Origin of the sequence: Piscibacillus salipiscarius, from assembly GCF_042685285.1 — a bacterium.
GTDB classification, from domain to species: domain Bacteria; phylum Bacillota; class Bacilli; order Bacillales; family Alkalibacillaceae; genus Piscibacillus; species Piscibacillus salipiscarius.
On record NZ_JBHUMZ010000011.1, the window covers coordinates 55372 to 112237 of the forward strand.

Sequence of the window (56866 nt, forward strand, 5' to 3'; positions counted from 1 at the left end):
TTATATTACTCGATAAATGCTAAGGCAACTAATTAGTCTCAGCCTTAAGTCTGATTTTATAAATGTAACCGCTTTTGTTCACAATTTGTTCAGAAAGAGTATCGGGGGAGGCCAATACTCTTTCGTTTATGCTAATTTTCTTAGGCGTTTTTTGAACCAATTGCTGCGGGTATTTTGTTGCCTTTGTTTTTTAATAGGTCTATAATGCTTCTGCTGTTCAATACATTCATCTCTTATTTCTATAACTCTATATTTATAAGCATTGTAAAGATCGTTCATATCGTTTTCCTCCAGTACTTAATTCTTAATATTAGTGTACGGTGTATTCGAATTTTTCTTAACAGTATCAAGATTGAAATTAGCTCCTGCTGGAGGCTGATTTTGAACTCAGACTAATGTTTAGTAAGTTATTTTGACATAAAAAGACACCTGGATTGTCATCCAAGTGCACATAACTAAATAAATTTCTTTGTTAAGTTATAAACAGATTATTCACATCTTCCACAATAAAATTAAAACTAAACCTTAATTATCCACAGAAGCTAAGAACAATTGTTTGTGAAAAATAGTTTTATCCTCAAGTTTATTAAAACTATCCCCAGATTATGTGGATTTGTCCCCATCTATACACAGGTTTATTAACAATTTGTGTGTATGTTTGTTGATTTTGTCATAAAAATGCAAAAAAGTCTTTCTTTCTCTGTGTATAAGTGCATCATTCGACATTAGAATTAATCTATCTTGATCTGATATTGTGGATGGTTTTTGTGTTCGCGATAAAATTGAACGATTGCAGGGACGACTTCTTTAAAATCTGGACAACTAATACCAGACCCCTTTAAATCTTGAACGGCCTGAGAACAATCATGCTCAGCTAATAAGCGAGAGTAATCAAGAGATTCTTTTTCAACTCGTAACCATTTTCTTGTAACGCTTAAAGATAAACTTAATCTTGCTAAAGTTAAAGGTGTTGTCCACTTAGGCATTTTCCCGAGGAATTCCTGCATTAACATTGAGTAAACCTCTCTCATGCGGTATGGGTTCGGGTCTGCGAGGTGATAGGTTTTCCCTTCACCTTTGGTTGCGTGAGCTAAATAGATAGTGGATTCAAAAATATAGTCAACTGGGACAAAATTACCATAAGCATCACTTTTACCGATATAAGGTATGGGGAATGTTTTAAGAGCATCCATTAAATTAAGCATAAAGTAAGGACCGTCAAATTTAATGGTTTCTCCAGTTTTAGAATGCCCGCAGACAACTCCGGGTCTAATAATCGTCGTTGGTATATTAACTTTTAATTGATCAACCAAAACTTCAGCTTCAAATTTTGTTTGCTCATAATGGTTTTTAAATTCTTGTCTGCAGTCGAGTTCAGTTTCAAGTATTTTTCCAGTACGTTTTCCAGAGACATAAGCCGTGCTGAAATAGACGTAACGCTTAAGATGGTTAAGTGTTTTGACCCACTCGTTTACCTGTTGAGTTCCTCTTACGTTTACGTTAAAAGCAATTGACTTTGGAACAGCTAAAGCGTAAATGGCAGCAAGATGAAATACATAATGAATGTTGTTGATGAAAAGCTCTTGATAAGTAATATCCATATCCAAATTAGGTTTGGTAATATCACCAGGTACCACATGAATTAAATTAGGACTAATCTGCTTTTCATCAATTATGTTGTTAATTTCTTCTTCAGCTCGATCCATCATTTCAGGTAATACTAAAACAAAAATTGACTCAGGTTGTTGATCTTCAATAAGCTGTCTAATAAGGTTGTTTGCGATAAAACCTGGAAAGCCTGTAAAGAAGTAATTTGCCATTAGCTTGACGCCTTCTTTCTTTGTTCATTTTATATTCTTTAAAATGCCTTTTAACGTCTTTGACAAGTAGTGCATTTATACTAAAACGTCTCTTAACTGTGTTAACACTTATTTCCATATAGTGTGTCTTTTTTCCTTCTAACTTTAGAAAGGATTTTAGCGCTTTTTAATGAATTTAGTAAAATAGAGAAAAATAGAAAGAGTATGGTTTAGATTGGAGAGACATTATGAAGAACTCTGAACGTTATCTCATTGCGTTTAATCAGATTGAGAAGTTTTTAAGTAATGAAATGAATCAGAATGGTCAGCATGTTGGTTTTTCTAAAGCGGTTCATCAAGTAGGTAAAAACAATCGTATTGTGAATCGTTTCAAGGAAGATTTATTGGAATTTGCGGTATTGCGAAATGCGATTGTTCACGAACGAACAGACCCTGAATATGTCATCGCGGAGCCTCACGATTCGACTGTAGAAAAAATCGAAAAGATCTTAAACGAGCTAACTGAACCAAAAAAAGTTATACCGACCTTTTCCCAAGAAGTTAAATCTTTTATTGTCACAGACTCGCTTGCCGATGTCCTGAATATAATTAAAGATACTCATTATTCTCAGTTTCCAGTTTATGATGGGAAAGAATTTAAAGGACTACTGACTGCCAATGGCATTACAAACTGGTTAGCAGAGACGGTGGATGAGGATCTCTTGTCGCGTAATGAGACAACACTAGAAGATATTTTGAACTATGAAGAAGGAACAGAAAATTATAAGTTTGTTTCTAGAGATTTATCCATTTATGAAGCAGAAGATATTTTTAAGGACCAAGTAAATAAAGAGGATCGGATTGATGCCGTATTAATAACCCACCACGGAAAACCCGACGAGTCATTATTGGGTATCATTTCGGCATGGGATATAATTGATATACCTTAAAGGAAGGGGGATTTTATATGAAATATTTTGCTTGTTTTTTAACTATGAAGGATGAGGAGAAGAGCCGGAAATATCGCCCGCAACACTTAGATTTTCTTGAAACCATGAGGCAAGAGAAGAAGGTCTTAATGAATGGCAGGTTTACAGATGGAGCAGGAGGATTAATCATCTATAGAGCTAATAGTTTAGATGAAGCAATAGACATGGCTGAGCAGGACCCATATATTCATGTAGGTGCACGTGAGTACGAGATACACGAATGGGACTTAGTGTCAGAATACAACTTTGATTAAGGGAGAGATCGTCATGAAAATCGGTTTTATTGGTCTAGGAATAATGGGGAAACCTATGTGTAAGAACTTGATTAAAACTGGCTATGACATTGTTGTTTCAAGTTCTAAAAACGAAACGAATCAGGAGCTGAAACAAGCTGGTGCAACGGTATTAAATACATATAAAGAATTGGCGTCAACTTCAGATGTAGTTATTACGATGGTGCCTAATTCACCAGAAGTAAAAGCGGTCATTGATGAGATTAAAGATAAACTTAAGCAAGGGGCGACTGTCATTGATATGAGTTCTATTGCCCCAATAGCAAGTCAAGAGATAGCGGAGGTTCTAAAAGAGCGAGGGGTTGGCTTCTTAGATGCTCCAGTTAGTGGTGGAGAACCTAAAGCCATCGAAGGTACAGTGTCAGTTATGGTTGGAGGTAATGAAGAAACGTTCGAGAAATGTAAACCCATTTTAGAATCTATGGCAGGGTCAGTCGTTCGCGTTGGAGATGTTGGAGCAGGGAATTCAGCGAAGTTAGCTAATCAGATTATCGTGGCATTAAATATTTCGGCTGTGTCAGAGGCATTTGTGTTAGCGAAAAACATGGGAGTTGATTTAGAGCTGATTCATCAGGCGATTCGCGGTGGACTTGCTGGTAGCACCGTGTTGGATGCTAAAGGTCCGATGATGATTGAGCGTGACTTTAAGCCAGGGTTTAAAATTGATTTACACTTAAAAGATCTAAACAATGTGATGGAAACGGCAGAAGAATTAGGTGTTTCATTACCATTAAGTCAATTGATGCAGGACGCACTTAGGACTTTATCAAATGAAGGCTATGGTCAAGAAGATCACTCTGCCATTCTGAGGTACTTTGAAAACATGCACACTTAAAAAAGTCCCTTCAACTCTAATTAGTGGTTGAAGGGACTTTCACGTTATGCTATCGACAATAGAAATCACATCTTAACTCCTCTCTTTAAGAAAATAATGGGGGTTAACGTCGGTGTTTAGCTTTACGAGCTTGCTCTTGTTGCTTTTCATATCGTCGATAACGCTCTTTGTACATGACGCTGTGTAACTGCGTGTCAAATAAATACATAATCTTTGGCCTCCTTTTTTTCTTTGTTCACTTATAGTTTACCCGGGTCTAGGCCTTGGCAAAACGTATTTAAGGTTGAATTCGCATCCACCTCAAGTCGGATTTTGACTTCAGACCAATAAAAAACGACCGATCTGACATCGGTCGTCATTTATATTAAATACGGCTTTAGAACTGGTTTGAGTTTACGTTTCACTTCTTTTCCCCAGCCTTTAACCGCATCTGTTGTCGTGCCTTCTTCGTATGCGATTTCCTTAATGCCTCTTCCTTGAATAATACGCTTTTGCACATAAACCCATTGCTTTTCTGTTAATGCGTTTTTTACCATATCCCAAAATAATGGATCGAAGTTTTCAATGTTGGAATCATTTACAGCTTCTTCTTGGAAGAATTCACTGATCGTTTCATGTTCAATTAAGCGGCTTTTTTTACGTATTAAGTCAATGAGTCTGCTTCGGATCGTGATGTATGTAATTTTTGGGAATGAGTCGCGGCCATAAAACTTTTGATAAGATTCCCATAAAGCAATAAGTCCTTGTTGATAAAACTCACCGTCTCTGTCTTGGATGTTCAATTTATGAATTAAATGGTAAATCATACTTTCATATTCAGCTAAGATCTCACTAAAGTCTTTTGTCTGCTTTTGTAACAAACCTTCCATATCTATCCCCCTCTTCATAAAACTTAAGATAGAGTGAAATCGACTACTTGTCATCTTACTTTTAGAGAGAAAAATTTTATTAACCTCATTAGAAAATTCAATTTTCTCGGCAATTTAAGCAAAAAAAGCTAAAAAACATAACGAAAAGTTAAAATTCGAAAACTAGTTTTCAAACATATAATCGCATGCAAAATTAAATAGGGCGGAAGCAAAAAACTTGCTTTTCATGAGGTCAATTGATTACGATTGAATCTAGTATTTTGTAGGCAGGAGTGAATTAAATGAGTTTAAAGATTGTAGGTATTAGTGGTAGTCATAGACACGAATCCATTAATAAAAAGTTGCTAGATTTTGTATCAGAACAGGTGCCAAGTCATGTTGAGTATGAATATGTGGACTACTCAGATGTTCCTTTATTTAACCAGGATCAGGAAAAGCCTGTGCCGGAGAGTGTAAAAGCATTTAAGGAAAAAGTAGAGTCAGCTGATATTCTATTATTCTCAACACCTGAATATAATGGTTCGATTCCAGGGGTGTTAAAAAATGGGATTGACTGGCTGTCACGACCAGCAGGGCAAAGTTCTATTAAAGGTAAAGTAGCAGGAGTAATGGGAGCCGCACCTGGACAAGGTGGTACGTTAAAAGCTCAGCTGCATTTACGAGAGGTATTAAGCCACATGGATGTCGATGTACCAGGACAACCGCGCTTAATGTGTAGTTTTGCTGGTGACAAAATGAAAGATGGTCGTTTTAACCTTGAAGGTAAAGATTTAGAAACAACGCAAAATTTAATCAAACGTTTGATTGAAATGGCAGAAGCTTATAAAAAAGAAACCGTATCTGTTTAAATTTGAAAATCCAACCGCACGAGTGGCGGTTGGATTTTTTTATTCAATGGTAGATAAACTAAATTTTGGGGTTGATAAAAGGGCGATTTGTACTCCGTCGACAAATTTCGGGGTAGATATATATCAAAGTGGGGTGGATAATTCACGAAATGGGGTAGATAAATTAGGAATTTTGCTAGGCACCTCCCTATTATGTACTCGCACCAATATAGGCATTTGTACATATGATGCTCCAAAAGGGGGACATCAATATGGAACTAACTTTAGCGCATTGGTTATATGCGTTCGTTACATTAGTCGTCATCTTGACAATGGTGTTCAGGAAAGGCGTTGTGCTCCCGACGCTTCTTGGAACATTTCTCGTCGCTTGGGTTTATAAAGGTAGCTTAGTGACGGGATTTACCGCTGTCTTTAATGCGAACTTAACGGCTGCAAAAGAGCTTTTCAGTATCTTCTTAATCATTACATTTATGGTTGCGTTATTACATTCTTTAAAGGATCTTGGAGCCGATCAACAAATGATTGCGCCGGTTCAGCGAATTATGACAAATGGACACGTTGCTTTCTTGGTGTTAGTAGGTAGCACGTTTGTTATTTCATTGTTTTTCTGGCCAACACCTGCAGTTCCGTTAATTGGAGCTTTACTGATTCCTGCAGCTGTAAGGGTAGGAATGCCAATAATGGGAGCGGCCATGGTCATGGCGCTTGCAGGGCAAGGAATGGCACTAGCTTCTGACTATGTCATTCAAGTCGCGCCAATGCTAAGTGCTACTGCTGCAGGAGTTGAAACAGCTGTGGTTGCTGATAAAGCATTAATTCTATCTCTTATAACAGGTATTGTAGCCATTACATTTGTTTATCTGACCATGCGAAAACAAATACGCAAACCAAACGACCCAATAAATCTTGAAAATGTAAAAAATTTACCTGGTCAAGAAGAAGCAGATGTTGCGCCGACAAGCGAAAAATGGCAAAAGTTTTTCGCAGTGTTGGTACCTTTAGCTATGCTTGGTGTTATGATTTTTATGGTATACACCAAGTTTGAAGGAGGAAGATCTGGGGGCTTTGAAGGTGGAGATGGTGCAGCTTTAATTGGAGGAGTTGCTGTCATTTTACTCGCTTTTGCAACCATGGCTTATGGTAAGGTCAAAGCATTAGACCGAGTCAGCGAGCATATTGTTAGTGGATTTGTATTTGCTTTTAAAGCAATGGGGCCCGTCATTCCGATTGCAGGTTTCTTCTTTCTAGGAAGTAGTGACTTTGCAGGAAGTATTTTAAGTATGGGAGAAGCTGATCCACCAGCATTCTTGTTTGATTTAGTTCAAGCAGGGCAAAATGCCATTCCTGAAAGTGCGTTCTTAACGGCGTTTGGAATCCTCATCATAGGAATCATCACAGGTCTTGATGGGTCTGGGTTCTCAGGACTTCCATTAACAGGCGCTTTATCTGGTGCACTGGCTAATGGCGGACTCGAGCCATCCACCTTAGCAGCAATTGGTCAAATGGGATCCATCTGGACAGGTGGCGGTACGATTGTTGCTTGGTCATCACTAGTTGCTGTCGCGGGCTTCTGTGGTGTATCTGCACTAGAACTTGCTAGGAAAAACTTTATTCCCGTTATGTTGGGCTTAATCGTTTCGACACTAATAGCTCTTTGGATTTGGTAGATATTTAACTTAACTACCCGACTTGTTCGGGTAGTTTTTTAGTTTAAAAATCTAATAGGTTTTTAAATTAAAAATGGTATGATAGATGTATTAAAATGGTAAGGTGATCAGATGGAAAAACATTTATTATGGATTTGGATTGGAATTCTATTAGTCGTTTGGGGCTTCAGCTTAGGGGATTTATCTCAAATTAGAGCCTTCCAATACTTTGGGAGTGCTTGTTTCTTTGCCGTTATTTTTTTACTACCTGCACTAAAATATCATAAGTATATAACTATAACGGGAATTGTAACAGCCTCAGTCATTACGACACTTGTATTCTGGCAAGAGGTGAGTGCACTACAAATCTTAACGTTTACATATCTATTAGGAGAGACAGTCTATCGTTTGGAAGGATGGGCAGTTTATATAGCTGGAAGTTTAATAGCGGTTAACATCATTCTTTTATCGCCAATTTCGGTTACTTTTTCGATCATTTATGCCGTTTTTGCACTGGTTGTTTCGTTTAGTAGTTATCAAAAACTTACTCAATTGAATGATGCGGACTCCAGGTACCAAGCGCTTTTGCACGAATATCGAAAAATAAAACTTAAGTCAGCAACAGATGAAAAATTAGCCAGACAGGAAGAACGTACGCAAATTGGCCGTGAGATCCATGATCGAGTTGGACATAAGTTAACTAATTTACTTATGCAATTAGAGGTTACGCGCATGGAGTCAGTCGGTGATACCAAAACAAAAATTAACGAACTTAAAATGCTCGCAAAAGATAGCTTAGAAGAGACGAGAAGTGCTGTAAAGGCGATGGATCATGAAGATGTCGGTGGATTAACGGCAATTGTTAGGCTTATAAGAAAGCTAGAGGCTGAGAATTATATACGAATTCACTTTTCAGCAAAACATAAAGCATTTAGCTCTGATTTAACAGTGGATCAAGCTGTCGTCGTCTACCGTGCGATCCAGGAGGCATTAACGAATGTGATGAAACATAGCGCACAAAGGGAAGTGTCAATTCTATTCGAGTCGCCAGGTGAGAGTGTGTTTAGATTTGAGGTAAGTAACCCGGTTAAAGAACACGAAGATTTTCAAGAAGGGTTTGGACTTAAGTCGATGCGTGAGCGACTTTCAAGCTTAGGTGGAGAGTTAGACGTGCGAATCTACCAAAATCGTTTTCTATTACGTGGTACGATACCATTGAAGGAAAAAGGGAGTGAGTGAAATGGCACGAATAGTCATTGCTGAGGATCAGTCACTTGTCGTTCAAGGATTAAAAATGATGATTGAAACGGACGGAAACCTTCAAGTCACAGGTGAAGCTCGTAATGGAAAAGAGGTTATAGAGCTTTGTGAGAAACAATGGTTTGATTTGGCCCTACTTGATATTAGAATGCCCGTTATGGATGGGCTTGAAGCGGCAAAAATCATTCGTGAACGATGGCCTGACATGAAAGTGTTAATGCTTACAACATTTAATGATGATGAATATGCTTTAGAAGCTTTAAGAATTGGTGCGCATGGCTACATGTTAAAAGATGCAGATGCAGAATCATTGATAAGGTCTATTAAAAGTTGTCTGAGTGGTGGACTTCAAATACAAGGTGAAGTAGCAGCTAAAGTCGTCCCTAGATTATTTGATCACAAAGAAGCTAAACCCAAATTACAGCACGAGTTAACACCAAGAGAGACAGATATTTTAAAACGTATTGGTGAAGGTAAAAACAATAAAGAAATTGCTGACGAACTTGCTTTATCAGTAGGGACCGTTAAAAATAATATAAGTGTTTTGTTAGATAAATTGTATCTTCGAGATCGGACTCAATTGGCTATTTTTGCGATAAAAAATGACATCGTTTAATAAAGTGACTTAAGTCACGATGATTTGTGACTAGAGGCAGTGTTTACACTGTCTTCTTTTTTATACATTAAAGGTAAGTTGAATGATAGGGAGAGTGGAACATGTTAGAAACGGTGGATTTGAGAAAAGTATATAAACGTAATATTGCCGCAGATGATGTCAATCTATATTTAGATAAAGGGGAGTCAGTTGGTCTACTTGGACCTAATGGAGCTGGTAAATCAACAACTATATCAATGATATCAACTTTACTTAAACCAACAGCAGGTGAGGTGAAGTGGCATGGAGAGAGTGTCATTAAGAACCCCTCGTTAATTCGTAATGTGTTAGGTGTGGTTCCTCAAGAAATCGCTCTATATGAAGAGTTAACCGCACGTGAAAACTTGAAGTTTTTCGGAAAGATCTACGGTATTAAAGGTAAACAGCTTGATCAAAAGATTGATGAAGTACTGGAAATCGTGGGGTTAAAAGAACGGCAGAAAGAGCTAGTGAAAACCTATTCAGGTGGGATGAAGAGGCGTATTAATATAGCCGTCGCTCTGCTTCATGAACCGGAAATTATTATGATGGATGAACCCACAGTCGGTATTGATCCACAATCGCGTCATTATATTCTTGAGATGGTACGGAAGTTGAATGAGGAAAAGGGAATGACGGTACTATATACAAGTCATTACATGGAGGAAGTCGAGAAGCTGTGTGATCGTATTTACATCATGGATTACGGGAAAGTCATTGCTACGGGAACTAAAGATGAGCTGACAAGTATTTTATCAAGTGAAGAAGCGATCCTTATTGAACTTGATCGAGATGAACCTGAATTAGTTGAACAACTTAAGAGTGTCGAAGGAATCCTTCAAGTGATTGAAAGAGAAAAAGCAATTAAATTAATTGTTCCTAAGGGATCGCGAATGCTTGGAACTATTTTTCAAATAGCTGAACAACTAGAAACTCAAATTAGTAGTATTAATGTTCAGGTGCCAACGTTAGAGGATGTATTTTTACATTTAACTGGACGAAATTTAAGGGACTAAGGGGAGAACGCTATGTGGAATTTCTTAAAAAAAGACATCCTCGTCTTGATGCGAGATCGTACAGAATTGGCAGTTCTACTCTTAATGCCCTTAATTTTGACTGCCATTTTAGGCTTCGCATTAGGAAGTGTTATGGGTGGAAGTACGGATGCGATTGAAGCTAGAATAGCAATCGTTCAAGAAGATCAAGTTGAAGAAGGTTCTGAACGTTTTATTAAAGGGTTAGAAGGATTACCATCACCAGCAATTAAAGAATTGTCTGAAGCGGCTCAAACATTTAACCCTACTTCCATTATTGAAGAAGCAATAAAAGGAACTGATATTTACCAGATTAGTCATCTGAATATAGAAGAAGCAGAGGAAGCTCTTCGTGATGAAGAAGTCGTTGCTATTCTAACAATTCCAAAGGATTTTACGTATAAAACGTTAAATAAACTTTTGCTTGATCAAGGGTCAGGTCCAGAATTAGTCATTAAATCGGGAGATCACAATGTTTTTACAAGTACTGTTTTTCAAGATGTGGTTGATCTAATTGTCTCCCAGCTTAATTTGACTTCTGCAGTCGAAAAAGTAGCAGCAGAAAATGGAGTGACGGTAGATTATCAAACTAGTTCAAGACAAATTGGCGGAAGAGAGAATGTAACCGAACGTCCTGCCATGTCTGCGCTAAAGTATTATACGTTTGCGATGGCCGTAATGTTTGCACTTTATATCGCGTCAACGATCGCAACAAAAGCTTTTAATGAAAATACTAGACATACGTTTAGCCGAATTATATTAGCAGGTAGAAGTCCTATACTGTACTTATCTGGAAAAGGGTTATCGAGTGCTATTCTAGTCATAATTCAGCTTTCTATATTAATTATGATATCAGTGTTTGTATATCAATCTTTTAAATTTATATCGATCGTGGATGCATTAGGAATTGGATTGATTACTTTTGTTTTTGCAATTAGCATCGGGGCAATTGCAGTCTTATTGACGTCCATTGTAATGAGAGCAAACAGTTTATCTGTTGCGGGTTTTTTCGCAGGTGCTGGCGTAAGTGTATTTGCCTTTTTAGGTGGAAGTTTCGTACCAAAAACGCAACTTCCTGACATAATAAACTCATTAGGTAATTGGACGCCAAACGGTCTTGCATTAACTGCTTATTTACAATGGTCCCAGGGGTTAGGATTCGAATACATTGCAACACCATTGATCAAAATTCTAGTTATGTCTTTAGTGATAACAATTATAAGTATTGTGATTTATCCAAGAAAGAGGGTGGTTTAGGTGAGAGCAATTTTTAAACTACAATGGCAACGGCTAAAAAGAGAACCACTTCTCACTGGATCAATGATATTAATGACGATCGTATTTGTTATGGTCATGGGTGGGTTTAATGCAACAGGGCAAATAACTGTACCGGTGTTTTTTCAAGGTGACATCGAAAATAAAGAGCATTGGATCGATGAATTAAATGAATCGACGGATACCTTTAAATTTGTCCAAAAAGATGAAGAATTAGCTTTAGAAGGAGTGGCTCTCGGTGAATATAACTACGCAGTGAGGCTCATGAAAGACGATTACCGTATTTTAATGATGGCAGAGAATAACCAAATGTACTCTCTTGATCAAGTATTTTATCAATACATGTCTAGTAAAAATTTACTGAGTGAAGCGGCAATACAGGTTGAGGATCCTAAAGCTTTTGTAGAACAGGTAAACGAATCTTTGACTGAACCGACTTTAACAGTCAATAGAGTCATTGAGGGTGAAGAGGATTCTAGTGGTTATAATCAGCAACTGCAAACATTATTTGGAATGACTCTGTTCTTCTCTTTATATACCATCATGTTTAGCTTAGGTAAAATCGCCCTTGAGAAGCAAACAGGTACAATGAATCGTATCATTTTGTCACCTATTAAAAAGTGGCAAGTGTATTTAGGCTATATGAGTTTTTCTTATTTGTTAGGTTTTGTTCAGATTGTCTCAGTCATACTTTTGTTTAAGTATTTATTTGGGTTTGAAGTGGGAGATCAAATGCAAGCGGTATTATTGACGGTTGCTTGCTTTGTCTTTGCGATCGTAGCGTTATCTATGTTAGTACTTGGTTTGGTTAAAAATTATCAACAATTAAACGCAGTCATACCGATTGTGTCAGTAAGTATGGCAATGATTGGTGGTGCATTTTGGCCACTTGAAATTGTAAGTAATCGCTTTATTTTAGCTATCGCAAAAATAGACCCTATCGCTTATGCCATGGAGGCCCTTCAATCCGTAACGATGTTCGGTCAAGAAATATCGAATATATATGATTCTCTTGCTATTTTAGTTTTCATCGGAGTCTTATGTATCGGGGTGGGCATCAATTTAATGGAGAGAAGGTCTTAGGTTATGAAAAAGCACGCAGGCTATGACATTCTATTTTATCTGGTAATCCCGTTAATTATATGGAATTATGGTAGAGATCTAATGGGAGACTATTACGCTATTTTATTATCTACTTTTCCAGGTTTTCTTTACACTGTCTATCGATTCATTGAGCAAAGGCAAATTAATATTACTGGAATGTTTGTAATAACTACTTTATTGATCTCAACTATGGTGGATATTTTATCTCCAGATGCTAAGGCAATGCTTTGGAATCAAGTCTATCTTGGATATGCTTTTGCGGGAGTGTTCCTTTTTTCTATGCTTATTAAGAAACCATTAGCATTGTATTTAGCAGTTGATTTTGCTTATTTACAAGGCTATGAGCGAAAAAATAGTTTAAATCTGTTTAAGAAAAAAGAAATTTTTAAATTATACCAACTCTTGACGGCATTGTTTGTCATTCGTGGTATTTTTCAAAGTTACTTTAAATCTTGGTTGTTACAAGCATATGGTGTAGATGGTTATGGTCAAATGTTAATTTATCTTAAATTGTCCGGCTGGATATTCGGTGGATTAATTGTTGCTGGATTTTTTTATACGGGTCATAAGATTAATCTATATGTAAAGCAGCATATTCAAATGGGCAAAGGCAAGGAAGCTTAAGTATTAGATATTAAAAAGGCACCCACTTTTTTGAGTAGGTGCCTTTTTCTGCTTTTGATTTATTTTGCTTGTAACCTAGCGATACGATCATCTAAATCAGGGTGTGAAGAGAATAGATTCATTTTTGTTTTGTTGTTAATTTTTAATGTTTGTACAGCATTGTCATCGTGGTGAGGATCGCGTACTCGGTTAACCTGCTGTTTTAGTGCTTCAAGCGCATGAATCATCTTATCTTTACCCGCTAGATCTGCACCACCACGGTCTGCGTGATACTCACGATAACGTGAATAAGCGAAGACAACCATCGATCCTAAAATTGAAAATAGAATTTGGAAAATGATGATGGCTGCAAAATGTACAACAAACTTCATTTCTTCTCTAACAAAACTTGATACAATGCTTGCTACTACGCGTGATAGGAATACTACGAATGTGTTCACAACGCCTTGTAGTAATGTCATGGTGACCATATCACCATTAGCTACGTGAGCCACTTCGTGAGCTAAGACGCCCTCTACAGCATCATCATCCATTGATTCTAGTAATCCTGAAGAAACCGCAACGAGTGAGCGCTTCTTAGAAGGGCCTGTTGCAAAAGCATTCACTTCACGTGAACGGTAAATCCCAACTTCTGGCATGTGCATAAGACCTGCTGCACGAGATAGACGATGCACACGGTCAACGAGTTCTTTTTCTTGAGCTGACATTGATTTTCCAGGATCTATAACGCGAACACCCATCATTTTCTTAGCCATCCAGCGTGACATAGCTAATGAAATGAAAGCGCCAGCGAAACCTACCACAATACTAAAGACACCTAAAGATACAAAATTAATACCGCCGACTCCATTGATTCCGCCGATATTACCTAAGTCAAAAAATGAGGTTAAAACGGACCAAACAATAACTATTGTGGCCATGACTAGAATGTTCGTTAATAAAAAGTAAAATATACGTTTACCCAATCTATTGTCCCCCTGCTTGTTTGATATAATTTTCAGTCAATATTATATCATGAAACCTTCTAATATAAAATGAATTCACTGTGACATTGTAACGGGTCAACCTTATGTAGGCATATGTTATAAAAACTATACTCAAAAGGAGGAGACATATGTACCCGTTTAATCGACACATGTATCAGCCACAACCAATGCTCCCATTCTTTGATGGACGCCAGCAAGTTATACAAGGTCAAGCGACTTGGACAGAGGGAGGACAAGTCACGCAGTGTAATATACCCTGGTCTGATAATGAATATCAAACAGTTGCTGTTAGCCCGAGATCTGGTTTTCAGTGTGGTCAAAGTTTAAAAGTAAGAAACCCTCAAAATACTCGAGAGGTAATCGTTGAGGTAGTGGATTCTGTTCCAAATAATCCGCCAAATAGAATCAACCTTCATAAGAGAGCATTTGAAGCATTAGGGGTTGATCCTGATGTTGGAGTGTTAAATGTTGAAATTATCCCTTCACCTGAACTAGAAGAAGAGAAGTTCGGAAAATACCTAATAGAGCTTGTTCAAGTTGGCTATCCTGGGTATCAAGTTACCAATTATAACTTTGAAGGAAGTGAGGAAGTATCCTCAAATAGAACTCGAGAGGCGTACCTTTATACATTGGTATCACCACGTGAGACCATCAAAGTAAGAGGGTCTGTCGTTTATAATCCAAACACTAACCGAGTTATTTCATTTGATTTGAGTGAAGTTGAACAATAACTATCAACCGCAGTTAAGGCTGCGGTTTTGTTTTAGTAAATACTGGAATAAAATGATATAATATTCTGACAGGGAGTGATGGGATGAAGAGAGCATTAGTCGTTGGTGGCTCCGGCATGTTAGCGGGTGTAAGTCATTGGTTAGTCGAACAAGGCTATGAAATTTATGTAGTAGGAAGGTCAAAGCGTAAGATGGCCAAGCTAATGAGTCGTGAAGGGAAACTTCATCCGCTGTATGTTGATTACCGTCATCTAGTAGAGTTTAAACAAAATATCAAACAAACGTTTGATTGGGATCTCATCATTGCTTGGATTCATCGCGTCCCAGAAAACCCAATGGAAACGTTACTAGAATCTATACAAGAACAGGAAACGAACTGCCACCTTTATCATGTATTAGGAAGCAGCTCGGATCTAAACGAAATGAGAGAGACGCTGGAAATCCCTAAACATTGTTATTACCATCAAGTTAAACTTGGTTTTAAAGTAGATCATAACCAATCTAGGTGGCTGACGAATAGTGAAATTTCAGACGGGGTTATTGAAGCGATAAAATCAGGCCAGTCGACTTATATTGTTGGACAATTAGAGCCTTGGGGTCAAAGACCTTAAGAGTGGGGGAAGAAGAAGTGAAACGTGTTATGTTAATCGGGTCACCTGGGTCTGGTAAATCAACTATGTCGAGAGAACTTGCGGAAATTTTAAAACTAGATTTGTATCATTTAGATAATCTCTTCTGGAGTCCAGGGTGGGTGATGGCTTCGCGAGAAAAACAGATCGAAATAACGAAAGAACTGATTAAGCAAGATAAATGGATTATTGATGGAAATTATAACGGAACAATCGACCTTAGACTAGAGAGAGCGGATTTCGTTGTTTTCTTTGATTTACCAAGAAGAGTCTGTATGTACCGGATCTTTAAACGTATGATTCAGTACCGGGGACAAAGACGGCCTGACCTCAATGCTGGGACTGAGCGGTTTAGTTGGGAGTTTATAAAATACGTGTGGGATTTTAGGAAGTCCAAACAACCTGGTGTCTATAAACATCTAAGAAACTATCCAACTAAAACCGTTGTGATTATTAGAACTAGACGAGAAGCTGATGAGTTCCTTAAACAAATTCGGCGTGACAAACATCACTATAAAGTTGGATAGAAAGAGGTGAGTGCATGGTAAAGGTTGATATACATAAAGCGGGTTATGATCAAGGAGAACCGGTGATCCGCCAAGTACATTTTCAAATAAATCAAGGTGAACTTGTTGGTCTGATTGGTCCGAACGGCGCTGGAAAAAGCACGACCATTAAAGCCTTGTTAGGTACCATTGGATTTGTAGAAGGCCAAGTACAATTTAATGATACATATGCATACATACCAGAACAGCCCGTGTACTATGACGAATTGACGTTGTGGGAACACATACAATTTACTGCTTCGATTTGCGAGTTATCTGAGGAAGAAATGAATCGCCGTGTTAAACCACTGCTTAATATCTTTAGATTAAAAAATGTCGTACATCAATATCCGACATCATTCTCTAAAGGTATGCAGCAGAAACTGATGATTGTCTTAGCGTTTTTAACGAAACCTTCTTTATACATCATCGATGAACCGTTTATTGGCCTTGACCCGAAAGCGATGAAAGATTTTTTACGTTTATTAGATCAAGAACGGCAAGAAGGGGCTGCAGTATTAATGTCAACTCACATGTTAGATACGGCAGAAAGAATTTGTGACAGGTTCGTATTGATGATGAACGGAGAAGTGATTATACAAGGTACACTCGAAGACATCTTAAATGCTGCAGGGACTAGACATGCCACTTTATTAGATTCATTTGAAGTACTTATGGAGCGTACAGTAAAATGAAGGGTTTACAACTATTTAGAAACAAGCTGAGTCAGCACTTTAGGTTTTACAAACGAATAAAGAGGTTAACGATTGATTGGACAGTTTGGATTTATGTATTCATACCTTTTGCTCTTATGGGAGCAAGCTTTTACGCTGATTTATGGCTCCAAATTCCAGGGTGGCCGAATTATGTAACGGTTGATACTCTTATATTGATTATTATTTTAGTTATACTTGCGGGTTCTCATTATGCTTTTTTACATCATGCGGACCTTTTGTATTTGTGGCAAAAAACGAATCTTATTAAGTCACTGAACCAGTTTAAAATGCTCTTTATAACATTTAAAATGCTTATTAAAGTAAGTTTGTTGATGGCTGTTCTTTCGCCAATTATAATGCAGTATTTAAATTTAGGGATGAATGAGTTCTGGTCGTTAAGTTTTTTAATCTATATCTGGTCATTGTCCGTTAGCCTAATCAAGCGTGTGTTAAATGTGCAATTATCTAAATGGTCGTTTCGGCTAAGCATAGCTCTATTGGTTTCTTTATCTTATGGCTATTTCTGGTTTGTCTTAAACGGCTTTTCATATTGGGCTGCATATGGGTTAGCAATTGGGATCTTAATCTTGGTGATAAGAAAAGTTTTCAAGAAAAGCAAACATTTTGAACGTGAAATTGAACTAGATAGAGAACTGAGAAATAAAGTTTTACAGCTGATTCTAATGCAAAGCGCCCACATTGGAGCACCAGACTGGATGGTTCAGTCAAAAGCTCGTTCGTCAAAAAAACCTTGGATTTTTAGGAAGTCTCAAAAATTATTCACAGGTTATACACCGGAAATAGGTTATCAAGAACTCATTATAAAAACTATGTTAAGAAGGAGAAATTGGATCCTACTATATGTACAACTCACTTTAGGAGGGGTAATTCTTATAGTTTTATTTCCGGGATGGTACAAGTTAATTATATATTTTGCTCTTATTTATTTTTTAGGGCAGTTATTAAAATCATTTTGGAACCAGATTATCACAGATCCATTCCTAGAATTGTTTAGATGGCAGCAAGTCAATTTAACAAACTTATCAAGAGTGATTTTGATGAGATTTATTCTGCCTAGTGCAATGGTACTAAGTGGTGTTACAGGGTTTGTTTTTTTCTCTATAACCGGAATGATGTTAATGTTGATATTTGGTTGGATGATCTCACACTTTCTTGCCCATTTTCTTAGCCGAAGCGTTATAATGTAGGTATAGATATCTAAAGTTGTTGGAGGTTTGTATGGATATAGTTATATGGATATTGATTATAGCCTTTTTCGTATTAAGTTTTGTAGGAATATTATTTCCTATCATTCCATCTGTATTAGTGTTGTGGCTTGGTTTCTTAGCGTACCATTTCTTTATAGATAACGCGGAACTTGGTTGGGTCTTCTATTCGATTATGGTTATCTTCACCATTATTTTAATTGGTGCGGATGTGATTGCCAACAGTTACTTTGTTAAAAAATATGGTGGTTCTAAACGAGGTGAACAAGTTGCTGCTGTAGCTGTTATTGTTGGCTCATTTATTGTACCTCCATTCGGAATTCTAGTCGTACCATTTGTTGCAGTTTTAGTTACAGAACTTATCCAAAAGCGTTCGACAAAAGAGGCTTTTCGAGCATCAGTCGGTTCGTTTATCGGATTTTTAAGTGGCTCACTAGCAAAAGTTGTGATCCAACTGATTATGATCATTTGGTTTTTTGTCACCATTGCATTTTAGTATCTAAAAAAAGGGTATGGTATGGATAAGAGGTGACAAAGATGAACGCTTATCAAATCATATCGTTTATACTCATTGGAACAATCATTTTTGCAATAGATAAAAAGAAAGAATACATCCCTGTTCCAGTTTTATTATTAATAGTTGGAATCGGATTATCATTTATTCCTTTTTATCACGATGTCGTACTAACTGAAAAAATGATTTTACATTGGTTTTTACCCGCTTTATTGTTCGTCTCTGCTTATGAATTTCCTCTTAAAGATTTTAAAAAGTATTATCCAGCTTTTATTACTTTAAGTACTATTGGTATGTTGTTTGTGGCATTTCTGTTTGCTGGATTGATTTATTTCACTTTAGGATCTGCATTATCATTAAGTTTTCTAGCAGCTTTAGTCATTGCAGCAATTCTTACCCCAACGGATCCCGTTTCAGTAGTTAATATATTAAAAAAGTCAACCAATAAAGATGATCTAGCAGATGTGGTTGAAGGAGAGTCATTGTTTAATGACGGGACAAGTGTCGTCTTATTTACGGTTGTAGCTGGTATTTATTCGAATCAAAAAGGATTTCACATCCTCTCTTTCTTTCAAGAATTTCTGCTAGTTTCGCTAGGTGGCATTTTAACTGGACTAATATTTGGTTATATTTTTAGTAAGATTATTTTTTGGCTTAATCACCGAGAGTATCAAGTAATGGTGAGTTTGATCCTAGCTTATGGAGGTTTTCTAACGGCAGAACATTTTGGAGTATCGGGTGTTCTTGCTACAGTAACTGCAGGATTAATGTTATCTTTTGAGTTAGAGAAACAAAATAGAGAGCAAACGAGAAATTATTTAAGAGGTTTTTGGGAAAACATAAACCCAGTCGTGTTATCCATACTATTCATAGTAATGGGGTTAGAAGTGCAGAAATTAATTCAGCTCAGCGAATGGTGGGCGATGCTAGTCATCTTCGTTCTATCACTTATATCTAGGGAAATCATCTTACTAATTAGTTATAAAACCATACCAAACTTAAGAGAACGATTTAAATTTACTGATGTACACATTATGACTTGGGCTGGAATTAAAGGTACGATGTCAGTTGCTTTACTTCTGATGTTTAAAGATCAATACGCAAACCAAGCTGATATGATTATCTCACTCGCAATAGGTGCCATAATTATTTCAATGGTTGTTCAGAGTTTATCGATTTATCCTTTATCAAAAAGGAGTTAAATGATATATGAAACCTTTATATAAGAGGTTTCGTCTTAATAGTAAAACCATTAAAGGGTGTTCGCTATGAAAAAAGCTTTATGTTTAATTGTTTTATTTTCTTTATGGATGCTGGCTGCTTGTTCTGATGATCAAGAAGGAGCACCTGTTGAAGATCAATTAGTCGGTACATGGAACGGGGCGATCGAAGTAGAGGAGCAGCCTCTTAATATCATTATCGAATTTGACCATAAAGAAAAATTTACTGGTAATATCAGTATTCCTATACAAAATTTAAATGAATTTTCTTTAACCCACTTGAAATTTGACGGAGAGAACATTTCATTTGAGGTGCCACTCCCGAATCAAGAGGTCAAGTTTGAAGGCGTTTTAGAAAATGAGGATTTGATCGAAGGGACGTTTACGCAAGAAGGACAGGAATTCCCTTTTCATTTAGAAAGAGGTCAATTGGCTGGGCAAACAGGCGAGCGTTCAGAACCTGAAGATTTATTGTCAGTTGAAACTGAACATGGCGAATTAAAAGGCGAACTGTTAACGCCAGAAGGTGAAGGGCCTTACCCTGTTGCTTTAATTATCCCTGGTTCAGGTCCAACTAGTCGCGATGGTAATTCAAAGGGTATCCCAGGTAAAAATAATAGCTTGAAATTAGTAGCTGAATCGCTTGCAGAAAATGGAATAGCATCGATTCGTTATAGTAAGCGTGGTGTTCGGGAAAATGAAGAGGCGGTCATACCTGAAAGCGAATTACGCTTCAAAGATTTCGTAAATGATGCGAAAGCTTGGCTTAATATGATGCACGGTGATGAACGTTTTTCTGAGGTTAGTGTAATTGGGCACAGTCAAGGTTCGTTAGTTGGTATGTTAGCGGCTCAAGAAGCGGGAGCTGATTATTTTGTTTCCGTTGCAGGAGCTGGCAAACCGATTGGTGAAGTGATTTTGGATCAGATTGAAGGTCAGGTAAGTGAAAAACAATTAAACGAATCTAAAAACGTTTTGAATAAACTTGAGCAAGGAAAGACGGTTGAAGATGTCAGTCCTAAATTATACAGTTTGTTTGCACCGGAGCTGCAACCATTTCTAATATCATGGATGAACTACGACCCTGCTGAGGAGATAAAAAAGTTAAACATGCCAGTGTTAATTGTTCAGGGCACACATGATGTTCAAATATCAGTAGAAAATGCTGATCGATTAGCTAATGCTAATCTAGATGCTGAAGAGTTGGTAATTGAAGAGATGAATCACGTTCTTAAAGAAGCACCTGAAGATCGTTCTAGTAACATGAGTACGTATGCTAACCCTGACTTACCATTAGCTGAAGGGTTAATGGATGGGATTCTAAATTTCTTAAAAAAAGATAAGTAAATGAGGTTGGAGTTTCCCAACCTCATTTTTACGTTAATAAGTCCTTTAACACTTGAGCGTGGTTGTATTTTTCCTCTTTTGTTGCATATAGAAGAGTAACCTTTCCATTAGATGTCCAATCCTTTAATTGATTAAATGCTTCATTTTGTTCTTCATTTTTTTTGAGTTCTTCTTTATATTTCTTTTTAAACTCTTTAAACTTATCTGGATCATGATTAAACCACTTTCTTAAATCGGAAGTGGGCGCGACTTCTTTTAGCCATTCATCTAATTGAGCCTTCTCTTTTGATACACCTCTTGGCCACACGCGATCAATTAACACACGCTTTCCATCATTTTTATAAGCTTCATTGTAAATTCTTTTTAAATTAACTGTCATAAGAATCACCTCTCTATTTAACTATGACCGAAATCAGTCTATATTAAACTAAATCTATCGAGTCTTGCGAGTATGGTTTTAATTTACGAAAAATTAATAATAGAGTGACACAATTGAGTCAATGTACCTATTAATTCTATGATATATTGTATTTGGAACATACATAAAGGGAGGAATAATGATGAAAAAGTTCGTTATGATTCTATTATCTTTGTCTTTACTAGTACCTTCGTTTAGTAGCTTAACTGCTGTTGAACAAGATTTAGTTGACGTACAGTTACTAGGAGTAAATGATTGGCACGGTCAGATCGATTACGAAGATTCCTTTGCGGATTTTGATGGGGATGGAGAAAACGACCCGGCTGGACGTGCAGATTATCTAGCTGCTTATTTAAAAGAACGTGAAGCAACAAACCCAGATAATACGCTAATGGTTCATTCCGGTGATATGATTGGCGGAAGTCCATTAATTTCAGCGTCATTCCAAGATGAACCAACTGTAGAAATCATGGAAGAAATGGGTATGGATGTAGGTACATTAGGCAACCATGAATTTGATGAAGGTGTCGATGAGCTTCTTCGTATGATTAATGGCGGAGAACATCCAAACGGTACGGAAGGCTATGACGGTATGAATTTCCCTGTTGTAGCAGCAAATGTTCAATATAAAGATACTGAAGAGTTGATTGTTGACCCTTATGTAGTTAAAGAAGTTGAAGGTCAGAAAATTGGGTTTATTGGAGTTGTGACTACAGAAACTCCAAATATGGTAATTAAAGAAGGAAACGAAAATGTAGAGTTTACAGATGAAGCAGAAGCGATTAATAAATATGTTCCAGAATTAAAAGAACAAGGTGTTAAGTCAATAGTCGTTCTTGCACATAATCCTGCTTTCCAAGAAGGGGATGCTATTACTGGAGATGCTGCTAACATTGCGAACAGTGTTGATGATGAAGTTGACGTGATTTTTGCAGCTCACAACCACGTTTATAACAATGGATTAGTAGACGGTAAATTAATCGTTCAAGCTTATTCTTATGGAACAGCATTTTCAGACGTTGATTTAAAAATTGATCCTGCAACTGGTGACATTGTTGAGAAAACAGCTGAGGTAGTAACCGTTGCTCAACATGGTATGGAGCCAGATCCTGCTGTTGCGTCAATCTTAGATAAATATGAAACACTTGTTGATGATATTAAAAATGAAGTTATCGGAGATGCAGCGGTACCTTTAGAAGGCGGTTATGCTGCACGCGGAGAACAAGGCGATAATCCGTTAGGTAACTTAATTGCTGATGGCATGAAGTGGGCAATGGATGCTGATATGGCTATGATGAATGGTGGCGGCATTCGTGCTGACATTGACGAAGGTCCGATTACGTACGGTGAAGTCTTTACAGTTCAGCCATTTGGAAACACTTTAGTCAAAGCTGAACTTACGGGAGAGTCCATTATTGATGTGTTAAATAATCAATTAAGCGAGCCGTATGGTCCAGATTATAGTGTAGCTGGATTCAGCTATACATGGAACTATGATGAGATGGAAGTAATTGATGTGTTCCTTCCAGATGGATCTGAAATTGACCCTAACGAAGTATACACAGTTGTAGTTAATAATTACATGTTCGGTGACCCTGATAGTAATATTGAAAACTTAGCGTTAAGCTCAGAAGTTGGTCCAACTGATTTAGATGCTACTGTTGACTATATTAAATCATTTGATGAACCAATTGAATATTATGCAGAAGGACGTATTCAAGAAGTAGAACTTGTTACACCGCTAACTGACAACCCTAACGCTTCTGATCGAGCTAAAGAAAGACTTAAAGAACTTGCTAAAGACGGTAAGTTCAAAAATGGAAACCATTAAGAATATAAACTGCTGGCCTTAGCCAGCAGTTTTATTTATGTAATAATCTTCTCCAATAGGGTTAAACTAAAATTAAAAGAAAATTTTGTAAAATTTTTGTCGAAATACTTTTAATCTTTCAGAAAAGTGGTATAGTAAAATATAAATATCGTTATATTTTATAGCGATATTAAAAAATGGTAGTGGGGGCACCTACATGGCTCATCTGATTAATGTCCAACATTTCTTGAAAGAACAAAGTAGAATTATAGAGATGCTAGCGGCAGATCATCTGCCACTATGCAAAATATTAGAGAGATTAACCGAGACGATAGCAGTAGTTCTTCCAGATGTTCGTGCGACTATCACTGAATATAATGGAAAACTACATAGTCTGGAGAACCCTATTGGCCCTCGGTTTTCAAGGGCGTATTTAGAAAATATGGACGGCTTAAAGGTTGGACCAAAATCAGGATCATGTGGGACCTCCGCATACATAAATGATTTAGTAGTCGTAGAGGATGCTAAAGTTGATTCGTTATGGGAGAATCATAGGGAAGTTGCTGTTAAATATGATATTAAAGGATGCTGGTCGATTCCGATTGTATCTTCGAGTGGGGAATTATACGGAACTTTAGCTTTCTATCCGAATGAAAATCGAAAGCCAACTGAAGAAGAAAAACAAATTTTTGATCAGTTCAGTCACTTAGCAGCCGTTATTATAGATAAGAAGCAATCGCAAGAAGCACTACAATTAGCTAATCGAGTGATTGAAAATAGTCCGGCTATCATTTTCAGATGGAAAGCAGATAAAGGATGGCCGATTGACTATGTATCAAATAATGTAGAGCAATTTGGTTATTCACCAGAGAAATTCTTAAAAGAACAAATAGATTTTTCTCTAATCGTACACCCTAACGATCTACCAAGAGTAGAGGCTGAGGTAGAAGATTACTTGAGTAGAGGTGTCTATAAATATAAACAAGAGTACCGGCTAATTACATCCGATGGGCGAGTTCGCTGGATTGATGATCGGACGACCGTGACAAGAGGAAGAAATGGTGACATCTTATATATCGAAGGCGTATTAATAGATATTACTGAACGTAAAGAAGCGGAACAAAAAGTTTTCTATCTAGCCAATAATGATCCGCTAACAGGTATTCCAAACCGTAGACACTTTAAACAAACACTAGCTAGAGAAATAGATCGTCACAAAGAAACAAATGAGAAGCTTGCTGTATTATATTTGGACTGTGATAATTTTAAACAAATCAATGACGACTTAGGACATGATGCAGGTGATGATTTCCTTTTGCATTTAGCTAGACGTCTTCGCAATTGCTTAAGAGAAGAAGATATGATCGCGAGAATAGGCGGAGATGAATTTAATGTACTCTTAACAGGTGTTAAAAGTGAGGAAGACGTTATTAAAGTTGCAGAACGACTAGACCATGCTTCATCTAAGCCGTGGGAGATTAGAGGTAAAATCTATCACGTAACGTTAAGTATTGGTGTCGCGATGGCACCTGATGACGGAGAAGAAGTGGATGATTTAATAAGAAAAGCAGACCGTGCTTTATATAAAGCAAAAGCGTCGGGGAAAAACCGACTAATGTGGTATGTTCCAAAGATGAGCATTTAAAAATGCTGCTGTTATTCGGCAGCATTTTTTCTATATGGTTAAGGAGGGATTTGTAATGACTGTAATTGGATTTGTTAGACATGGAATTACTGATTGGAATATTGCTAGGAAAGCACAAGGAAGCTCGGATATTCCATTGAACGATAAGGGTTTGGAAGATGCGGAAAAGCTTGCTGAACGCTTGAAAGACGAAAAGTGGTCAGTTGTTTATTCTAGTGATTTAAAGCGAGCACATAAAACAGCAGAAATAATAGCTACGAAATTAGAAGTTCCTGTAATAACAGATGAAAGAATTAGAGAAGCCTATGGTGGACAAATCGAAGGGACGACTAAAGCTGAGCGAATTGAACGTTGGGGTGAGAAGTGGTATGAAGAAGATTTAGGAATTGAAAATAACAAAAGTGTGGTCGAGCGAGGGCTGGCTTTTATAAATGAAATAGTAGACCAACATCCTGAAAAGCACATTTTAGTTATCTCACATGGTTCTTTTCTGAGACAATTATTAGCGGAATTAGTTGAACCAGTTAGTCAAAATAATCGGTTGAATAATACTTCTTTAACTAAGTTGCACTATGATGGACAAAAGTGGGAAATCTCATTATTTAATTGCACGAAGCATCTTAATTAATTACCAATAAATAAATGATTGTGTTAAAATGAGAAAAGTGAGAATTATAAGATTTTGGGGGATTGTGATGAAAGTTGCCGCTAAGAGTAGCTTAGTTGTTGGAATATTGGCGATCATCTTAGGGATTGGCTTATTGTTAGTTGATTTTCCCGAAACAAACGGATTACAAGATGCGCTTAATTATATACTCTTTGAGTCATCTGCAAGAGTTCTTTGGATCATAGGCTTAATAGGTCTAGTAATCGGTTATTTGTTAAATAAAAAAGTAAAAAAACGAAATCGTATTTTTTATTAAAAACCTTCCACAGAGCTTAAATGCTCAGCGGAAGGTTTTTGTTAATCGATAATAAAATCATTTGGGTTTGATTAAACCTTATCTATGATGGGGTCCTGGAACTTTAACAGACTCCACAATGGTTCTTTTAAATGGATAACCTTTTTCTGTGACGCCTTCAATATCAATTGTCACGTTATAAGTAGTGTTTGGTTTACCTAATTGGATGTTTTGAGAATGGTTAGATTGATTAGTGAATTTCTTTGTATTGGCAGGGTTCTTAGACTCGGTAACAGTGTAGGTTGTGTGTTTAATCTTGTTTTGGCTTTGCATTTGGTAGGTCAGATTTAAGTCACCATTTTGTTTAATGTGTTTGTTAAGATTAAATGGTCGTTTCGTGCGATAATCGTTCATTAATAGGTAGGAGTCGGGAGTGTGAGAATTAATTTTAAGAGTCCATTCCCCAGGTGTAGGACGTTTAATTGATGCCATGTGACTAATGGCATTTTTAAAGACACCGTCGTCAATGCTAGTAGATTTAAATAATGCAGGATGTTCTTTACCATTAGGGTCGACTAGCTTCATAGACTTAGGTTGTTTTGAAGTCATGAGATTAATGTTAAGTTCTGAAACATCATCTTCAACTGCCATCGAGATGCCATCTTGACCTTCTTTAAGTTCCCCGCCGTGAATCCATTGATTTGATTTGAGGTTCTTTTTCTTACCTTTAGGCTGTTTTTGGGATGTGAAATTTTGTTGATCTGCTAAATAGTCATCAAAGACTGGGAAGGTGATACCAGTACGAATTGAAGAGTGATCCCAATCGCCAACAGCTACTTCTGTACCGCCAGGAAGTCTGCTGCTATCAACGGTTACGACACCATCATTAGATCCGTAAGATGATAGATACATACCTCCGTACCAAGTTGAAGAGAATGCGGAACCCCATGAAGTACCGGCTAATGTATAGTAGTCGTTATAATAAGCGAGTGGTTGTGGGTCAGTTTGCTGACGATAAGCTTCCATTTCAGCCATTTGCATCGAGTAAGTGCCGTCTCCTTTAGCTCCAATTAAATCGGCAAGCCAGCTTGCCCAAGAGCTGTAGGCAAGATCAGCTAATTGTGACCCGTGATGTGGGCTTGAAAGAGTAATAACGTTGTCGACATATTGATGAGCACCATAATAAGTGAGAGCAGTCTGGGAGTCAACGCCGCCTTTGCTGTGAGCGACGATGGTAATAGGTTTGCCATTAAAGTGGTTTGAGATCTCAATGATTTTTTCAGCTAATAATTGACCATTATCCCACATGTCTTCGTTGTACCCACCTGCATCATGAAGTTGAAGAAACGTGGTTTGATAACCGGCATCGTAAGCGGTTTGGTACATGTCATTATCTTCCCACCAAATTTGCGCCGTACTATTTAATCCGTGTACAAAGAGAAGAATAGGCTTGCTAGGGTCCAGGTTGGATGGTGTGGAACCGATATACCATTCACCTGGCGTTTCATCATTTCCATTACTGGCTTTACCCATGATGGAGATGCCATCATCTTGTGGTGCAACTAACTTGGGATCCTCAAGCTTCTGTGTATCCGCATTAGTGAAAACGCTTCCAAAAATCAATACAAGAAACAGAGTGACGAGTGAAATTTTCTTATACATAAATACCTCCTAAAAATTTAGTTACTCTAATTATCTATCATATAGGTATGTCATTATTAGGGGCTAAAGAAGTGTTTTTAGGTAGGTAAAAAGTACTTGTCGGGGATAGGAGATATTTCTATAATTTTGTTTAGACTGATAAAAAGGAGTGAACATGTTGATTTGTAAAGACCATGATCCACCTGTTAGACTTTGGTCTCTTGAAGCACTAAGTAGGAGAGTTCATCCAAGTTTAGATGTCACACCGGACATTGAAGACGCGCTTCGCATAGTAAGGGTAGGAGATCGAGGTGAGAGATTATTAGACTATTATGTAGATATAATCTCTACATCAGATTTAAGTTGTTTCTTTGACTTACGACTTCCAAGAGAGAAAAATTTCTTCCAGATGGATACACTGTTAATAACTCCTAGATTTTTGATGATTGTTGAAGTGAAAAATATGTCTGGAGACATTTATTTCAAAAAAGAAACAAAGCAAATGTTACGAGTTTTAAATGGCACCATTGAGAAATTCCCCAACCCTGTCCTCCAAGTGTCACAACAAAAGCTTCAATTACAGCAATTCTTAAAGATAAACCATCTCCCCGAAATACCAATCTATACGTTAGTCGTATTTGTCAGCCGTAAAGGTATTCTTCACATTGAACCAAATGATCATTTCCATTTAAGAAACGTCATCACACTTCAAGAGTTTATTTTTAAATATCAAAAGCTTCACGAAATCTTAACTCATACTGTTTGGAAGGACACCGATCTGGCGTTAGCAAAAGAATTATTCCTCCGCGAACACACTTCGGAAAAAATTGATCTGATGGACCGTTTTGGGCTAACCAAGAATCAATTGTTAAAAGGTGTGCAATGTCCAAAATGTAATCGAATAGGGATGGAACGTGTCCATGGGAGGTGGTTTTGCCAATGTAAGGCTGAAAGTAAAGATGCTCATATAAATGGACTTCGTGATTATGCACTGTTGATTAACAATTGGATAAGTAATAAAGATGCCAGAGACTTTTTAAATATTGAAAATAGAGAAGTTACTAGGTATCTGTTAAGTCAGCTAAAAGTCCCTACTACAGGGAAAGGGAAAGGAGCAAAATATAACATAGGAGATTTAGTAATTTCCTCATAAAATCTAAAAATTCCTTATAAATTTATATTTTTCCTCATAAAAATAATTTTTTCCTTATATATTTATGAAATTCCTCATAAATCAAAAAAATCCTCATAAAAATGAGGTAAAGCTTTGAATAAAAAAACGGGAACCCAAACCTGGGTTCCGCTAACATTATAAGACATATTCAGCTAATACTGACTGTACTTTGTAGATATTAAGCTGTTTATTAAAAGTCTTCTCAAGAGGTGCTGAGCTGCCAGAAATCCAAATTTTGAGCTCTGCTTCTAAATCAAATGTTCCTGCTGTCTCAATCGAAAAGTGAGTGATGCTCTTATAAGGGATGGAGTGATACTCGGTTTTCTTACCAGTCATGCCTTGTTTGTCGATTAGAATCAAGCGCTTATTTGTGAAGACAAAGAGGTCACGAATTAATTTATAAGCATGTTCAACTTGTTCACTTGGTGCTAATAACTCCTCAAGCTCATCCTGAACCTTTTCTGTATCCATTTCAGATGCATTCCCCATCATTCCATCAAATAATCCCATACGTCATTCCTCCCATTGGTTATTACTTACATTTTAGTGAAATGATATAATAGAGTCAAAAACTTCAGGAGGTTACCTATGGATGTACGTGTGGAAAAGCGAGATCAAGTAACAATCGTTGGGTTAGAAATTAAAACTTATGGGATTATGAAAAAGAGCGAGCCGAACTCTATTCCAGGTCTGTGGGAAGAGTTTAGTGAGGTCGAAGATCAAATTCCTAATTTAGCTAATAATCATGAAAAATATGGATTAATCGAATTTCCTAAAGATTGGCAGTTAGGTAATCGTTTTTTATATACGGCAGGCATAGCCGTTACGAATACTGATGACATACCAGAAGGCATGGTCGTAAAAGAGATTCCTGAACAAGAATATGCGATCGTTCGATACCAAGGTATGACGAATGAGATAGGTAAGGGCTTTAATTATTTTTATAATGAATGGTTACCTCAATCGGATTATCAAAAATCTGGAGCATTTGAAATAGAATTTTACGGAGAAGATTTTAAAGGGGATGATCCAGAATCCGTATTAGAAGTTCATTTTCCTGTTACAAAGAAAGGTTAAAATTAAGGGAGGGGAGAGTATCTTAAAGAAAGTATTAAGCGTTTTATCCATCGTATTAGGTATGATTTTATTACTCTATTTAATGACAATTAATTATTATGAATTACAAGAAGCGGCACAAAGAGTTGAGGAGCGTACATATATTCTTCTCATGAGCATGACCTTATGTGCCTTTCTATTTGGCGTCCTAATGGAGTGGAACGGGTTAAGAAGCTTATTTAAGAGAAGGTTTAAGTTTAATTGGAAATTATTCGTCCCAACCTTGTTACTAATGGTGCTAGTATTTATTCCAAGATTATATTGGACAAAATGGTTTGGGATTACTGATAATTTTTTATTACAAGTCTTTTTATTAACTGAAACACAGGTTGTTCTATCAGTGTTGACAGGTACATTATTCATCCGATCTATTAGTGAAAAATAAAAGAGCCACCCCAGTCATTTTTATGACTTTTGGGACAGCCCATGGGTAAATTATGTTAACACGGGCACTTGAATTTCAGACAAGTGCTCTTTTTGGTTTGAAGTGATATAGCGGTCGATGATGGTGCGCTCAATCGCATCTCCATCGACTATAAGTTTGTTTTTATCTATTAAATGAAGCAATGGTTCATAATCTTTAGGATGTATTCGTTCTCGGTTTACCAAAAGTGTTGCATATTCTCGCTCAGGCATAATGGTTTCAAGTTCACAATCAATATCTTCATCCTCAAGCATTAGAAAAATAGAGTTGTAAACTTGTTTAGGCAACGTTTCAACCGAGCGTGAAACTCCAACGCCACCAATAAAAATAGAGGCGTTTAAACCGGAGCGCTTTTCAAGCTGTTTTAAGGAAAGTTCAAGCTCTGCATGGCTCCTAATTGGCTGTTTTAACTGAGCAATACGACGTTTGTGAACGGTTTGAACTTTGGGTTTCCCGCAATCATCATATTGGCAAAGTAATTCTCGCTGCCTATTATTTAAACGCTTTTTAGCCCGCTTAAGATGTTTAATCTCCTGCTCAACCCGTGCTTCTTGTCTAGCTAACATATCGTAAAACATTTGCCGGTCTCTCACATTAAATTGCTGCTTGATCTCCTTTAGAGTAATGCCTAATTCACGTAAATAATTAATCGTGTTTAAGTGTTCAAATTGTTCGATTGAGTAATAACGATAATTAGTGTTCGGGTCAACTTCAATTGGCTTAAAAAGATCGATGTCATCATAGTAACGTAACGTTTTGACAGGTATATTATGGAGTTTTGCCATTTCACCGATTGTAAATCGCTGGTCCATTATTGTCACTCCTATATTATTCAAACGATTGATTGATTTCTTTCACCATTTCCTTAACGGAAATTAACCCTCCACCTGATAAGTACCAGTAATTAGGATCTAAATATACAATTTGATTGTTTTGATATGCCTTTGTGTTTTTAACTAAATCATTTTCAATAGTCTCTTTAGCTGCAGGTTCATCATTAACTACAGCATCGCGGTCAATAACGTATAGGTAGTCAGGATCTTTTTCAACAATAAATTCGAATGAAATTTTCTGACCATGTGTCGCAACTTCAATTGTGTCATCCGCAGGCTTCACGCCAAATACATCATGCATAATTCCGAATCTTGACCCAGGGCCATATGCACTGACTTTCCCGCCTGTCGCTAATGTAATCAGTCCAGTTTTTTCGCTGTCTGTTGTTTTGGCTTGTAATTCTTCTACTAAACCATCTATTTCACTTACTTCTTTCTCGACTTGATCTTGTTTATCAAAAATTTTACCCATTAAATTCACGTTATGTTTAAACGAATCCATATAGTTCTCATAATCCAGTTCAATAAAAATCGTAGGGGCTATTTCTTTGAAATCTTCATATAGGTTCATTTGGCGTCCTGAGATGATGATTAAATCCGGATCCATTGCATGAATAGCTTCAAAATCTGGTTCTTTTAGTCCGCCTACATGTTCATACTCATCACTATCGTATTCTGAAAGATAAGATGGAAGGCTATCTTTAGGTACACCAGCGACATCAACATCTAATTGTTTGAGTGTATCAAGCATTCCGAAGTCAAAAACGACGACCTTCTGTGGGTTTTTAGGAACTTGAACCGTATCTAATGAATGTTCGACCTCCATTGTTTTGCCTTGTGCGGCCTTGCTTTCTTCACCGCCACAAGCGGCCATTAAAATTAACGATAATAAAGCAAAACCTAATAATAGTTTCTTCATATTAATCACCTCATATAATTTTTTATCCGAAATAGACACAAACTTTACAGCGGTCCAGCTGTTTAATCGGAATATCCATATCGTAAATTTCTTTTAAATTAACTTGGCTAATCACTTCATCAGTTGGTCCTTGTTTAACGATGGTGCCCTCTTTAAGTGCAACGATATAATCTGAATAAAATGAAGCAAAGTTAATATCATGAATGACAAGTACCACCGTTTTACCTAATTCATTTACTAAACGGCGTAGCACCTTCATGATCTGGACAGAATGCTTCATATCCAAATTATTTAATGGTTCATCAAGTAAAATGTACTCTGTGTCTTGTGCGATAACCATCGAAATAAATGCACGTTGACGCTGTCCGCCACTTAGTTCATCTAAAAATTGATCCTGTAGGTCTTCAAGCTCCATAAAAGAAATCGCTTCATCAACATGCTTCCAATCATCCTCGGTCAAACGTCCTTGGGAATATGGGAAACGGCCGAATGACACAAGCTCACGGACTGTGAGCCGTACATTTAAATGATTGGATTGTTTTAAAATGGCTACTTTTTTGGAAAGGTCATTGTTCTTCCATTTTTTAAGTTCTTTACCGTCGACGTAAACTTCTCCGAGGTCTTGCTTGATCATCCGGCTTACGGCCGATAGTAATGTACTTTTACCGGCACCATTTGGACCAATAAATGATGTGATTTTCCCTTTTTTAACCTCGACATTAACATTGTTGACAACAGTTTTTTGACCGTATTTTTTAGATAAGTTTTTAATCGCAATCATGCTCGACTCTCCTTTAATAAGAGATAAATGAAGTAAACCCCACCAATAAAGTTAATGATGACACTGATTGTGGTTGAAAAAGTGAATACTCGTTCCACAATTAATTGTCCTAAGATTAATGCAACGATACTAATGAGAATTCCACCAACAATCAATACGCTGTGCTGGTATGTTTTCAAAAACTGATAGGCTACATTGGCAACCAGCAACCCTAAAAATGTGATGGGTCCAACTAAGACAGTAGAAATTGATATAAGTATGGCAATTATAATGAACAATTGTTTGACAACGCCGTTATAGTTAACACCTAAATTAATGGCGTGTTCTCTTCCAAGTGACAATACATCAAGATATTTTGCGAACCGTATAAAGTACAGCGTTGTCACAAGCATTAGAATGACCGAAATGATAAAAAGCTCTTCATTGACATTATTGAAACTCGCAAACATTCGATCTTGGACAACTTGGAACTCGTTAGGGTCAATTAGAACTTGCATGAATTCAGACAAACTGCTAAAAAACGTTCCTAAAATTAATCCGACGAGTAATAAGAAATAGATGTGCTGACCTTCACCTTTAAATAGAAACTTGTAAAGCATTAAGGCAAAACCAATCATTAGAACAACTGAAATGATAAAATTGACATGTTGATTCATTAGTGTCATATGTGTTGAGCCAAATACAAAAATGATGAAAGTTTGGATTAATAGGTACATCGAATCGAGACCGATAATACTCGGCGTTAAAATTCGATTATTGGTTATGGTTTGGAACACAATGGTTGAGAATGCAATCGCACTTCCTGTCAAAATGATTGCTAGAATCTTCATGGTTCGCTTAGGTAACACGTAATCCCAATTAGAACTATTTAAATCTGTGAATAAAAAAACAGCAATTAAGATTAAGGCTATTACAAGTAAGCTCAATAGTTTTGTAGAATTACGCATAAGCCTTTCTCCTTAGAAGTAGGTAGATAAATATGCCGCTTCCAATCACCCCAACTGTTAATCCAATTGGTATTTCATATGGGTAAATAATCACACGTCCTAAAATATCGCACATCAGAACGAATACGGCCCCTAGCAAGGCAGTGTGAGGTAGATTTTTCCTTAAATGATCTCCTTGAAAAATCGATACGATGTTGGGAATGATTAGTCCTAAAAATGGAATCATTCCTACTGTTAACACAACTGATGAGGTCACTAGCGCAACGATGATTAAGCCAATGTTCACAATCTGTTTATGGTTGAGACCAAGATTAATAGAAAATTCCTTACCCATACCAGCTATGGTGAATTTGTTTGCAAAAATGTAGGCGATCATCATAAGTGGCAGGCTAAGGTAAAGCAGTTCATAGCGCCCACTCATAATCATTGAAAAGTCACCTTGAAGCCAAGTGGTAATGCTTTGAATTAAGTCGTGCTTATAAGCGAAAAATGTTGTGATGGAACCAATAATATTACCAAACATAATTCCAACTAGTGGGATGAAGATAGCATCTTTAAACTTAACCTTATCTAGAATTTTCATAAATATGTAGGTTCCAAGTAATGCAAAGATAAAGGCTGTAATCGTTCTAAAAATGGGACTCGCCGTTGAGAATAGAATGAGAGATACTAAGATTCCTAATCTCGCGGAGTCCATCGTTCCCGCTGTAGTAGGGGAGACGAATTTGTTTCGACTTAATTGCTGCATAATCAGACCACATATACCCATACTCATTCCTGCAATCACAATGCTAATTAATCTAGGTAACCTGCTTTGATTGAGAATTTGTTTTTGCGTATCATCCAAATTTAGTAATTGTGAAGGTGTAATGTTCGTTACACCAACAAATAGCGATACCATAGATAAAACCAAGAGTAAGATCCATAAATACCTAAGCTTCATAGTTGTTCCAAACTCTCTGTTAAATATTAACTAAATGATAATGATTATCATTCCTGTTTAATATTAAACCCTCCAGTAAGTGGAGAGTCAACACTTAATTGAGAATTATTTTTAATTAGAACCTTTATTTGATAAATCTAACATTTTTGTATATAGTGAAAACACACTAATAACGGGGTAAGCGAGGTAACCATATGTTAGAAAAACAGGTGCCATATTATGTGCAGTTTTATCATTTAATTAAACAAATGATATTTGATGGAAAGTACCAACCGGGAGATCGAATTAATGAAACACAACTTGCTAGAGAGCACCAAGTGAGTAAAAGCCCTATTCGTGAAGCGATTCGTATTTTAGAAAAAGAGGGGCTATTAACTGTTGAGAATTCTAAAGTGGTTGTCTATGAACCGAAAATAAAAGATGTCAAAGAAGTTTATTTCTGCAGACAGGCTTTAGAATCATTCGCCGTTCGCTTAACGACACAAATTGCTACAGATTTAGAAATTAGGCAAATTGAAGAAGTGCTAAATAAAACTGAGGAAGCCATCTCGAACAATGAAGGTTCGAACGTCATCATTAATTTAAATGAACAATTTCATGATTTAATTGTCACGTTTACTCGGAATTCTAGACTTCAAAAGCAAGTTGATGACTTGAATAGTTTGATTCACTATTTTCGCATTATGAATTTCAAAGGGGAACAGCGTGCTCAAAAGATTTTAGATCAGCATAAAGATATCTTCACCTATATAAAGAATAGAGAAGCCGAACGAGCTGCTGAACAAATGATTAAACACTTAGATGATGATGTCGAACATCTACTGAGGGTCTTAGAAGAGTAGATTAATAGAAATATCGAAGCTTCAAATGCCATTGATAAAAGTCAGAAAATAATGTATATTTAATTTAATCAGTCGACTGTCGACTTTGAAATGGAGGAACAATGATGAAAAAGCTTAAAATAGCTTCCATTCCCGGTGATGGAATTGGAAAGGAAGTCGTTCCAGCCGCCATTGATGTACTACATACAGTTGCGGAATTACACGGAGGGTTAACATTTGAGTTTACAGATTTTCCTTATAGTTGTGAGTATTATTTAGAACATGGTGTGATGATGCCTGAGGATGGAATGAAGCGGTTGTCAGATTTTGATTCAATTTTTCTCGGAGCAGTTGGAGATGCGAACTTAGTTCCGGATCATATTTCGCTTTGGGGCTTATTAATTAAAATTCGCCGCGAATTTGAACAGACGATTAATGTTCGTCCTGCTAAGCAGTTACCAGGAATTCAGTCGCCATTAGTTAACCCTAATGACTTTGATATTATGGTTGTGAGAGAAAATAGTGAAGGTGAATACAGTTCAGTTGGTGGCCGCATTTACCGAGGTGAAGATGAAATTGCGATTCAAAATAATGTATTTTCAAGGAAAGCGACAGAACGCGCGATGCGTTTTGCATTTGATTTGGCTTCAAAACGCAAAGGGCGTGTAACGAGTGCAACAAAGTCTAACGGAATTGTGTATTCGATGCCGTTTTGGGATGAAGTGTTTAAAGATGTTGCAGAATCATATCCTAATGTTAAAACAGATCAGCAGCATATTGATGCGTTAGCTGCCTTTTTTGTAACCAACCCGAGCCGATTTGATGTTGTCGTCGCAAGTAATTTATTTGGGGATATTCTGTCAGATATAGGAGCTGGAATCATGGGCAGTATTGGGGTAGCTCCCGCGGGGAATATTAATGTAAACGGTAAGTATCCTTCTATGTTTGAGCCGGTTCATGGGTCTGCCCCTGACATTATTGGTAAAGGAATCGCGAATCCAGTAGGTCAAATTTGGACAGCGAAAATGTTACTAGACCATCACGGGGAAGAGGAAATGGGGCAAGTACTGTTAGACGTCATTGAAGAAACAACGAAAAATAGAATCATTACCTCGGATTTAGGAGGAAGCCACTCAACTCAGGACGTGACAAATGAGATCATAAATCGATTAAAAGCTAAGGCTTAAGAGGTGTTAAGATGAACATCGTTATTGCTATGGATTCATTTAAAGGTAGCATATCCTCCATTGAAGGGAGCCAGGCAATCCTGGAAGGAATTCACGACGTAAATCCAGATGCTCAAGTGACGTCTCTTCCATTAGCTGATGGCGGGGAAGGGACAGTTGATGCCGTTGTTCATGCAACTTCAGGTGAGTATGTTAAAACCAAAGTCACGGGTCCGCTTCACAATAAAGTTAATGCTAAATATGGAATAACTGGTGACGGAAAGACAGCTGTCATAGAAGTGGCTGAAGCATGCGGATTGCCACTGGTTCAAGAGGAGCAAAGAAATCCCCTTTTGACGACGACGTATGGAGTGGGTGAATTAATAAGACATGCGATGGACAACGGCTGCCGTCATTTTGTCATTGGCCTTGGTGGAAGTGCTACGAACGACGCTGGAGTTGGTATGCTACAAGCACTAGGAGCTAAGTTTTATAATGACAACGGAAATGAAGCCAGCTTAGGTGGTCGGGTTTTAGAAGAAATTAATCGTATAGATCTTCTAAAGGTCGATTCGTTAATTAAAGAGTGCACATTTAAGGTTGCATGTGATGTCAATAATCCATTGTACGGAGAAAATGGTGCGGCAAATATCTTTGGACCACAAAAAGGCGCAACAGAAGAAATAGTGAAAGAACTTGACCGAGGGCTCCGGCATTTTGCAGAAGTGGTTGAAAAGGAATTGAACCTTGATATTCATTCAGAACCAGGGTCCGGAGCAGCTGGTGGATTAGGTGCTGCCTTCTCTGGTTTTTTAAAAGGAACATTAGAATCGGGGGTTGAACTTATTTTAGACTTGATTAATATTGAGCAATACTTCGATGATTGTGACCTCGTTATAACAGGTGAAGGTAAGTTAGATCGTCAAACGAGCATGGGAAAAGTTCCTGTGGGGGTTGCAAAAAGAGCTAAAGCTTATAATATCCCGGTCATCGCTCTAGCAGGCGCAGTTAATCAGGATGAACTTCAACTGAATGATGCAGGAATTGCTGGATGTTTCTCCATTATTCAATCACCGATCACTATAAGAGAAGCGATGGACAGGGAGGTAACTTATCAGAATTTGAAGTTTACAACCTCACAAATTATCAATTTGTTTAAGGCAATGAAAAAGTAAAGCCGCCCCCTAGTAGAGGGAGCGGCTAATTCTAATCAATTTACTTCTTATTATTTTTCATTAAAACTTTCAACCCTTGGCCCATGTCAGAAGCAAGAATGTAATTTTTGTCGACAAACACACCCCAAACAAAGGACTGATCAGGCGTATATTGCCCAATCTGAACTGGTGCACTAGGGTCTGCTATATCAACAGCATAAACTCCTCCTGCATAGTGAGATAAGTAAAGTGTATTTCCGCGAACTTTAGGGTCGTGTACGGTATTAGCAAACGTTACACCATCTTCCACATTGTCTACTAAATCCGTTTTAAATTCACTTAACAGTTCTGGATTTGATTTGTCACTAATATCAAATATTCTAGTATAGCCATAGGATTGTTCGTATCCTGGACGAACTGGTACGTAAACTTCACGTGTTTCGATTAACACGTTTCCACCCTTTGCTAAAGTAGCGGAGTGAGCAGAGCCTTGCTGATCGGAAGCGAAATATGTACGGCCCAGGTATTCAGGGTTTTCTGGGTCGCTAATATCAAATAAAATGGTACCCAAATCCCACATAGAAACATATGCGTATTTTCCTGTTTGATCTGCCATTACGCTGTGGGCGAATACTGGACGTGTTTTACCATCTGGTGCATTCCAGTGATAACCGTTAAATTCCTCAGATACTTCTGGTAAACTACGAGGATCAAACTGCCACAGTGTTTCTGGGTTTGTAGGATCAGATACATCTACGATTTGAAAATCATGCTCTTCACCATGGCTATAATAATCAGCATAAGGATTAGCTGTTAAGACTACAGCCTTATTACCTTGCTGTGTTAAATACAATTCATGAGTTCCATTTGTTTGTCCATAAACTTCCCAATAACCTAATTTTTGAGGATTATAAGGGTCTGTCACATCGTAGAGAAGGAATCCGCCTGTCGTATCTGCATTTCGGTCAAGTTGCTGTACACTTACTACAGCTAAATCACCGTTAAAGTGAGGGGTGTTAATAGATTTAACAATTACTTTTTCGTGCCAAGTACCTGGTACATCATCGTGCGCAAACGCTGCTACTTCAACTGGATTTTCAGGGTCCTTAAGATCAAACACACGCACACCACCATTACCACCGTTGGCTGTATGTGTTCCTACATAAGCAAAACCTTTATGGGCATATACATCTGCGGTGTTGTTTTGGACTCCTTCGTAAATCTCTTCAGTCTGAACGGCTGCAACTTCTGTTAAAAAGTTAAGGTTCTTTGATCCATCTAATAATGGTTCTCCTAATTGCTCAAGTTGTTCTGGTGTGAAGACAGTGCGTTCGCTTTTCTCAGCACCACTATTGTCGAGATCATCGTGGGCAAAGGTCGTCGGTGCGAACGATGAAAAGGCTAAAACACTTGATAACGTCGTTGCTAGAATAAGTTTTTTCTTCTTCATTAACTTTCCTCCCTTTGAAAATTTTGAAAATTCTTGTAACAAAGTATAATGGAGGAGGTAAGGCTTGTTAATAGGGCATGACACCTATTGTTTCGACAATCTAACTAAAATAGTCTAATCATCCTAGTGTGCTGGATTTGTCAGTAATCAACCTCTATCGTTATAAGGTAGGTAAATAGATTTAGATTCTAACACTAATACATCATTACTATAATAAGGTGAAGTTTTAAAGGGGAGGGCTCATGAGTTTTGTTTTGAATGATGTTAAGGTAAAATTAATCTGAAGTATAAACATAAAGGGAATGATCAACCATGAAACAAATACATAGTGATATTTTTCAATTTAGAGGCTCACATTATGACTTTGGTTTGAAAGTTGGTAAGACATTAAAAGACTCATTAATCGTTAAGAATCGCCAAAAAGGGTGGAAGTTAAAGCGCCCACGTTTTGATATAGATGTTGTAGAAGCGAAACAACAATTCAAGCGCTTTGCTCCCGCTATTTGGGATGAGATGGAAGGACTTCGTGATGGTCTAGGACTACCTATGAAGGAAGTTCTGCGTGATTTTGGTGGCTACCGGGTTGAACCCGATAAAAGTGGCTGTTCGATTTTTACAACGGATGAGTTTATGGTTCGTAATTATGACTTTCATCCGTTTACGTATGATGGAATGTTCTGTTTGTATGAACCTACAGATGAAGGCTATGCTGTTATTGGTCCTACTTCTAGAATTACAGGACGAATGGACGGGATGAACGAAAAGGGGCTTGTAATGGGATATAATTTTACTCATCGTAAGAAAACAGCTGATGGGTTTGTATGTTATATGGTCGGGCGTATGATTCTAGAGACGTGTGCTACAGTAGGTGAAGCAATCGATTTAGTCAAATCTGTTCCACATAGAGGGGCGTTTAGTTACAACGTTCTTGACCGCAGTGGAACAACATACGTTATTGAAGCGGGTCCACGAGGAGTAGAGGTAAGAGAAGCAAATGTTTGCACGAATCATTTTGAAATTTTAACGGAAGAGAACAGGCGCTATTTGAATGATTCCATGGAACGTAAAGATATAATTTTAAAAAATGAATCTGAAATGATGAAGCCAGATGATGCATTTAACTTTTTCAATGATTCTGAAGCTGGAGTTTTTGCGGATAATTATAAAAGCTGGGCAGGAACGATTCATACGTCATTATATTTGCCGCATAATATGAAGGTGTGGTTTACACTTGGAGCTGATCAGGAGCCAGTTATATTTGACTTTAACCAATGGTTGTCCGGAAAAGAAATAAGTATTGAACGTATGTATGGTCATGTCGATACAGAACTAGGATTTGCGAATATGGATGCAAAATTACGCATCTAAGGTATATTTTTCTCAAATAAGCATATAATATGATGACTATGAGTGTTCGGTCACTCTTTTGTCATCAGCGAATAAGCCCTTTAATAAAGGGGGGCAACTCGCTTCTAAGTCAAGTAACCACCTAAAAGAGAAATAGGTGGTTACTTTTTTATTTTATTATATGGAAATACTTTGGTGACTTTGTTCGTCTTCTGACATCCGTTTAACTTTATAATTATAGAATAAAATGCTTATCAAAGTTAACAGTCCTACGATCATTGCTGATGAAATTGACCAAAGAGGAAATTTAACAAAATTAAATAGAACAACTAATACTGACAGAGTGGGGGCTAAAAAATAGTAAGCCTTTGCATCGTAGAACCACCCATAAGGATATAAGTGAGCTGCTGTAATTACCGCAAAAACCATAATCATTATGCTAGGTTCATTAGCAAATGCCCAAAATACTAAAGGGAAATATGAGAACTGTGCTATGTTCATAATTAGCCCTAAATTAGCAAGTGGATTGTTTTCGATTTTCCAATCTGCGTTTATTAATTTTGAAAATAATAACGCAAGAGGAAACATAATCCCGGTAGCAAAGAATAAGTAAATGTTTTGAGTATTAATGTTTAAGTCTAATAGAAAAATGACAGTAATAATGGACCAAATGACTGATGCAGACATCAAGAATCCTATTCCATTCTTCCCTCTAATGGATAAATCCTTTCGCAAATCATCAACTGACACCGTTCATCCCCCTTTTAAATTAAATTCTCTTTCTTAAAACGTTTAAATGATTCATCTGTTAAATGTTCTAGTTCAGCAAAAAGTTCCTCATCAAATTTAATGAAATTGAAACATGATTTGCCTTGCATTCTAGCTTTTAGATTTGGTGTAATGGTATCTAAGAGGTCTGGAAACATATAGACGGGCATGAGATAGTAGCTAACATAGTTTTTCTTAATCGAGACTGAGCCGAAGAAGTAAGGTTTGTTGTTTCTGGGGAAGACTTTCTCTGAATCTAAATAATAGGACGTATCATAGTTATGGACAACAACTAATTCGTCTTCGTATTTTTGAAGGTATGTCTTTAGTTCATTAAAAATGTCTGTGAAATTAGATTCACTCATTCGTTAACCTCCTTTTTAAAAAGTATACCTAAAAATAAAGGAAATGGACAGGCATTGTTGAAACAGTTAATAAGAAAGGAGTGTTAAAACTGAAGACAAATATCAATCCGATTCTAATAGATGTTCATAGTGTTATTGAAACTGAAAGATTATTTTTGCGAGCACCAAAACCAGGTGATGGACCTGAGGTCAATTCCGCCATCCGTTATTCACTTCCTGAACTTAAAGAATGGTTAGACTTTGCACAAACCGTTCCTGAAGTTGAGGATACCGAAGTGAATTTAAGAGAGGCAATTGCTAAGTTCTTCAAAAAGGAAAGCTTTCGCTATATCATTTTTGAAAAAGAAACTGAAGTACTAGTTGGAGTAGTTAGTTTTGATAATGTGGTATGGGATATTCCTAAAACACAAATAGGTTTCTGGATTAATTCTCGTTATTCCGGGAAAGGGTATATGACTGAAGCAGTTGAGGGTCTGACGAATTACGGTTTAGAAGAGTTGGGATTTCAAAGAATTGAAATTTTATGTGACTCTAAAAACACTAAATCACGCCAAGTTCCTGAACGATTAGGGTATGAATTAGAAGGTATTTTAAAGAACGAGGACCGATCACCTGATGGGACTGAGTTAAGAGACACATGTGTGTATGCTAAGTGTGCTGAAAGTAGCGAATAACTCTCATATAAAAAGCCGAGGCTTGTAAGTCTCGGCTTTTCTACATGATGACATTATCTATAAAAATATGAATGATTAAGGCGGCAGTTACGATTCTTAATAGCGGCTTAACTTGATGAGGTTTGAGTTTACCTGCGATTCGAATGCCTAATTGTGAGCCTGTTAAAGAACCCAGAAGTAGAGCGATTGTCAGTGGCCAAATAATCTGACCTGTCGAGATGTAACTAATCGCTGCCCCAAAACAACTCGCAAATGTCGCGACACGCATTAATCCGACAGCTCGGTAGTAAGCGATATTCAAGTATGAAAACAAATAAAGCATAAGCGTGCCTTGGCCTGGACCAAACATTCCGTCGTAAATTCCAATTCCGTATAGTAACGGGGTACTTTCCTTTGTTACATAAAATGACGCTTGGCCCGTAAAGTCTGACTTTCCAATAAACGAAAAAATAAAAGCAACGACAAGTAGTATTAAGGCCACTTGATACATCATGTCTGGGGTGAGGGAGGCAGCAATGAGTCCGCCTGTCACACCACCAGCTAGACTTATAGGAATGATCTTGAGCCCTTCTTTTATGGTGACTCCTTTTTGCCTATAAACGAGCAGAAACCCTTGTAATGAGCTGATGGTATTTGAGACTTTATTTGCTCCAATTGCGGAATGTACGGGAACTCCTAACGCGAGCATAGAAGGTAAGCTAATTAAACCACCCCCACCAGCTAATGTACCTAGAGTTGTCGCCAGAACTCCTATAAAATAAATTAGGATAAACTCCATGATGCCATCCCCTAACATGATAAAAATCCGCTCCGTGGCGGATTTTTACTTCTGATCATACTGTCTTAAATCTTCTTCCATTAATAATATAATGCGTTTTTCGTATTCTTCCAATGACTCATCTTCTAGTGGTTGATGATTCTCCTTATAATAGTTAAAGAGTTTATCCTGTACTAGATTTTGAGTAAATCGGTCATACTCCCATTCATATAAATACTCTTTTTGGGTTAAGTCCAATGCTTCACTTATTTTTGTGAAGAACGGATGAGCTTGTTTCCCGTTTTCAATATATTTTATCTGAGTATCAATATACCCTTCAATTTCACTTTGTTTAACTTCAATTCCATGCTCATTTTTAGCCCATTCAATAATGGCTTCATTATTATGTTTGTAATCCATAGCTCGGTTCACTAGTTCAACGCCTTTTAAGTCTTCGTTCTTAATAACGGCAGACTGAATGTGTGTATGAATAATCCAATTTTTAACTTCAGCGTCTTCAACATCTACAAGATCATGGTCAGTACGAATGGTATCATGATTAGACTTGATTTTCTCGTAATTTAAAATAGCTTGCTGGATTAACGTATCGATGTCTTGTGTAACACGGGGAACTTGTGGTTCTTCTTGTAGAGCTGTGACGTCATCATCTGGTGCGAAAAAGATTTGATAAGAACCCCAAATGATAATACTCCCAATGAGACCAATAATGAACCACTTTTTCATAATATTCGCCACCTAAAGTTTAATCAACTTTAAGGTAACACATTTTGGAAAAAGAATCGAGCTATATTAAATAGGCTTTAGTCTCATTTTGCCTTAGAAGATTCAATCAAACGTTTGATTGAATCGGTGTCATTATCTTGTAAAAGCTCGATGATTTTACTACCAACGATGACGCCGTCTGCCATATTGCCCATTTGTTCAACATGTTCGGGTGAAGAGATACCAAACCCAGCTAAAACAGGGGCTGAACTAAATTCCTGAAGCTGGCTCAGGTGTGCCTCTAAGTCTTTTGCAAAGTTTGATCTCGCCCCTGTGATGCCATTGACAGTAATCGCATACGTAAAGCCTTGTGACGCTTCTGCTAATTGTTTAATGCGCTTCTTAGAACTTGTTAGTGATACAAGTTGGATCAGAGCTATCCCTGCTTCATTTAAATGGTTAGAGATTAATACTTGTTGCTCAAATGGTAAATCTGGAATGATCAATCCGTCTACACCTGCTTCTTGGGCGTCTTTTATAAAGTTCTCAATTCCGTATTTAAATATTGGATTGATATACGTCATGAAAATAATCGGGGCATCGATTTGGTAACGTTCTTGTTTTAACAATTCAATCACTGACTTTAACGTGACGTTTTGTTCGAGTGCTCGCTTTCCGGCCTCTTGGATGGTTGGGCCGTCAGCTACTGGGTCAGAAAATGGGATGCCTAGTTCAATTGCAGTAGCGCCTTCTTCACTAAGGAATTTTAAATTTGGTATAAGCTGGTCTAGCCCTCCGTCTCCTGCCATGACGTATGGAACAAATATTTTATTTCCTTGAGATAATGTTTGATTTAATGTCGTTTCAAGGTACTCACGACCGTGAGTGATCGTATTACGCATTTGTACAACCTCCTGTTTATTGATTTAACGCATCTTTGACAGATTCAACATCTTTATCGCCACGTCCTGACAAGCAAATGACAAGTGATTCTTCCTTGGACATGGTTTGTGCGATTTTTACAGCTTCAGCTACAGCGTGTGAACTTTCTAAAGCTGGGATGATCCCTTCAGTTTTGGACAAAAGCTGAAATGCCTCTAATGCTTCTTCATCGGTTACCGAAGAGTACTGGACGCGTTCAATATCTTTAAGATGGCTGTGTTCAGGACCGACTCCAGGATAATCCAATCCTGCCGAAATTGAGTGTGCTTCTTGTATTTGCCCGGCTTCACTTTGAAGTAGATACATCATCGAACCATGCAATATCCCAACTGAACCTTTCGTAAGCGTTGCAGCGTGTCGTTCAGTATTTACACCACTTCCAGCAGCTTCAACTCCATATAATTTAACGTCATGGTCTTCAATAAAAGGATAAAACATTCCCATGGCATTACTACCTCCGCCAACACAAGCAACCACTGCATCAGGCAGCTTATGTTCCTTTTCTAATAGTTGTGTTTTCGTTTCTTTGCCAATGATACTCTGGAAATCACGGACCATTTTAGGGAATGGATGAGGGCCCAGAACGGATCCCATAATGTAGTGCGTATCCTCAACGTTTGTGACCCAGTACCTTAATGCTTCATTCACCGCATCTTTAAGCGTTGCGCTGCCTTGATCCACGCTTTCAACACGGGCACCAAGAAGTTCCATTCTAAATACATTTAACTTCTGGCGGCGAATGTCTTCTGCACCCATGAAGATTATGCATTCTAAGTTAAGTAGAGCGCACACGGTTGCAGTGGCAACTCCGTGCTGGCCGGCACCTGTTTCAGCAACGACTTTTTTCTTGCCCATTCGTTCAGCTAAAAGGGCCTGCCCAATGGTATTATTGATTTTGTGAGCTCCAGTATGATTTAAGTCTTCACGTTTAAAATAAATTTTGGCCCCGCCAAGCTTTTTAGTTAAGTTTCTCGCAAAATAAAGTGGATTTTCACGTCCAACGTAGTCTTTCAGTAAGTCATTTAAACGCTCATTAAAGGCAGGGTCTTGAATCGCCTCATCATAAGCCTCCTCAAGTTCTGTCACTGCTCCCATTAATGTTTCAGGGATATATTTACCACCATAAGGACCGTAATGTCCGTTTACAGGTTGTGCGTATGGCATGTTGATCGCTCCTTTACGTTTTGAATAAATTGTTTAATTTTTATAGGATCCTTTTGACCGTTCGTTTCTACACCGCTAGAAACGTCGACCATAACAGGAGTGGATTGATTAATGGCTGTTTTTACATTATCTTCGTTTAAACCACCAGCTAAGATTAATTTACTTCGGTTAATCTTTTGATCTTTTAATAGTTCCCAGCCAAACGTCGTTCCGTTACCACCTTGATAGGGGCCAGTTGCACTGTCTAGTAAAAAGTAACTCGCTTTCTCGTACGTTTTTAAGGCACGTAAATCTTTATCTGAACTCACTCGTAGAGCTTTAATAAAAGGGAGGGAAAGAGACTCACAGAATTCAGGCGATTCATTCCCGTGCAGCTGTACATAGTCAAGCCCTACTTGTTGATACGTTTCTTCAAGTTCTATTCGACTCGGATTAACGAAAACGCCGATTTTCTTAACATGATCTGGTATGTTCATAGCAATGTTTGCCGCTTGTTCAATGGACATCCGTCGTTTACTTTCCGCAAAAACAAATCCTATCGCGTCTGCTCCAGCATTTGCTGCGAACATTGCGTCATTTAGCTTTTTAATACCGCAAATTTTAACCTGAGTCATGCGAAGCCTCCTTTGTCTAGTAAATCGGAAAATCTTCTAGTAAAAGTTCAATTTTGTCTAGTAAAATCCTGAAATTGTCTAGTAAAAATTCGATTTTGTCTAGTAAAAGTCTAATATTGTCTAGTAAATTCATAAAAGTGTCTAGTAAATCATTGGTTACGAAACATGAACCCGTTCTACCCGAAGTTCATTTAATGAATCGACTACATGATCGCTCATCATAAGTGATTCACCAACGAGGATGCCGTGCGCTCCAGCTTGCGCGACCCTTTCGGCATCTTGACGCCCTTTAATTCCACTTTCACTAATGATGACGATATTTGGATCCTTAATTTTGCGAGCTAGTTTTTCGGTGACCCCTAAGTTAACTTGGAATGTTTTTAGGTCGCGGTTATTAATTCCGATAATTGTAGCTCCGACCTCAAGTGCCATTTCAAGCTCTTTTTCATTATGAACCTCTAGTAATACTTCCAGTCCAGCTTGTATAGCGTAATGGTGAAGGTCTTTAAGTCTAGTTAAATCTAAAGCCGCTGCAATTAGTAAAATCACATTAGCCCCGGTAAGCTTAGCTCGGTCGATTTGAATTTCTTCAATAATAAAATCCTTATTTAAAATAGGAAGCTCAATAGATGCTCTAACATTTGCTAAATCATCCATTGATCCTTTAAAAAAAGGCTGATCTGTTAGAACCGAGATTGCCGACGCTCCGCCAAGCTCGTAAAGTTTAGCCTGTTCACTTGGTGTCATGCCTACATTGATATTACCTTTGGATGGAGAAGCCCGTTTGATTTCGGCAATAACAGATAGATGGTTACTATTTAGGAAATGTTTGGATAATGAAGCATGATGAACAGAAGTTGCCTCTGCATAATTGAGACCAATTTGTTTTAAAATCCGAACTTCTTCTTGTTTCTTTTCTAATATCTGATCCAAAATGGTCATGATGACATGGCCTCCTTTCTTAACTTGCTGTACTCTTTTAGGTAATTCAATTTTTCTAAAGCACGCCCTGATGCTATGCTTTCTCTAGCACGTTCAACACCATCCTTGATGTTAGAAGCAATGCCGCATGAATATAAACCAAGCCCTGCATTCAGTAAAACTGTATCTAAATATGCCCCAGGTTCACCGTTTAGTACTTTTAACAAAATATCTGCATTTTCCTTAGCGTCACCACCACGAATGGCTTCATTAGGGTACGTGCTAAGCCCGACTTCCTCAGGTTTTAGAGTGAACGGAATAAGTTCACCTTGATCGAGTAAAACTAAATGATTTTCGCCAGCAAGCGAGGCTTCATCCATATGTCCTGCACCATTCACAACAATGCTTCTGGAACGTCCTAATTGATTTAATACAGCTGCCATTTTCATTAACATGTCTCGGCGATACACACCGAGAAACTGTGTCTGAAGTTCAACAGGATTAGTCAGTGGCCCAATAAAATTGAAAATAGTCGGAACACCAAGGTCTGTTCTTACTTTCATAATCCGTTTCAAACGAGGGTGTACGTATGGTGCGAATAAAAACGCGATTCCATTTGTTTCAAGTAATTCCTCAACTTCATCACCAGTAAAATCAAGTGCAATACCTAATTCTTCTAATACATCGGCACTCCCTGTTTTACTGGAGACACTGCGATTACCATGTTTAGCAATTTTCGCACCAGCACCAGCTAATACAAAAGCTGATGTCGTGCTGATATTAAAACTGCTTGAACCATCCCCGCCTGTTCCGCAGTTATCCATGACGTTAAACGCTTGAGGATGTACCGTCATCGCATTCTCTCTTAATACTTCGACAATAGCCGCAATCTCTTCTGCGGATTCTCCTCTAACTCTTAAAGCTGTTAAAACAGAGGCAATTTCACTATCTGAAGTGCGTTCTTCAAACAAAGATTGCGCAACGAGACTCATTTCACCTTTGGTTAGTTTTTGACCATTAGTTAGCTTGAGTAATAATTCTTTCATGGTCATGCTCCTTTCGAATTGAATTAATAAATTGATGAATCATTCGTTTTCCTTCTAATGTGCCAATGGATTCAGGATGAAATTGCAAGCCGTAAACGGGATAGTCTTTATGTTTGATAGCCATTAATTCACCGTCATCCATGGCCACTGCTAGTTTATTGATGTTTGGTGGTAATGAAGCAGGATCAATGACTAATGAGTGATATCTCATGACGTCAACAGGCTGTGGTAAATATTGAAATGGCCCAGTGCCGTTATGCCTAATTAATGATGTTTTACCATGTTTGACGTCTTTAGCACGTTTAATATGAGCACCAAAAGCAGCTCCGATCACTTGATGTCCTAAACAAATACCCAAAATTGGTATAGTTTGATAATAAGTCTTTACAACTTCGACGCTAATGCCTGCTTGGTTCGGTTTCCCTGGCCCAGGAGAAATGATTATGGCGTTAGGTGACAAGTTTTGAATCTCTTCAACTGTAATTGCATCATTTCGTTTTACAATGACCTCCTCATTAAGCTCTCGGATGTACTGAAACAGGTTATAGGTAAACGAATCATAGTTATCAATTAGTAAGATCATGTATTCACCTCCATTAAAGCGCGTGCTTTATTAAGTGTTTCATCGAACTCTTTAGAAGGAATGGAATCGTGGACGACACCTGCACCTGCTTGAACATGTGCCTTACCATCTTTTAACACCATCGTGCGAATCGCTAATGCGAAATCTATGTTCCCGTCTATACTGATGTAACCAACAGCGCCTGAGTACACGCCACGTTTGATGGTCTCTAAATGATTTAAAATTTGCATTGCTTTAATCTTTGGTGCACCGCTCACAGTACCTGCCGGAAGACAAGCTTTTAATGCTTGAAGCGGTGTATAATTTGGGTCAAGCTTCCCTGAAACTTCTGAGACGATGTGCATAACGTAGCGATAACGTTCGATGACCATGTATTTCGTTAGTTCAATCGTTCCAGGAAGACAAATTCTGCCCAAATCGTTTCTTCCTAAATCAACGAGCATCCGGTGTTCAGCAATTTCTTTTTCATCACTTAACAACTCCTTCTCAAAATCAAGGTCCTCTATTAAAGTCTGACCACGTTTACGAGTACCTGCGATCGGGTTTGTCTTAACGACCTCATCTTGAACCTTGATTAAGCTTTCCGGTGAAGCTCCGAGGACAATGTAATCTTGAAAATCTACGTAAAACATATAAGGTGATGGATTTGTTTTTCTAAGCTGCCGGTAAAAAGTGAAGGGATCTCCTTTATAGTCAGCAGATAATCGCTGAGACAAGACGGCTTGAAAAAGGTCGCCATCTAATATATGCTCCTTTATTTTTCTAACAGTTTCTTCATAATTTGTTTGTTCGATATTCGATCGAAAAGGGGAGAGGTGGAAGTCACTTAATTCTTCCTTCCCTTGAGTTAATTGGTGCTCCATCTCATCTAAAGATGTAGTTAAATCTATTTGTTCATTTGTAATCCAGCGGTCCATGGCAACCAAGTAGATCTTTTGAAATAAGTGATCATACACAATGACTTTTTCGTAAAACATCAAGTGAATGTCTGGCATATCTAATGGGTCAGGAAGCGTATGCCCGATTGATTCAAATTGCCTGACTGCATCATATGCCACATAACCGACCCCTCCAGCTGGAAATGGGATATCAAGAGAGACCTCTAAATTAGGTAGTAATAATTGTTCGAGATGATCAAATGATTCTGTTTTCATTTCGTAAAAAGGTTCAGCCCCAATAATGGAATAACGTCCTGAATCTTCATGCTTTAATGAGCTTTCAAGTAAAAACTTCTTTTTCCCTTTTAGCTTTAAAAATATTGAGATAGGTGTTAGCGTGTCGCCTTCAATAACTCTGTAATTCATTCGAACCATTTTCTTTCCTCCTCATAAAAAAAGTCCCCTGCAAACACAGTTAAATGTGTCTACAGAGGACGATTCACTCGCGGTGCCACCTCAGTTGAAAAGGATAAACTTTTCCACTCAATTCAGGTACGGGAAATCTTACTTCCGATACCCTATCCTGTTAACGGAGGAATGCCGGGTTTCCATACTTGTCATACGTTCAGGTCACCTCTCGTAAGTCCATTCAGGAACACGTATCGTGCTAGCTCTCACCAAATGCTAACTCTCTGTAACGAATCCGTGAGCCTTACTCCTCTTACTCGTTGATTTAAGTTATATAGTTGTGGTTCGACTTTTAACCAATAAAAAAGGGTTTCCCATCCTATAATAAGGACGGGAAACCCGTGGTGCCACCTTTGTTGACTGCTATTGCAGTCCACTTTAGCCGTATCGAAGCGAGTTGCTTGAATACGTGTCTCTTGTAACGATGAGACATTCGCTAGCCATACTAATAACAAATCGTTACGTTGGGCTAGAGGCTCAGAAGTCCATTCCTTTTACGTCATACGCTAGTTCACACCAACCACTAGCTCTCTGAAGTAATTCGTAAAAGTACTCCTCTTCATCAACGCCGAACCGTTTCTAAATTGTTATTGAATATCATATGATGGATTAGATAAAATGTCAATGATTAATCGTTATAAAATTTCACAATTAGTTAAAAAGCAATAAGACAAGTTTCATATAAGTGTTGATAGTGGTAGGTTAAAAACATGGCACTAACAAAAAAATGTCTTTTTTGTGTCAAAAATGTGGAAGCTTTGTTACAATAATAGTAACAACACGTGACGGAGGTGACCTGATATGGGAATCGCATTAATGTTTATGATCTTAGCAAGCGTTGCGCCATACTTGTTCTACCTATTAAATAAAAAATGGCTCGCAGGTGTGCAAACCGTATTAGTCCTTGGTATGTGGGTATATGCGATTAACACTCACTTGATCGGGATAGACCCTGGCATGCTCTCGCTAACTTGGATGTCATTTTATTTAAGTTTTATTCTAGCTGAAGTAGCATGGGTCATGTTTATTATTCGCGAAGTTAAATCGTCTGAAAAAACTTCTTTAAGTTATTAAAAGGTGAATACAGAATAAAAAAATCCTCATCTCAAATTTATTGAGATGAGGATTTTCTTAATTTAATTAGAAACCATAAACCATAACAAAGAGTGATCCTGCTACGACAATGGCAGCTGCGACAAATCCATGGAACATCATATTCCAAGGGATGTGACCGTTTTGGCTTTCAGGTTCAACGATATGCATAAACATGACGAGCTGAATCCCTGCTTGGATAATGGCAAGTGCCATAATGATGGTAATGATCCAGTTCGTAGATAAATCTGAACCTACAGCCGTCCATGCAGCAATAATCGTTAAAACGAGTGATAAAACAAAGCCAATGATATGCTGTGTTGGAATTCTTTTTGTTTGGTTTGACATTTAAACCACCATCCCAATCAAGTAGACACTTGTAAAGATAAAAATCCAAATGACGTCAAGAAAGTGCCAGTACAAGCTAATGATAAACACTTTTCGACTCGTGACGTTCGTTATGCCTTTTTTAACTAGTTGAATCAAGAGCAAGATTGCCCAGCCAATACCTAACGTTACGTGCAAGCCATGTGTACCGGCTAGCACATAAAAGCTAGACCAATAGGCACTCGATGGTAGAGTTGCTCCTTCGTGAGTGTAATGAACAAACTCGTAAATTTCAAAACCTAGAAACCCTAACCCTAATACAAGGGTAATGATTAACCAAGTTATTAATCCTTTCTTTGATCCATGACGCATTTGATGGATCGCAATCCCGCACGTGAAACTACTTGTCAGTAGCAGGAATGTCATAATTAATACGATATCTATTTCAAACAGCTCACTTGGTAGCGGTGCATCAGCAGTTCGGCCGAATAACACAGCATAGGTGGCGAATAAGGTCGAGAACAGTACAACCTCAGCCGCCAAGAAAATCCAGAAACCTAAAATACTCATCTGACTATGCTCTGTTTGATATTCTAATGGGGCATTCTTTACATTAGATTCCATGTTATAACCCCCTCAATTGACGTTCAGTTTCTTTGATTTCGTCGACTTCAACGTGATGACCGTCATCGTCATCAAAGGATCTTACTACCATCATGACAAGTACGCCCACTAAGAAAATAATAGCTAGCGTAATCCATTCAAAAACTAATGCAAAGCTGGACATAAATAGTAGAGCCATCATAATAATTGGCTGACCAGTGTTATTCGGCATGTGAATCGGCTCAAGTTTCGATTCATCATAGGTTGATTCATTTCGTTTCTTCATTTCTGTAAATGCATCTAGACTGCTTATCGTTGGCACCGTGGCAAAGTTGTAATGTGGAACAGGCGTTGGTGTAGCCCATTCGAGTGTACGACCATCCCAAGAATCACCAGTCGTTTCACGTTTACTATTTCGATAACTGTAGTAAATGTTAAAGACAAAAATGGCAAATCCTAATCCCATTCCAAATGCACCAATGGTCGAAATAAAGTTTAACGTGAACCATTCAGGCCCCGTGTCAAAGATCCGGCGCGGCATACCATCTAGCCCTAAGAAATACTGAGGGAAGAAGGTAACGTGGAAGCCGATAACAAACAACCAGAAACTTAGCTTACCAAATTTCTCATTCAGTTTATGATTAAACATTTTTGGATACCAGTATTCAAGTCCAGCAAAACAAGCAAACACGGTTCCGGCAATTAAAACATAGTGGAAGTGTGCTATTAAGAAATAAGAATTATGAAACTGGTAGTCAGCAGCTGCCATACCGAGCATGACGCCGGTGACACCCCCAATGACGAAGCTTGGTATAAAGGCTAATGCCCAAAGCATTGGCGTTGTAAACTGAATCTTAGATTTATAGAGTGTCCCAAGCCAGTTAAAGATCTTAACCCCAGTTGGCACAGCAATCAGCATTGTTGAAACTGAGAACACGGAGTTGACAAAGGCTCCAGCCCCCATCGTAAAGAAGTGGTGAACCCATACTAAGAAACTAAGTCCAGCAATTAAAATCATGGACCAGACCATTGCTTTATAACCAAATAACTGCTTCTTCGCAAATGTCGCAATAACTTCAGAGAAAATTCCGAACGCTGGTAAAATAACGATATAGACCTCAGGGTGCCCCCACATCCAGAAGAGGTTTGCCCACATCATTGGCAGTCCTTCACCTGATAATGTAAAGAACTGTGAACCAAAGATTCGGTCAATCGTCATTAGAGCTAAAGCGACCGTCAAAATCGGAAATGCAAATATGATAATAAATGTTGTGACTAATGTCGACCAAGTAAAGATCGGCATTTGGAATAACTTCATTCCAGGTGCTCGCATTTTTAGAATCGTAACCATTAAGTTGATTCCGGTAGCAAGAGTACCAATCCCAGATAGTTGTAAACCTAGTAAATAGAAGTTTTGCCCTGGACCAGGACTCATGGCTGCTCCAGCTAGTGGTGTATAACTGGTCCAACCTGCATCAGGTGACCCGCCAATGACGAACGAAATATTAAAGAGTAACGCCCCGAAAAAGAACGACCAAAAACTAAGTGCGTTCACATAAGGAAAGGCGAAGTCTCGCGCACCGATTTGTAGTGGGACAATAATATTCATTAAGCCAATTAAAAACGGCATAGCCATGAATATAATCATAACCGTTCCATGCGTAGTGAAAATCTCATTATAGTGCTGAGTGTTTAGAAAGTTTAAATCAGGAAAAGCCAGCTGTACGCGCATCATCAGGGCGTCAACACCACCGCGAAACAGCATGGCAAGTGCACTTAAGATATACATAATCCCAATTTTCTTATGATCAACCGTTGTGAGCCATTCTCTCCATAACCAGCCCCATCTTTTAAAATAGGTTAGTAGAAAGATAATGGCGCTAGTCACTAATACTATAGCGACCATGCCTGCATAGATTAATGGCTCACCTGTTACGAAAAATTCATCAAGACTCATCATCGTCACCTTCTTCCTCGTATTCAGTTAAACTTTTAATATGAAGGTGTTTGTCATAAGCACCTAAATGTCGATTGATTGAATAATCACTATTCATCATTGTGCTATGATCAACCCAATCTAGGTGGGTATTAGAAAAAGCCATTTCTCCAGTAATTCCCGGTTTTAATAGTTGATTATATTGCTCCTGTGTTAATTTAGGCTTTTCATTCTGTATCTGACTAACCCAATTGTTAAACTCTTCTTCAGGTTCAGCGTGTACTTTGAAGGTCTGAAGAGAGAAACCCTCACCATTAAAATTGGAGTTTCGCCCATCGTATACGCCTACTTCATCTGCTTGAAGGTATAGAACAGTCTGCATACCAGCCATATTATATTTTTGACCACCAAGGGCCGGGATCCATAAAGCAGCCATCGAATCCGCTGAAGTTAGTCGGAATTCGATTGCACGGTCAGTTGGTATGTGTAAATAATTGACTGTTTCGATATTTTGTTCCGGATAACTAAAGAACCATTTCCAATCTGCTGATGTCGCATGAATCACAAGCGGTTCTTGTTCACTTGATGACTTAGGTGGCTTTTCTAAATCAAATAATGTCTCAACAGTTGGTATGGACAGTAACGTCACAATAATTAACGGGATTGCTGTCCAAAGTATTTCAATTTTTAAATTCCCGTGAATTTCTGGATTATAATCTTTGTCGCCACGACCAGGTCGATCACGATATTTAATAACCATAAATCCAAATAAAACAAAGACCACTACGACAATTCCTAACATAAACCAAAGGGAATAAACGATAAGGTCTTTTTGGTTTTGACCAACTGGACCTTTAGGGTCTAATACTGTTAACTCGCTACAACCAGTCAGAAGAAGGAAAAATCCTCCAATCAATATTAAATACAATAATTTTTTATATATCATGAGCAATCACTCCATACCTTCATGTTTAAGCTCCACTTTTATTGTATATAGACCATATACCACATTTGAACCGAGTTAACTCTTTTGTAAGACTTTCATCACAGATTTGTTGAAGTGTTGACATAATATGTTCAAAAAGGGAAACTATAAACTAACTCAAAAGTAGGGAGTGCTGTTGATGGTTCAATTAGAGGATGTTTTGAGAGCACGAGGTAGAATTGTAGATACAGTTAAAACAACCCCCATTTTAAAATCACGTCAGTTATCCGAAAAAGTTGGCGCACAAGTATTTATTAAGTCAGAGCATTTACAGACGACGGGTTCTTTTAAAATTCGAGGGGCAACGAATCGGGTTATTCAGGCAAAAGAAGAAGGTGCTAAGTTTGTGACAGCTGCTTCATCAGGCAATCATGGTCAGGCTGTTGCCTACATTGCTAATCAACTCGAAATTCCTGCAACTATCGTTGTACCGACAGATGCGAGCGAAAGTAAAGTCAGCGCGATTAAACAATATAATGGATCAATTGAATACTGCGGAACAACCTCGGCCGAGAGAATTCCTCGGGCTAAGGAACTTGCAACGGAGTTAGATGGAGTGTTTATACCACCCTATGATCACCCTGACATCATAGCAGGTCAAGGCACAGTTGGATTAGAAATTTTAGAACAAGTAGAAGAAGTTGATACGGTTATTGTTCCTGTTGGAGGAGGCGGATTAAGCTCAGGTGTCTTAACAGCTATAAAAGAGAAGAAACCTAGTGTTCGAGTGATCGGGGTTGAACCTGAACTTGGAAACGATACGCAAGTTTCTTTGGAAAAAGGCGTGGTCACACCTGCCGACGGAACAGATCAAACGATTGCGGACGGATTAAGAACAACTCAACCTGGTGACTTAACATTTCCCATTCTGCAAAAATACCTTGATGACCTTGTGTTGGTCAGTGAAGAAGAAATTCGTTATGCCATTCGCTTTGTCATGGAGCGGATTAAACAAATTATTGAACCATCAAGTGCAACGACCGTAGCGGTAGCGCTATATCGTGATTTAGGTTTGCAGAAGGATAAAGTAGTGTGTATTAGTTCAGGAGGTAACGTTGATTTAAATAAACTTAGTGATCTAATAAATGTAGTGGGGGAGTAGCTATGGAAAAATTGGAAAATCATCTGAAAGGGTTAGAAGAGCAGTTATTATTAAAACGAAAAGAAGACTTTGAAGACCTGTTGGCTGATGACTTTTTTGAATATGGGTCGTCAGGGAATACTTATAATAAAGAAGACCAATTAGCAGCATTTAAAGGAGAAAGTCACGAGAGAAATGTTGTCTATCAATTGTCTAACTTTGACATGACTCAACTGGCAGATGACGTTGCACATGTAACCTATAAAGTATTTAATGAACAGACGGAGCAGTACTCATTAAGAAGCTCAATTTGGCGACAATGCA

The 56866-nt window shown here is 37.9% G+C and carries 62 protein-coding genes and 2 other annotated features (1 of these 64 cut by a window edge); of the genes, 34 read left to right on the forward strand and 28 right to left on the reverse strand.

Going from position 1 to position 56866, the window contains the following annotated elements; genetic code table 11:
- Positions 1 to 126 precede the first annotated feature (126 nt).
- Positions 127 to 279 (reverse strand): hypothetical protein, encoded by a 153-nt coding sequence (locus tag ACFSW4_RS03050; RefSeq protein WP_279401321.1) that lies wholly within the window; start codon positions 277 to 279, stop codon positions 127 to 129.
- 452 nt (positions 280 to 731) lie between these two features.
- Positions 732 to 1820, reverse strand: coding sequence for an SDR family oxidoreductase (locus tag ACFSW4_RS03055; RefSeq protein ID WP_377327370.1), 1089 nt, complete (start codon positions 1818 to 1820; stop codon positions 732 to 734).
- Positions 1821 to 2047: 227 nt separating this feature from the next.
- Here ACFSW4_RS03055 and ACFSW4_RS03060 point away from each other — a divergent pair, with 227 nt between their 5' ends.
- The 3 genes from ACFSW4_RS03060 to garR are packed head-to-tail and all read left to right on the forward strand — an operon-like array spanning position 2048 to position 3916.
- Positions 2048 to 2749: a CBS domain-containing protein gene (locus ACFSW4_RS03060; protein WP_377327372.1), complete on the forward strand. Its 702-nt coding sequence runs from the start codon at positions 2048 to 2050 to the stop codon at positions 2747 to 2749.
- A gap of 17 nt (positions 2750 to 2766) precedes the next feature.
- On the forward strand, positions 2767 to 3042 hold the full coding sequence (locus tag ACFSW4_RS03065; RefSeq protein WP_054752155.1) for a YciI family protein: 276 nt from the start codon (positions 2767 to 2769) through the stop codon (positions 3040 to 3042).
- Between the two features lie 13 nt (positions 3043 to 3055).
- Positions 3056 to 3916: a 2-hydroxy-3-oxopropionate reductase gene (gene garR, locus ACFSW4_RS03070; RefSeq protein WP_054752153.1), complete on the forward strand. Its 861-nt coding sequence runs from the start codon at positions 3056 to 3058 to the stop codon at positions 3914 to 3916.
- Between the two features lie 359 nt (positions 3917 to 4275).
- Here garR and ACFSW4_RS03075 read toward each other — a convergent pair whose 3' ends face one another.
- Positions 4276 to 4785, reverse strand: a complete 510-nt coding sequence (locus tag ACFSW4_RS03075; protein ID WP_054752151.1) for a sigma-70 family RNA polymerase sigma factor — start codon at positions 4783 to 4785, stop codon at positions 4276 to 4278.
- Positions 4786 to 5066: 281 nt separating this feature from the next.
- Here ACFSW4_RS03075 and ACFSW4_RS03080 point away from each other — a divergent pair, with 281 nt between their 5' ends.
- The 8 genes from ACFSW4_RS03080 to ACFSW4_RS03115 all read left to right on the forward strand — a co-directional run bounded on the left by ACFSW4_RS03080 (position 5067) and on the right by ACFSW4_RS03115 (position 13210).
- Entirely contained in the window at positions 5067 to 5633 is a 567-nt protein-coding gene (locus ACFSW4_RS03080) for an NADPH-dependent FMN reductase (protein WP_054752150.1), read from the forward strand.
- A gap of 251 nt (positions 5634 to 5884) precedes the next feature.
- Positions 5885 to 7300: a hypothetical protein gene (locus ACFSW4_RS03085; protein WP_377327375.1), complete on the forward strand. Its 1416-nt coding sequence runs from the start codon at positions 5885 to 5887 to the stop codon at positions 7298 to 7300.
- 111 nt (positions 7301 to 7411) lie between these two features.
- Positions 7412 to 8518, forward strand: a complete 1107-nt coding sequence (locus ACFSW4_RS03090) for a sensor histidine kinase (protein WP_377327377.1) — start codon at positions 7412 to 7414, stop codon at positions 8516 to 8518.
- A 1-nt stretch (position 8519) separates the two neighbouring features.
- On the forward strand, positions 8520 to 9155 hold the full coding sequence (locus tag ACFSW4_RS03095) for a response regulator (protein WP_054752147.1): 636 nt from the start codon (positions 8520 to 8522) through the stop codon (positions 9153 to 9155).
- A gap of 101 nt (positions 9156 to 9256) precedes the next feature.
- On the forward strand, positions 9257 to 10189 hold the full coding sequence (locus ACFSW4_RS03100) for an ABC transporter ATP-binding protein (RefSeq protein WP_054752146.1): 933 nt from the start codon (positions 9257 to 9259) through the stop codon (positions 10187 to 10189).
- Positions 10190 to 10201: 12 nt separating this feature from the next.
- Positions 10202 to 11464: an ABC transporter permease gene (locus tag ACFSW4_RS03105; RefSeq protein WP_377327379.1), complete on the forward strand. Its 1263-nt coding sequence runs from the start codon at positions 10202 to 10204 to the stop codon at positions 11462 to 11464.
- Positions 11465 to 12565 carry an ABC transporter permease gene (locus tag ACFSW4_RS03110; RefSeq protein WP_377327381.1) on the forward strand — a complete coding sequence of 367 codons (1101 nt, stop codon included), beginning with the start codon at positions 11465 to 11467 and terminating at the stop codon, positions 12563 to 12565.
- 3 nt (positions 12566 to 12568) lie between these two features.
- Positions 12569 to 13210, forward strand: a complete 642-nt coding sequence (locus ACFSW4_RS03115; RefSeq protein WP_377327383.1) for a VC0807 family protein — start codon at positions 12569 to 12571, stop codon at positions 13208 to 13210.
- Between the two features lie 59 nt (positions 13211 to 13269).
- On the opposite strand, the gene htpX is transcribed toward ACFSW4_RS03115, so the two are convergent.
- Positions 13270 to 14175 (reverse strand): protease HtpX, encoded by a 906-nt coding sequence (htpX, locus tag ACFSW4_RS03120; RefSeq protein WP_054752136.1) that lies wholly within the window; start codon positions 14173 to 14175, stop codon positions 13270 to 13272.
- Positions 14176 to 14324: 149 nt separating this feature from the next.
- On the opposite strand from htpX, the gene ACFSW4_RS03125 reads away from it, so the two are divergent.
- The 8 genes from ACFSW4_RS03125 (at position 14325) to ACFSW4_RS03160 (ending at position 21124) form a co-directional block, all read left to right on the forward strand.
- The gene (locus ACFSW4_RS03125) at positions 14325 to 14927 is read left to right on the forward strand and encodes a DUF3889 domain-containing protein (protein ID WP_054752134.1); all 603 of its coding nucleotides are present in this window, start codon (positions 14325 to 14327) and stop codon (positions 14925 to 14927) included.
- Between the two features lie 83 nt (positions 14928 to 15010).
- Positions 15011 to 15538: a hypothetical protein gene (locus tag ACFSW4_RS03130; RefSeq protein WP_054752132.1), complete on the forward strand. Its 528-nt coding sequence runs from the start codon at positions 15011 to 15013 to the stop codon at positions 15536 to 15538.
- A gap of 17 nt (positions 15539 to 15555) precedes the next feature.
- Entirely contained in the window at positions 15556 to 16083 is a 528-nt protein-coding gene (locus tag ACFSW4_RS03135) for a DNA topology modulation protein (protein WP_279401319.1), read from the forward strand.
- A 14-nt stretch (positions 16084 to 16097) separates the two neighbouring features.
- Positions 16098 to 16796 carry an ABC transporter ATP-binding protein gene (locus ACFSW4_RS03140; protein WP_377327386.1) on the forward strand — a complete coding sequence of 233 codons (699 nt, stop codon included), beginning with the start codon at positions 16098 to 16100 and terminating at the stop codon, positions 16794 to 16796.
- A complete protein-coding gene (locus ACFSW4_RS03145; protein WP_377327388.1) occupies positions 16793 to 18025 on the forward strand; it encodes an ABC transporter permease in 1233 nt (410 codons plus the stop codon). The genes ACFSW4_RS03140 and ACFSW4_RS03145 overlap by 4 nt, the downstream gene beginning before the upstream one ends.
- A gap of 31 nt (positions 18026 to 18056) precedes the next feature.
- Positions 18057 to 18539 carry a DUF456 domain-containing protein gene (locus ACFSW4_RS03150; protein ID WP_377327390.1) on the forward strand — a complete coding sequence of 161 codons (483 nt, stop codon included), beginning with the start codon at positions 18057 to 18059 and terminating at the stop codon, positions 18537 to 18539.
- A gap of 41 nt (positions 18540 to 18580) precedes the next feature.
- Positions 18581 to 19759, forward strand: a complete 1179-nt coding sequence (locus ACFSW4_RS03155) for a cation:proton antiporter (protein WP_377327392.1) — start codon at positions 18581 to 18583, stop codon at positions 19757 to 19759.
- A 66-nt stretch (positions 19760 to 19825) separates the two neighbouring features.
- The gene (locus ACFSW4_RS03160; protein ID WP_054752116.1) at positions 19826 to 21124 is read left to right on the forward strand and encodes a hypothetical protein; all 1299 of its coding nucleotides are present in this window, start codon (positions 19826 to 19828) and stop codon (positions 21122 to 21124) included.
- 28 nt (positions 21125 to 21152) lie between these two features.
- Here ACFSW4_RS03160 and ACFSW4_RS03165 read toward each other — a convergent pair whose 3' ends face one another.
- The gene (locus tag ACFSW4_RS03165) at positions 21153 to 21503 is read right to left on the reverse strand and encodes a DUF488 domain-containing protein (RefSeq protein WP_377327394.1); all 351 of its coding nucleotides are present in this window, start codon (positions 21501 to 21503) and stop codon (positions 21153 to 21155) included.
- A gap of 181 nt (positions 21504 to 21684) precedes the next feature.
- Here ACFSW4_RS03165 and ACFSW4_RS03170 point away from each other — a divergent pair, with 181 nt between their 5' ends.
- The 4 genes from ACFSW4_RS03170 (at position 21685) to ACFSW4_RS03185 (ending at position 25920) form a co-directional block, all read left to right on the forward strand.
- Positions 21685 to 23373 carry a 5'-nucleotidase C-terminal domain-containing protein gene (locus ACFSW4_RS03170; RefSeq protein WP_377327396.1) on the forward strand — a complete coding sequence of 563 codons (1689 nt, stop codon included), beginning with the start codon at positions 21685 to 21687 and terminating at the stop codon, positions 23371 to 23373.
- Between the two features lie 196 nt (positions 23374 to 23569).
- The gene (locus tag ACFSW4_RS03175; protein WP_377327398.1) at positions 23570 to 24997 is read left to right on the forward strand and encodes a sensor domain-containing diguanylate cyclase; all 1428 of its coding nucleotides are present in this window, start codon (positions 23570 to 23572) and stop codon (positions 24995 to 24997) included.
- A 55-nt stretch (positions 24998 to 25052) separates the two neighbouring features.
- Complete coding sequence (locus tag ACFSW4_RS03180) at positions 25053 to 25625, forward strand: histidine phosphatase family protein (protein WP_377327400.1); 573 nt, start codon at positions 25053 to 25055, stop codon at positions 25623 to 25625.
- Between the two features lie 67 nt (positions 25626 to 25692).
- Positions 25693 to 25920 carry a hypothetical protein gene (locus tag ACFSW4_RS03185; RefSeq protein WP_377327402.1) on the forward strand — a complete coding sequence of 76 codons (228 nt, stop codon included), beginning with the start codon at positions 25693 to 25695 and terminating at the stop codon, positions 25918 to 25920.
- Between the two features lie 78 nt (positions 25921 to 25998).
- Here the strand turns inward: ACFSW4_RS03185 and ACFSW4_RS03190 are convergent, their stop codons facing one another.
- A complete protein-coding gene (locus ACFSW4_RS03190; protein ID WP_377327404.1) occupies positions 25999 to 27561 on the reverse strand; it encodes a lipase family alpha/beta hydrolase in 1563 nt (520 codons plus the stop codon).
- Between the two features lie 157 nt (positions 27562 to 27718).
- Between ACFSW4_RS03190 and ACFSW4_RS03195 the strand changes: the two genes are divergently transcribed.
- A complete protein-coding gene (locus ACFSW4_RS03195; RefSeq protein ID WP_377327406.1) occupies positions 27719 to 28693 on the forward strand; it encodes a nuclease-related domain-containing protein in 975 nt (324 codons plus the stop codon).
- Positions 28694 to 28849: 156 nt separating this feature from the next.
- Here ACFSW4_RS03195 and ACFSW4_RS03200 read toward each other — a convergent pair whose 3' ends face one another.
- A complete protein-coding gene (locus tag ACFSW4_RS03200) occupies positions 28850 to 29224 on the reverse strand; it encodes a PH domain-containing protein (protein ID WP_054752101.1) in 375 nt (124 codons plus the stop codon).
- Positions 29225 to 29302: 78 nt separating this feature from the next.
- Here ACFSW4_RS03200 and ACFSW4_RS03205 point away from each other — a divergent pair, with 78 nt between their 5' ends.
- Together ACFSW4_RS03205 and ACFSW4_RS03210 are read left to right on the forward strand one after the other, a co-directional pair.
- On the forward strand, positions 29303 to 29791 hold the full coding sequence (locus ACFSW4_RS03205) for a GyrI-like domain-containing protein (protein ID WP_054752099.1): 489 nt from the start codon (positions 29303 to 29305) through the stop codon (positions 29789 to 29791).
- Between the two features lie 61 nt (positions 29792 to 29852).
- Positions 29853 to 30215 carry a hypothetical protein gene (locus ACFSW4_RS03210; protein ID WP_054752097.1) on the forward strand — a complete coding sequence of 121 codons (363 nt, stop codon included), beginning with the start codon at positions 29853 to 29855 and terminating at the stop codon, positions 30213 to 30215.
- Positions 30216 to 30265: 50 nt separating this feature from the next.
- On the opposite strand, the gene ACFSW4_RS03215 is transcribed toward ACFSW4_RS03210, so the two are convergent.
- From ACFSW4_RS03215 to ACFSW4_RS03235, 5 genes are read right to left on the reverse strand one after another with little or no spacing between them, the layout of a single operon-like run.
- Complete coding sequence (locus tag ACFSW4_RS03215) at positions 30266 to 31066, reverse strand: MerR family transcriptional regulator (RefSeq protein ID WP_377327408.1); 801 nt, start codon at positions 31064 to 31066, stop codon at positions 30266 to 30268.
- A gap of 16 nt (positions 31067 to 31082) precedes the next feature.
- Positions 31083 to 32006, reverse strand: a complete 924-nt coding sequence (locus ACFSW4_RS03220) for a siderophore ABC transporter substrate-binding protein (protein WP_377327409.1) — start codon at positions 32004 to 32006, stop codon at positions 31083 to 31085.
- A 22-nt stretch (positions 32007 to 32028) separates the two neighbouring features.
- Complete coding sequence (locus tag ACFSW4_RS03225; protein ID WP_377327411.1) at positions 32029 to 32787, reverse strand: iron ABC transporter ATP-binding protein; 759 nt, start codon at positions 32785 to 32787, stop codon at positions 32029 to 32031.
- Positions 32784 to 33734, reverse strand: coding sequence for an iron chelate uptake ABC transporter family permease subunit (locus ACFSW4_RS03230; protein WP_377327413.1), 951 nt, complete (start codon positions 33732 to 33734; stop codon positions 32784 to 32786). Before ACFSW4_RS03230 ends, ACFSW4_RS03225 begins: the two co-directional genes overlap by 4 nt.
- Positions 33727 to 34677, reverse strand: coding sequence for an ABC transporter permease (locus tag ACFSW4_RS03235; protein WP_054752091.1), 951 nt, complete (start codon positions 34675 to 34677; stop codon positions 33727 to 33729). The genes ACFSW4_RS03230 and ACFSW4_RS03235 overlap by 8 nt, the downstream gene beginning before the upstream one ends.
- 194 nt (positions 34678 to 34871) lie before the next feature.
- Between ACFSW4_RS03235 and ACFSW4_RS03240 the strand changes: the two genes are divergently transcribed.
- The 3 genes from ACFSW4_RS03240 to ACFSW4_RS03250 all read left to right on the forward strand — a co-directional run bounded on the left by ACFSW4_RS03240 (position 34872) and on the right by ACFSW4_RS03250 (position 37839).
- Positions 34872 to 35519 (forward strand): GntR family transcriptional regulator, encoded by a 648-nt coding sequence (locus tag ACFSW4_RS03240; protein WP_377327415.1) that lies wholly within the window; start codon positions 34872 to 34874, stop codon positions 35517 to 35519.
- 104 nt (positions 35520 to 35623) lie between these two features.
- Entirely contained in the window at positions 35624 to 36685 is a 1062-nt protein-coding gene (locus ACFSW4_RS03245; protein ID WP_054752089.1) for a tartrate dehydrogenase, read from the forward strand.
- Between the two features lie 11 nt (positions 36686 to 36696).
- On the forward strand, positions 36697 to 37839 hold the full coding sequence (locus tag ACFSW4_RS03250; protein ID WP_054752087.1) for a glycerate kinase family protein: 1143 nt from the start codon (positions 36697 to 36699) through the stop codon (positions 37837 to 37839).
- A 40-nt stretch (positions 37840 to 37879) separates the two neighbouring features.
- Here the strand turns inward: ACFSW4_RS03250 and ACFSW4_RS03255 are convergent, their stop codons facing one another.
- A complete protein-coding gene (locus ACFSW4_RS03255; RefSeq protein WP_377327418.1) occupies positions 37880 to 39268 on the reverse strand; it encodes an LVIVD repeat-containing protein in 1389 nt (462 codons plus the stop codon).
- Positions 39269 to 39580: 312 nt separating this feature from the next.
- Between ACFSW4_RS03255 and ACFSW4_RS03260 the strand changes: the two genes are divergently transcribed.
- A complete protein-coding gene (locus ACFSW4_RS03260; protein ID WP_377327420.1) occupies positions 39581 to 40636 on the forward strand; it encodes a C45 family autoproteolytic acyltransferase/hydolase in 1056 nt (351 codons plus the stop codon).
- Between the two features lie 156 nt (positions 40637 to 40792).
- On the opposite strand, the gene ACFSW4_RS03265 is transcribed toward ACFSW4_RS03260, so the two are convergent.
- Positions 40793 to 41365, reverse strand: coding sequence for a DUF7010 family protein (locus ACFSW4_RS03265; protein ID WP_377327422.1), 573 nt, complete (start codon positions 41363 to 41365; stop codon positions 40793 to 40795).
- A gap of 14 nt (positions 41366 to 41379) precedes the next feature.
- Complete coding sequence (locus tag ACFSW4_RS03270; RefSeq protein WP_054752082.1) at positions 41380 to 41748, reverse strand: hypothetical protein; 369 nt, start codon at positions 41746 to 41748, stop codon at positions 41380 to 41382.
- Between the two features lie 101 nt (positions 41749 to 41849).
- On the opposite strand from ACFSW4_RS03270, the gene ACFSW4_RS03275 reads away from it, so the two are divergent.
- The gene (locus ACFSW4_RS03275) at positions 41850 to 42422 is read left to right on the forward strand and encodes a GNAT family N-acetyltransferase (RefSeq protein WP_377327570.1); all 573 of its coding nucleotides are present in this window, start codon (positions 41850 to 41852) and stop codon (positions 42420 to 42422) included.
- A 40-nt stretch (positions 42423 to 42462) separates the two neighbouring features.
- On the opposite strand, the gene ACFSW4_RS03280 is transcribed toward ACFSW4_RS03275, so the two are convergent.
- The 9 genes from ACFSW4_RS03280 to trpE form a co-directional block, all read right to left on the reverse strand.
- On the reverse strand, positions 42463 to 43200 hold the full coding sequence (locus tag ACFSW4_RS03280; RefSeq protein WP_377327424.1) for a sulfite exporter TauE/SafE family protein: 738 nt from the start codon (positions 43198 to 43200) through the stop codon (positions 42463 to 42465).
- 45 nt (positions 43201 to 43245) lie between these two features.
- Complete coding sequence (locus ACFSW4_RS03285) at positions 43246 to 43923, reverse strand: hypothetical protein (protein WP_054752080.1); 678 nt, start codon at positions 43921 to 43923, stop codon at positions 43246 to 43248.
- A gap of 83 nt (positions 43924 to 44006) precedes the next feature.
- Positions 44007 to 44804, reverse strand: coding sequence for a tryptophan synthase subunit alpha (trpA, locus tag ACFSW4_RS03290; protein ID WP_054752078.1), 798 nt, complete (start codon positions 44802 to 44804; stop codon positions 44007 to 44009).
- 16 nt (positions 44805 to 44820) lie between these two features.
- Positions 44821 to 46008, reverse strand: a complete 1188-nt coding sequence (gene trpB / locus ACFSW4_RS03295) for a tryptophan synthase subunit beta (RefSeq protein WP_377327427.1) — start codon at positions 46006 to 46008, stop codon at positions 44821 to 44823.
- On the reverse strand, positions 45987 to 46622 hold the full coding sequence (locus ACFSW4_RS03300) for a phosphoribosylanthranilate isomerase (protein ID WP_054752075.1): 636 nt from the start codon (positions 46620 to 46622) through the stop codon (positions 45987 to 45989). Before ACFSW4_RS03300 ends, trpB begins: the two co-directional genes overlap by 22 nt.
- Before the next feature lie 156 nt (positions 46623 to 46778).
- The gene (gene trpC / locus ACFSW4_RS03305; RefSeq protein WP_369404791.1) at positions 46779 to 47564 is read right to left on the reverse strand and encodes an indole-3-glycerol phosphate synthase TrpC; all 786 of its coding nucleotides are present in this window, start codon (positions 47562 to 47564) and stop codon (positions 46779 to 46781) included.
- Positions 47561 to 48589, reverse strand: a complete 1029-nt coding sequence (gene trpD, locus ACFSW4_RS03310) for an anthranilate phosphoribosyltransferase (protein WP_054752072.1) — start codon at positions 48587 to 48589, stop codon at positions 47561 to 47563. The genes trpC and trpD overlap by 4 nt, the downstream gene beginning before the upstream one ends.
- Positions 48561 to 49172: an anthranilate synthase component II gene (locus tag ACFSW4_RS03315; protein ID WP_377327430.1), complete on the reverse strand. Its 612-nt coding sequence runs from the start codon at positions 49170 to 49172 to the stop codon at positions 48561 to 48563. Before ACFSW4_RS03315 ends, trpD begins: the two co-directional genes overlap by 29 nt.
- Positions 49169 to 50485: an anthranilate synthase component I gene (trpE, locus tag ACFSW4_RS03320; RefSeq protein WP_377327432.1), complete on the reverse strand. Its 1317-nt coding sequence runs from the start codon at positions 50483 to 50485 to the stop codon at positions 49169 to 49171. Before trpE ends, ACFSW4_RS03315 begins: the two co-directional genes overlap by 4 nt.
- A gap of 52 nt (positions 50486 to 50537) precedes the next feature.
- Positions 50538 to 50788: a binding site (T-box leader), on the reverse strand.
- A gap of 53 nt (positions 50789 to 50841) precedes the next feature.
- Positions 50842 to 51093 (reverse strand) — a binding site (T-box leader).
- 226 nt (positions 51094 to 51319) lie between these two features.
- Here trpE and ACFSW4_RS03325 point away from each other — a divergent pair.
- Positions 51320 to 51592, forward strand: coding sequence for a hypothetical protein (locus ACFSW4_RS03325; protein ID WP_377327434.1), 273 nt, complete (start codon positions 51320 to 51322; stop codon positions 51590 to 51592).
- Between the two features lie 66 nt (positions 51593 to 51658).
- Here ACFSW4_RS03325 and qoxD read toward each other — a convergent pair whose 3' ends face one another.
- Genes qoxD through qoxA form a run of 4 tightly spaced genes read right to left on the reverse strand, consistent with a single transcriptional unit; the run spans position 51659 to position 55428 of the window.
- Positions 51659 to 51958 (reverse strand): cytochrome aa3 quinol oxidase subunit IV, encoded by a 300-nt coding sequence (gene qoxD / locus ACFSW4_RS03330; protein WP_377327436.1) that lies wholly within the window; start codon positions 51956 to 51958, stop codon positions 51659 to 51661.
- A complete protein-coding gene (qoxC, locus tag ACFSW4_RS03335) occupies positions 51959 to 52561 on the reverse strand; it encodes a cytochrome aa3 quinol oxidase subunit III (protein ID WP_054752068.1) in 603 nt (200 codons plus the stop codon).
- Between the two features lies 1 nt (position 52562).
- Entirely contained in the window at positions 52563 to 54497 is a 1935-nt protein-coding gene (gene qoxB, locus ACFSW4_RS03340) for a cytochrome aa3 quinol oxidase subunit I (RefSeq protein WP_377327439.1), read from the reverse strand.
- Positions 54487 to 55428, reverse strand: a complete 942-nt coding sequence (gene qoxA / locus ACFSW4_RS03345; RefSeq protein ID WP_377327441.1) for a cytochrome aa3 quinol oxidase subunit II — start codon at positions 55426 to 55428, stop codon at positions 54487 to 54489. The genes qoxB and qoxA overlap by 11 nt, the downstream gene beginning before the upstream one ends.
- 172 nt (positions 55429 to 55600) lie before the next feature.
- On the opposite strand from qoxA, the gene ACFSW4_RS03350 reads away from it, so the two are divergent.
- The gene (locus tag ACFSW4_RS03350; protein ID WP_054752064.1) at positions 55601 to 56563 is read left to right on the forward strand and encodes a threonine ammonia-lyase; all 963 of its coding nucleotides are present in this window, start codon (positions 55601 to 55603) and stop codon (positions 56561 to 56563) included.
- A 2-nt stretch (positions 56564 to 56565) separates the two neighbouring features.
- Positions 56566 to 56866, forward strand: partial view of a nuclear transport factor 2 family protein gene (locus tag ACFSW4_RS03355; protein WP_054752061.1) — the 5' portion only. The gene runs 47 nt beyond the window's last position; only the first 301 of its 348 coding nucleotides appear in the window; it begins with the start codon at positions 56566 to 56568; the stop codon falls past the right edge of the window.

Bases quoted from the DNA above. Each gene is read 5' to 3' on its own strand.
- ACFSW4_RS03140 (WP_377327386.1), top strand. From the start codon at position 16,098: ATGGTAAAGGTTGATATACATAAAGCGGGTTATGATCAAGGAGAACCG.
- trpE (WP_377327432.1), bottom strand. From the start codon at position 50,485: ATGGTTCGAATGAATTACAGAGTTATTGAAGGCGACACGCTAACACCT.
- ACFSW4_RS03255 (WP_377327418.1), bottom strand. From the start codon at position 39,268: ATGAAGAAGAAAAAACTTATTCTAGCAACGACGTTATCAAGTGTTTTA.
- ACFSW4_RS03050 (WP_279401321.1), bottom strand. From the start codon at position 279: ATGAACGATCTTTACAATGCTTATAAATATAGAGTTATAGAAATAAGA.
- trpD (WP_054752072.1), bottom strand. From the start codon at position 48,589: ATGAAAGAATTATTACTCAAGCTAACTAATGGTCAAAAACTAACCAAA.
- ACFSW4_RS03150 (WP_377327390.1), top strand. From the start codon at position 18,057: ATGGATATAGTTATATGGATATTGATTATAGCCTTTTTCGTATTAAGT.
- ACFSW4_RS03285 (WP_054752080.1), bottom strand. From the start codon at position 43,923: ATGAAAAAGTGGTTCATTATTGGTCTCATTGGGAGTATTATCATTTGG.
- ACFSW4_RS03200 (WP_054752101.1), bottom strand. From the start codon at position 29,224: ATGGGATTATTTGATGGAATGATGGGGAATGCATCTGAAATGGATACA.
- ACFSW4_RS03075 (WP_054752151.1), bottom strand. From the start codon at position 4,785: ATGGAAGGTTTGTTACAAAAGCAGACAAAAGACTTTAGTGAGATCTTA.
- ACFSW4_RS03280 (WP_377327424.1), bottom strand. From the start codon at position 43,200: ATGGAGTTTATCCTAATTTATTTTATAGGAGTTCTGGCGACAACTCTA.
- ACFSW4_RS03185 (WP_377327402.1), top strand. From the start codon at position 25,693: ATGAAAGTTGCCGCTAAGAGTAGCTTAGTTGTTGGAATATTGGCGATC.
- ACFSW4_RS03250 (WP_054752087.1), top strand. From the start codon at position 36,697: ATGAACATCGTTATTGCTATGGATTCATTTAAAGGTAGCATATCCTCC.
- garR (WP_054752153.1), top strand. From the start codon at position 3,056: ATGAAAATCGGTTTTATTGGTCTAGGAATAATGGGGAAACCTATGTGT.
- ACFSW4_RS03170 (WP_377327396.1), top strand. From the start codon at position 21,685: ATGAAAAAGTTCGTTATGATTCTATTATCTTTGTCTTTACTAGTACCT.
- trpB (WP_377327427.1), bottom strand. From the start codon at position 46,008: ATGCCATACGCACAACCTGTAAACGGACATTACGGTCCTTATGGTGGT.
- ACFSW4_RS03300 (WP_054752075.1), bottom strand. From the start codon at position 46,622: ATGACTCAGGTTAAAATTTGCGGTATTAAAAAGCTAAATGACGCAATG.
- ACFSW4_RS03215 (WP_377327408.1), bottom strand. From the start codon at position 31,066: ATGGACCAGCGATTTACAATCGGTGAAATGGCAAAACTCCATAATATA.
- ACFSW4_RS03190 (WP_377327404.1), bottom strand. From the start codon at position 27,561: ATGTATAAGAAAATTTCACTCGTCACTCTGTTTCTTGTATTGATTTTT.
- ACFSW4_RS03270 (WP_054752082.1), bottom strand. From the start codon at position 41,748: ATGAGTGAATCTAATTTCACAGACATTTTTAATGAACTAAAGACATAC.
- ACFSW4_RS03180 (WP_377327400.1), top strand. From the start codon at position 25,053: ATGACTGTAATTGGATTTGTTAGACATGGAATTACTGATTGGAATATT.
- ACFSW4_RS03240 (WP_377327415.1), top strand. From the start codon at position 34,872: ATGTTAGAAAAACAGGTGCCATATTATGTGCAGTTTTATCATTTAATT.
- ACFSW4_RS03245 (WP_054752089.1), top strand. From the start codon at position 35,624: ATGAAAAAGCTTAAAATAGCTTCCATTCCCGGTGATGGAATTGGAAAG.
- ACFSW4_RS03220 (WP_377327409.1), bottom strand. From the start codon at position 32,006: ATGAAGAAACTATTATTAGGTTTTGCTTTATTATCGTTAATTTTAATG.
- ACFSW4_RS03260 (WP_377327420.1), top strand. From the start codon at position 39,581: ATGAAACAAATACATAGTGATATTTTTCAATTTAGAGGCTCACATTAT.
- ACFSW4_RS03125 (WP_054752134.1), top strand. From the start codon at position 14,325: ATGTACCCGTTTAATCGACACATGTATCAGCCACAACCAATGCTCCCA.
- qoxD (WP_377327436.1), bottom strand. From the start codon at position 51,958: ATGTCAAACCAAACAAAAAGAATTCCAACACAGCATATCATTGGCTTT.
- qoxB (WP_377327439.1), bottom strand. From the start codon at position 54,497: ATGAGTCTTGATGAATTTTTCGTAACAGGTGAGCCATTAATCTATGCA.
- ACFSW4_RS03235 (WP_054752091.1), bottom strand. From the start codon at position 34,677: ATGAAGCTTAGGTATTTATGGATCTTACTCTTGGTTTTATCTATGGTA.
- ACFSW4_RS03080 (WP_054752150.1), top strand. From the start codon at position 5,067: ATGAGTTTAAAGATTGTAGGTATTAGTGGTAGTCATAGACACGAATCC.
- qoxC (WP_054752068.1), bottom strand. From the start codon at position 52,561: ATGGAATCTAATGTAAAGAATGCCCCATTAGAATATCAAACAGAGCAT.
- ACFSW4_RS03105 (WP_377327379.1), top strand. From the start codon at position 10,202: ATGTGGAATTTCTTAAAAAAAGACATCCTCGTCTTGATGCGAGATCGT.
- ACFSW4_RS03205 (WP_054752099.1), top strand. From the start codon at position 29,303: ATGGATGTACGTGTGGAAAAGCGAGATCAAGTAACAATCGTTGGGTTA.
- ACFSW4_RS03230 (WP_377327413.1), bottom strand. From the start codon at position 33,734: ATGCGTAATTCTACAAAACTATTGAGCTTACTTGTAATAGCCTTAATC.
- ACFSW4_RS03325 (WP_377327434.1), top strand. From the start codon at position 51,320: ATGGGAATCGCATTAATGTTTATGATCTTAGCAAGCGTTGCGCCATAC.
- ACFSW4_RS03090 (WP_377327377.1), top strand. From the start codon at position 7,412: ATGGAAAAACATTTATTATGGATTTGGATTGGAATTCTATTAGTCGTT.
- ACFSW4_RS03055 (WP_377327370.1), bottom strand. From the start codon at position 1,820: ATGGCAAATTACTTCTTTACAGGCTTTCCAGGTTTTATCGCAAACAAC.
- ACFSW4_RS03175 (WP_377327398.1), top strand. From the start codon at position 23,570: ATGGCTCATCTGATTAATGTCCAACATTTCTTGAAAGAACAAAGTAGA.
- ACFSW4_RS03165 (WP_377327394.1), bottom strand. From the start codon at position 21,503: ATGACAGTTAATTTAAAAAGAATTTACAATGAAGCTTATAAAAATGAT.
- ACFSW4_RS03085 (WP_377327375.1), top strand. From the start codon at position 5,885: ATGGAACTAACTTTAGCGCATTGGTTATATGCGTTCGTTACATTAGTC.
- trpA (WP_054752078.1), bottom strand. From the start codon at position 44,804: ATGCGTAATACGATCACTCACGGTCGTGAGTACCTTGAAACGACATTA.
- ACFSW4_RS03210 (WP_054752097.1), top strand. From the start codon at position 29,853: ATGATTTTATTACTCTATTTAATGACAATTAATTATTATGAATTACAA.
- ACFSW4_RS03065 (WP_054752155.1), top strand. From the start codon at position 2,767: ATGAAATATTTTGCTTGTTTTTTAACTATGAAGGATGAGGAGAAGAGC.
- ACFSW4_RS03155 (WP_377327392.1), top strand. From the start codon at position 18,581: ATGAACGCTTATCAAATCATATCGTTTATACTCATTGGAACAATCATT.
- ACFSW4_RS03350 (WP_054752064.1), top strand. From the start codon at position 55,601: ATGGTTCAATTAGAGGATGTTTTGAGAGCACGAGGTAGAATTGTAGAT.
- ACFSW4_RS03115 (WP_377327383.1), top strand. From the start codon at position 12,569: ATGAAAAAGCACGCAGGCTATGACATTCTATTTTATCTGGTAATCCCG.
- ACFSW4_RS03130 (WP_054752132.1), top strand. From the start codon at position 15,011: ATGAAGAGAGCATTAGTCGTTGGTGGCTCCGGCATGTTAGCGGGTGTA.
- trpC (WP_369404791.1), bottom strand. From the start codon at position 47,564: ATGACCATTTTGGATCAGATATTAGAAAAGAAACAAGAAGAAGTTCGG.
- ACFSW4_RS03060 (WP_377327372.1), top strand. From the start codon at position 2,048: ATGAAGAACTCTGAACGTTATCTCATTGCGTTTAATCAGATTGAGAAG.
- ACFSW4_RS03145 (WP_377327388.1), top strand. From the start codon at position 16,793: ATGAAGGGTTTACAACTATTTAGAAACAAGCTGAGTCAGCACTTTAGG.
- ACFSW4_RS03100 (WP_054752146.1), top strand. From the start codon at position 9,257: ATGTTAGAAACGGTGGATTTGAGAAAAGTATATAAACGTAATATTGCC.
- ACFSW4_RS03095 (WP_054752147.1), top strand. From the start codon at position 8,520: ATGGCACGAATAGTCATTGCTGAGGATCAGTCACTTGTCGTTCAAGGA.
- ACFSW4_RS03160 (WP_054752116.1), top strand. From the start codon at position 19,826: ATGAAAAAAGCTTTATGTTTAATTGTTTTATTTTCTTTATGGATGCTG.
- ACFSW4_RS03225 (WP_377327411.1), bottom strand. From the start codon at position 32,787: ATGATTGCGATTAAAAACTTATCTAAAAAATACGGTCAAAAAACTGTT.
- ACFSW4_RS03315 (WP_377327430.1), bottom strand. From the start codon at position 49,172: ATGATCTTACTAATTGATAACTATGATTCGTTTACCTATAACCTGTTT.